We start from the raw sequence: 56,379 nt of genomic DNA, 5'->3' as shown, positions 1-56,379 counted from the left end.
TTCGCCCAGGCGGAGGAGGACCCATGGTGCGGCGGCCGCTACCAGGTCGAGTCCTATCTCGACCATCACGCCGACAAGCTGGTGAGCCGCTTCGACGCGGGCAGCTACGTCACCCTGTGCGAGGCCATGAACAGTCACGACGTCGGCCGCGGCCGGGGTGGCGTGCGCGCCGCGCTGGCCCGGGTGACCGCCGACACCCTGGTGGCCGGGGTGGACTCGGACCGGCTCTACCCGCCCGCGCAACAGGCGGAGCTGGCGGCGGGCATCCGTACGTCCGACTCGCTCCGGACCGTCGAGTCCCCCCACGGGCACGACGGCTTCCTCATCGAGGTGGAGCAAGTCGCCGCGCTGGTGCGGGAACTCCTCCCCTGAGGGGGCTACCGCGGTGGACCGCACCGGCGTCCACGGCGGGCCGATCCGGCGACCGCGGTGGCGGCCCCCCTCGTCTCACCGAGCACAGGGCGGTTCCCGCCGACCACCGGACCCCGCCGACGCAGGCCCACGGCCGGGAGTGACGCGGCGGGCCGGGCCCCGCCCCCGGCCCGCGAACGGGCGTCTGCGGCGCGCGCGAACGAAAATCCCGAGGCGCCCGTGCCCGGACGCGGCCTACACCCCCCCGCGCTGCTCTTGCCCCTGGCCCGCCGCCCGTGGCGCACGTCGGCTGCCACTCCTGTCCGAGCAGCCCGTAGACCCACGAGTCGGAGACGTCACCGTTGACCACGCAGTCCTCCCGCAGCGTCCCCTCGAGGGCGAAGCCGAGCTTCTCCAGCACGCGGGCGGAAGAGCGCGAAGAGGTCGTCCGCATCCGTGTCCTGGAAGGCACGCAGTCGCAGACGAGCGGTGCGCAACGTGGGGGCGGGCAGCGGCGCCGTCATGTTCTCTCCCTGGTCGGTGGCCGGTCAATCAGACCTCCGACGCGGACGACGGGCAACAGCTTCTCCCGGTGATGCGGCGGGGGAGGACCTGTGCCGCCCCACACACCAGCGACTGAAGACCCCATGGCTTCTGCGCGTGCCCTCTTCCGCAGCCGCAAGGCGGCTTCCCCGGGCGTGGCCGTCACGATCGCGGTTCGCGCCCCCACCGCCGCCGGCGCCGCACCGACGTCCGACGGCAGCGGCCGGCACCGGCGAGCGTCACCGGTCACGCCGTGTTCCGACTGCCGTACCAGGAGGACGCCGGCGTCCGCTCGCTGACCTTCGACGCGCACGCCGCCCCCTACAGCAGACCGTTCCCGGGCGTGCCCAGCGGGCTGCCCACCGACGCGTACGGCACCGTGAGGCCCTCCTCCTACCGGCAAACCGGGACTTCACCTACACCGCGCGAGGCACGGGCCGGGGAACCTCCTGGGACACGCGGGCTGCCGCCGGCGTCCGCGCCCTGCCGACGCCGGACAGGCTGAGCCCGGCGGCAGGACGCACGGGTCACTCGCCCTGCGCGCGACCGTGCTTCCTGATGGACCGCTCGACGGCGTAGGCGGTCGCGGTGAACGCCTCGATCTGCTCTCGCGTCAGGTCCCGTACGGAGATGTCCTCCAGGTTGCGCCACATCTGCGCGATGGGCTCACGCAGCGCGCGTCCTTTGGCGGTGAGGTGGACGACCATGACTCGCCTGTCGTGGTCGGCCGGCTCGCGGGTGAGCAGCCCGGCCTCCTGCATGCGGCGCAGCGACTTGGAGACGGTCGAGTGGTCGAGACCGACCGTCTCCAGCAGCTCGGACTGGGTCTGGCCGTCGCGGTCGAACAACTGCATCAGCAGCAGTTCCTGCCCCGGGTGGAGGTTCATGTCGCGGAGCATGGCGGCGGCGTGGCCGCGGTGGACGCGGGCGAGCTGGAAGACGGCGTAGCTGAGCCGTCCGTCACGCGCCGTGCCGGGGGTCCTGGACGCGGGGTCGGTCATCGTGCTCCTCGTGCGTCGCCGTGGGTCGGGTAGTCGGTGTAGCCGCTTGCGCCGCCGCCGTAGAAGGTGGCCGGGTCGGGGCTGTTCAGCGGCGCTGAGGAGCCTATCCGGTCGACCAGGTCGGGATTGGCCAGCGCCAGGGTGCCGACGCTGATGACGTCGGCACGGCCCTCGGCGACGTCCCGGGCGCGCGTGGACAGTTCGGCGCCGGGCCGGTTCAGCATCAGGGTGCCCGGCCACAGCGACCGCAAGGTGCCGAGGAGTCCGTCGTCACCGGCGTGGACCAGGTGCAGGTAGGCGAGATCCAGCGGGGCGAGCGCGCCCACGAGCGCCGAATACAGGGTGTGGACGTCGTCCTCGCGGATGTCGTTGTAGGGGTTGCCGGGGGACAGGCGGATGCCCGTGCGCCCGGCGCCGATCTCATCCGCGACGGCCTCGGTGACCTCCACGGCGAAGCGGATGCGGTTCTCCGCGCGGCCGCCGTAGCGGTCGGTGCGACGGTTGGCGTTGTCGGACAGGAACTGGTGGAGGAGGTAGCCGTTGGCGCCGTGGATCTCCACGCCGTCGGCACCCGCCTCGAGGGCGTACGCGGCGGCGCGGCGGAAGTCGTCGACGGTCGCGGTGACCTCACCGGTGGACAGCGCTCTCGGCTCGGGCATGGCCTGCGGACCGTTCGCGGTGAACATCGTGCCGGCCGGGCGGACCGCGGAGGGCGCCACCGGCCGGCGCCCGTGCGGGGTGTTGTCGGGGTGCGCGATGCGCCCGGTGTGCATGAGCTGGACGACGATGCGCCCGCCGGCGGTGTGGACGGCGTCGGTGACCTTGCGCCAGCCGGCCACCTGCTCCGGGGAGTGGATGCCGGGAGTGAGCAGGTAGCCCTGCCCGTCGGGGGAGGGCTGGGTGCCCTCGGTGATGATGAGCGCGGTCGAGGCACGCTGGGCGTAGTACTCGGCGTTCATCTCGGTCGGCACACCCTCGGGGGTGGACCGGTCGCGGGTCATCGGGGCCATGACCAGGCGGTGCGGCAGCCGGATGTCGCCGGCACGGGCGGGCTGCCACAGGGAGTCGAGGTCGGTGGCGGGCATGCGGAACTCCTCAGTACGAGACGGGTGACGGGACGCGCCGGTCCGACGCCGGCGCTGCCGGTGCCGACCCTGGTGGGGCCGGCATCCAGGGGTGCGGTCAGCCGACGGTGAGGACGAGCTTGCCGCGGCTGTGGCCGGCGTCGCTGGCCCGCTGGGCCCTGGCCGCCTCGGACAGCGGGTGGGTCGCGCCGACGGTGGTGACCAGGGTGCCGTCGGCGGCCTGCCGGGCGAGTTCGGCGAGACGGGCGGCCGAGCGGCGCTGGGGACCTTCGGAGAAGACGACTCCCAGCTCGCGGGCGCGGAAGTCGGCGGTGGTGACGATGCGGTTCGTGCCGCCGCGCAGGGTGATCGAGTCCTCCAGCGCCCCCTTGCCTGCGGCGTCGAGTACGGCGTCGATGCCGTCCGGGGCGAGTGCGCGGACCCTCTCGACCAGTCCCTCCCCGTAGACCAGCGCGGTTGCGCCGAGCGAGGCCAGGTACTCCTGGTTGGCCGGGCCCGCGGTGCCGATGACGCGGGCGCCCCGGGCGACGGCGAGCTGGACGGCGACGGTGCCGAGGGCGCCGGACGCGCCGTGGATCAGCAGTGTCTCGCCGGCCTTGACGCCGAGCAGGTCCAGCGCCCGGTCGGCGCCGTCACCGGCCACCGGCAGCGCGACGGCGTGCGTCCAGTCCAGACCGGCCGGCTTGCGGGCCAGGACGGCCGCCGCGGCCAGCGCGTACTCCGCGTACGAACCGGTGTCCGACCAGCCCAGCACCTCGTCGCCCACCTTCAGCCGGTCGACGCCCTCGCCCACGGCGTCGACGACCCCGGCGATCTCGCCGCCGGGAACGGCCGGCAGCGTGGTGGGGAAGATGTGCTCCATGGCCCCGGAGCGGATCTTGCCGTCCACCGGGTTGACACCGACCGCACGGACGCGCACCCGGACCTGTCCGGCGCCGGGCTGCGGGATCTCGACCTCCGCCTCGTGCAGGACCTCGGTGCCGCCGAACGTGTCGAAAACGATGGCCTTCATGACTGCTGTCTCCTTCGAGTGACCGAACCTTTTATGTGGCTGGACACATAAAACGTAGCACCATTTAGGTGGCTAGCCAACTATTACGTGGAGCCGACCGTCACCTCCTCGGGACCGCAACGCGGAAGAGTGCCGAGCCGGTGATGGCAAGGCGCGTCGGCCGGGGGTGCGAAAGCGCGTCGACCCGGCTGTGCGACCGGATCCGGGCGCGAGGCCGCAGATGGGGCATGCCACCGGAAGTCGGACCCGCCGTGGAGAAACGTCAACGCGCAGTCCGCGCTGCCACTCGTTGGGGTTGTTTGACCGGCCACGGACAGTCGGGCGTGTGCCGGCCGCGAACACTGGCAACAGGTGGTGCGGGCCACCGGTGGGCAAGGGGGGGCGGCATGGCCGAGGGCACGGTTCTGATGGCGGTGACGGAGAAGCCGGATGCCGGAGGCGCCACCGCCGGGCAGTTGGCGCGCGTCGCCGAGGGGCTTCGGGCGGCCGGCTTGCAGGTCCGGTGGGTGGTGAGCGTCTCGGACGCCGAGGCGGTGCTCAGAACGGAGGCCGGTCTGGCCGCCGCCGTGGTCGCCTGGGACCTCCTGCCCGGGGCCGAGGACGGGCCGGGCGGCGCCGCGGTCCTGCGTCGGATCGGACGCCGGTTCCAGAACCTGCCGGTGTTCCTGGTCATGGCGGACGAGGGCCTGCGTGAGCTGCCGCTGTGGGTGTCGCAGTCGGTGGTGGGCTATGTGTGGCCGCTGGAGGACACACCGGCGTTCATCGCGGGGCGGATCTCCACCGCCGCACGCGGCTACCAGGACGCCCTGCTCCCGCCGTTCTTCAAGGCGCTGCGGCGCTTCGACGACGCGCACGAGTACTCGTGGCACACCCCGGCGCACTCCGGCGGTGTCGCCTTCCTCAAGTCGCCCGTGGGCCGGGCCTTCCACGACTACTTCGGGGAGCGGCTGCTGCGCAGCGACCTGTCGATCTCGGTGGAGGAGCTCGGGTCGCTGTTCGAGCACACCGGTCCGATCGGCGAGGCGGAGCGCAACGCCGCGCGGGTCTTCGGCTCCGACCGCACCTACTTCGTCCTGCACGGTGACTCCACCTGCAACCGTCTGGTCGGCCACTTCAGTGTGACGCGGGACGAGATCGCCCTGGTGGACCGCAACTGTCACAAGTCCGTCCTGCACGGCCTGGTCGTCTCCGGCGCCCGGCCGGTCTACCTGGTCCCGACCCGCAACGGCTACGGGCTCGCCGGACCCCTGCCGCCGGGCGAGATCGCGGCGGACGCGGTGGCGGCGCGGATCGCCGGGAACCCACTCACCGCGGACGCGGTGTCGCCGCGCGCGCAGTACGCCGTCTTCACCAACTCCACGTACGACGGGTTGAGTTACGACGCGCCCTCGGCGGCCCGCGCCTTCGCCGCCAGTACACCCCGACTGCACTTCGACGAGGCCTGGTTCGCCTACGCCCGCTTCCATCCGCTCTATGCGCGACGCTACGGCATGTCGGTGGACGAGGAGGCGTTCCCGGGCCCCGGCCGGCCGACGGTCTTCGCCACCCAGTCCACCCACAAACTGCTGGCGGCCCTGTCGCAGGGCGCCATGGTGCACGTCCGGTCCGCACCGCGCGCACCGGTGGAACACGACCGCTTCAACGAGGCGTTGATGATGCACGGCACAACGTCACCGCTGTATCCGATGATCGCCTCGCTGGACGTGGCCACCGCGATGATGGACGGTCCGCAAGGCCACTGGCTGATGGACGAGGCGGTGTCGGAAGCGGTCCGCTTCCGGCAGGAGATGGTGCGTATCGGGCGCCGGATCGAGGCCGCCGGGGACCGGCCGCCCTGGTTCTTCGGGGTGTGGCAGCCCGACGAGGTGACCGACCCCGCAAGCGGCGCGCGACTGCCCTTCGACGAGGCTCCGGCGGACCTGCTGCGGACCGAGCCCTCCTGCTGGCACCTCGCGCCCGAAGCGGACTGGCACGGCTTCCCCGGCCTCACCGACGGCTACTGCATGCTCGACCCGATCAAGGTCACCGTGACCTGCCCGGGACTCTCGGCGACCGGTGCGATGTCGGACTGGGGAGTCCCGGCACGGGTCCTCACCGCGTACCTGACGACGCGCGGCATCGTCGTGGAGAAGACCGACAGCTACACCACGCTGGTGCTGTTCTCCATGGGCATCACGAAAGGTAAGTGGGGCACGCTGCTGGACGCCCTGATGGACTTCAAGGACCTTCACGACGGCGGTGCCCCGCTCGACCGTGTCCTGCCCGCCCTGGTCGCCGAGCATCCGCAGCGCTACGCCGGACGGAGCCTGCGCGACCTGTGCCAGGAGATGCACGACCACCTGCGCGACGCCCGCCTGGTGGAGCTGCTCGACCTGGCCTTCCAGCAGCTTCCCGAGCCGGTCGCCCCGCCCCGGCTGTGCTACGAGCGCCTGATCCGCGGCGGTACGGAACGGATCCGCCTGGCGGACGCGCCGGGCCGGGTCGCCGCCGCGATGGTCACGGTGACACCACCCGGCATCCCCGTCCTCATGCCGGGCGAGAGCACCGGCGAGGAGGACGGCCCTCTCCTGCGCTACCTCAGGGCCCTGGAGTCCTTCGACCGCCACTTCCCCGGCTTCGGCAGCGAGACGCACGGGGTGACCCGCGCCCCCGACACGGGCGACTACATGATCGAGTGCCTGCTCCCGGACGAGCAGGACACCCCCCCGGGCCGCCGTGACGCCGGCCCAGCGGAGCAGGGCCCGGAGCACCAGGACGACGGGATGAACCCTCCGTGAGCCCGAAGCCTGGTCACGGCAGGGACCGCACAGGCGGATGCCGGGTCGCCGTCCCCGCGGACCGGAGCCGTGGCGGCGGTTGCGGTCTGGCGGCGGTTCCGGTCCGGCATCCTCGGTGACTACGATGCCGGCGGCCGCGTGGCCGGAAGGGCCAGCCGGCTAGGCCGTGTACCGAAAGTGGATCTTGGACTGTGAATGATCACGGTTCATGGGTCGGGGAGATCTCACGGACGAGCAGTGGGCGGTGCTGGCGCCGTTGTTACCGAAGGGGAGGAAGCCGGGGTGGCCGTCCGTCTGGTCCCGGCGGCAGTTGATCGACGGCATACGGTCCCGGGTCCGGACCGGTGTCCCATGGCGGGATGTGCCCGTCGAGTACGGGCCGTTGGGCCGGGTCTACGACCTGTTCCGCCGGTGGCAACGCAACGGCACCTGGCACCGGATCCTCACCCGCCTGCAGTCCCTGGCCGACGCGAAAGGCGCGATCGTCTGGAACCTGAGCGTCGACTCCACGGTGTGCCGCTCCCATCAGCACGCGGCTGGGGCACGCAAGCAGGGCGACCTGCAGAAAGAACCACCGGGCGGCGTGTTTACCGAGCCCGGTGATCACGGGCTGGGACGCTCGCGCGGCGGGTTCACCACCAAGCTCCACCTGGCCGTCGAGCAGGGCCAAAAGCCCATGCCGATCGTGATCACAGCCGGGCAGCGCGGGACTCGCCGCAGTTCGAACCGGTGCTGGAGAAGGTCCGCGTGCCCCGCCTCGGGCCGGGCCGGCCACGCGTCTGCCCCAACCGGGTCCGCGCGGACAAGGCGTACGCCTCCCGCAAGAACCGCGCATATCTGCGCCGACGCGGGATCCGATGCACCATCCCGGACAAAACCGACCAGGCCCGCAACCGCTAGAAGCTCGGCTCCCGCGGCGGCCGGCCTCCGTACTTCGACCCGGCCGACTACCGCGAGCGCCACGCGGTCGAGTGCGGGATCAACCGCCTCAAGAGGCACCGGGCGGTCGCCACGCGATATGACAAGCTCGCGGTCCGCTACGAGGCAACCGTCCTCATCGCAGCCATCAACGAATGGCTGTGAGCAGGGCCTTCAAGACTCATAAGGGCCGCCCCGGAAGTACATACTCCTGCGCACGCGGGGACGGTCACCGCGCCCGTGCGCGGCATCGGAGCGGTCGGCAGGCGCCATCCGTTCGGCCAGCGCCCGCAACGTCTCCAGGCCGGCCAGCACCTCCCCGCGATTGTCCGACACCTTCATCCAAGCCGGCAGCCGAGCGAACATCGACATCGTCGGCCGTGCGCCGCCACGCTCCCGCAATCGCGCCCCGACGTAGGCGGACAGTTCGTCAACGTGCTCCTCGTTGTAGGCCCACAAGATGTGACCGGCGGAACGGGTCTGCAGCCACAGAGGCCGTTGGAAGAACGGATCCTCGCTACCACCCAGCACCGCGCCGACCAGACCAGCCCCCTGCATCTCAGGTTTCCAATCGGCGACGGCACCGCACCCTCCACACGCCAGACGACGCGGCTGGAACAGGAGCTCGCTGAAGTATCTGGGCTCAGAAAGGCCAGGTCGGGGGATCACGAGAGCACGGCCTCCGCATCGCGGACAGACCACAAGCATCCGACCCGCGAACCGAGCCAACCAGCCCCCTGAGTCATAGTGACGAGCGAGATCAGTGCGCGGCTCGGAACCCATGACGGACATCATCGCAGGTCCGCGCTGCGAGCAGCTCCAGGATTCTCGAACATGCCCCACAGGCCGCTACCAGCCACTTTCGATACACGGCCTAAAGGGTGTTGCAGAAGGCCGTGATCACGCGGGTCGGAGCGGGTGTTCGGGGCTGTGCGGTCATGCGGCGAGGGCGAGGTTGTGCATGCGGGCGACGGCTTGGACGGCGTGGTGGAGGCCGTCGCCGCGTTGCCGGCAGTCGCGGAGGATCTTGTAGTTCTTCATGCGGGAGAAGGTGTGCTCGACGCGGGCGCGGACCTTGCGATGCTGCGCGTTGTCTTCTTCCTCGCCCTTGAGCAGGGACCGTCCGGGGCGTTTGCGGTGCGGGACGATGAGGCCGGTGTTGATGTAGGCGTCGTCGCCGGGGACCGTCACGCCTTCGCAGTGCTCGGCCAGGCCGGAGTCCCGCCAGGCTTTCGCGTCCGCCGTGTTGCCGGGTACCGGACGGGCGGTCGCCACCACCAGACGTGTCTCGGCGTCCACGATGACCTGCACGTTCGCCGAGAACCGGTAGTTTCGGGAGGACGCTCCGACCTTGCGGTCGCGGACCGGGACGAGGGTGCCGTCGACAATCCACAGCCGGTCGGTGGCATCGGCGCAGGCTCGGGCCGGCTCGAGTGCAAGCAGCGGGCCGAGCCGCTGGATCACTCGGCTTTCAGCAGCCGACCGAACTGGTCCGTCCGCAGCCCCGTGAACGTCTCCACCCACACCCGCTCGGCCCTCAACACCCCAGCCATACGACGGAGATGCCCAGATCATGGCCTTCTGCAACACCCTTTAGCTGTCATCGGCGGCCTCCGGCCACCCTCGGCTACCGTAACGCTCAATGCGCCAGCGAGTTTTCAAAGAAACGACTGGCGAACCAAAAGATGCCAATCTAAGAGTGTCGCACCTTAGCCCTTGTTTGGCCGTCGCACTGTGTAGTTGATCGCCGCGACGGAGACGACAATAATGAGCAAAAAACCGGGGATGATCGCAAGCTCGACTGCCCCCAGGTTACCCATGGATCAGTTTCTCCCACTTTCTCGAAATTAGCAGTAAGGAGGGCACCTATTTGCGCCTTAATGAGAGTAAAGCATCCTAGCCCGTGGGGTCCTTTTTTCGTCACTTCCCCCTAAATCCTGCTTTTATGGCGCGCCAGCAAAAATGATGACAAGCCACATGGCGGCAGCACCAAGTCCGCTTGAAGCGGACCGCTCTACACTTGCATCCGTGAGGGACCATGTACCGAGAAAGATAATGCCCCAAAGCGGCAGAGACACCGATAATGGCAGGGATCTCAGGAAGAACGTGCCCCGCACGTTCGACCGCGGCTACGACCACGACAAGTACCGTCGTCGCCAGCTCTGGCAACGAGGGATCCGCCCCGTGACCGCCAAGAGAGGCGAGCCACAAGGCACCGGCCTGGGCATCTTCCGCTACGTCGTCGAGCGCACGATCGCCTGGCTCCACAGCTTCCGCCGCCTACGCATCCGCTGGGAATCGACGCGACGACATCCACGAGTCCCTTCCTCGGCCTCGCCACCTGCCTCTTCACCCACCGCCACGTCCAACGCCTGCGGTGAATTCTCCGCGTTGTCCCGTCGCTGTGGGTCAGTGCAGTTTGAATTCGGGGTAGTAGGCTGCGGCGGCGGTCGCCGTGTCGATGTTGCGTGGGAAGAGCGCGGCTTCGTAGGCGCGGATGGCCGCGTCGACGTTCTCGGGCTGTTGCGCGATGGCGTTGCCGAGCTGGCCCGCGTCGTAGAGTGCCCAGTTCGCTCCTTCGCCGTCCGGCGGTGCCAGGTGGGCGGCGTCTCCGATGAGCGTGACGCCTGGCACATGTTCCCAGCGGTGTCCGATTGGCAGCCCGTACAAGGGGCGGAAGATCGGCGGGATGTCGCTGTCCGCGACCAGGGCGACGAGTGCCGGCGCCCACCCCTCGAACATCGCCGCGACCGTGCGGGCGGCCGCAGGGCCGTCTTTGAAGTCGATGCCGTCGAACCAGTCGAGCGGCTGGTCGAACATGGCATAGGAGTGCAGGGTGTCCGCGCGCTCGCGCTGCACGCCGAGACCGATGCGGGTCGTTTCGTCGTAGGCGGTCATCGACCCGCCGCCGACCAGCGCCAGGGTGGCGGGGTGCCGGGTGTCGCTCTCATACAGGTACGTCTCGATCATCGAGCGTCCGGCATAGGCGGGCGTGGCATCGGACAGCAGCGGCCGGACCTTTGACCAGGCGCCGTCGGCACCGACGAGGATGTTGGTGGCGATCGTCGATCCGTTGGCGAAGGCAATTTCGTGTCGACCGTCGGCGAGGGTCCGGACGCTCCGACCCCTGTGGCCCCAGACGACGGTGCCGGAGGGCAGTGATTCCAGAAGCAACTGCCGAAGCTCGCCGCGCTGCACCTCGGGGCGGCCGCCGGCGGGGTCATCGGGCCGGTCCGCCAGGATGGTGCCGTCAGGTGCCACGTCGCGGGACGCCTGGCGGCCTTCGAGGATGAGGGACCGGAACCCGTTCATCAGGCCGGCGGCACGGATTCCGTGTTGTCCGTTGTAGTCGTGGATGTCGAGCATGCCGCCTTGGCCCCGGGCCCGGGCAGACGCCTCCGCTTCGTACACCGTGGACGGGATTCCGTGAACTGCCAGGGTTCGTGCCAGTGCCAGTCCCGCAAGACCGGCGCCGATAATCGTGATCTGGGTCATGCCTGTGTTCCTTACTGCTGCTGGAGGAACTGGCGGTCCTGTCCGCGAGGCTCCCGGCCGCCGTGCGGAGCGGTAGAGCCGGTTCAGGGGGAGCTGGGTGGGTCGATCCGGGACGCGAGCTTTTCCAGCAGTTCATGGAGTCGCGCCTGCCCTGCGGCGTCCAGCGGCGCGAGGAGCGACTCCTCGACACGGTCCATGGCCTCTTCGAATCCTTGGATCAGCTCGGAGCCCGCTGGAGTGACATGTAGCCGGCGGCTGCGCGTGTCACTCTCCTGTGTCTGGCGCTCCACGAGTCCGCGCCGCTCGAGTCCGGCCAGGAGCCGCGAGACGCTCGGCGCACTGGTGCGCATGGCCCGCGCGACGTCACGCTGAATGGCGTCCGGGTTCTTCGACAGGTACGCCAGCACGGCGCTCTGCTCGTGCGTGAGGCCGCGCTCCCGTATCCAGTCCTCAGCGATGCGGCGCTGCCCCCACACAATCCATCGCATCAGCTCCAACGTGCTCTCTCGGTTCGATCCACTCATAGTTAGCATGCTAACTGTTGCCAGGTTAACTATCAAGTCTTGGGGCTTTGCCCCACTTCATCGGCCACACCGGTTGCGGTGCCGGGGTCTCTGCACACAGAAGCTGTAAGCGGTCGCTTCGGCGATCGAACGGATGCACGGATGCGTCATCCCGATTGACGAGGGTCGGCTCGGGATGGCCGTGCCCCACAACGTGTCCGCCGCCGCTACGGCTGTAACGAGAAGGGCGCGGCTGGCCGGGTATCGGCGTCAAGACCATCCCGCGTCGAGGACCGACTGCTGCGGGACGTTGCTCAGTGCGCGTGTGTCCCATTGACGGGTTGACCAGTTGATCGGACGTGTCTGTCCGATTAGTGATCACGGATGCGATGTGGGACCGGATCAAGCCGCTGATGCCAGCCGATTCGGTCCCTGGGTGGCGGTGGACGGATCACCGCCGAACCCTTGAAGCCATCGCGCGGAAGTACCGCACCTGCTCCCCCTGGTGGGACCTGCCGGACGAGTTCGGCTCGTTTCAGGCAGCTCACAAGCGGCTGCTCAGGTAGGCCGTGGACGGCACCTGGGAACGGATCCTCGCCGCGCTCCTGGCGGTGGCCGATGACGTTGACGACATCGGCTGGACTATGTCGGTGGACTCCACCGTCTGCCGAGTCCACCAGCATGCTGCCGGTGCCGGGAAAAGGGGGCAACCGGCCAGGCCGAACCCGAGGACCACGCGCTGGGACGCTCCCGAGGCGGCTTGAGCACGAAGGTCCACTTGGCCAGCGACAGGTACGCGTGGGCGCTGGCGCTCCGCGTAACCGCCGGTAGGCGGGTGCCGCACCGGCTTTTGAGTCCGTCATGGCTGGCATCCGCGTTCCACGCAGGGGGCCCGGAAGAGCAGGGACGCGGCCGGATGCCGTCCTCGCCGACCGCGCGTACTCATCCCGCGCGATCAGGAGCTACCTTCGCCGGTGCGGGATATACGCCGTCATCCCTCAGCCCTCCGACCAGGTCGGTCACCGCCTCCGTCGAGGCCGGGCCGGCGGCCGACCACCCGCTTTCGACGCCGAGACATACAAGCAGCGCAACACGGTGGAACGATGCATCAACCGCTTCAAACGGTGGCGCGGCCTAGCCATGCGAACCGACAAGCTTGCGATCGCCTACCAGGCCGCACTCCACCTCGCGAGCATCCTCATCTGGTCGCAAAAGTGATCAATAAGGCAGGATTCAGTCCCGCCAGTCGATGAGCCTTTGCCAACCTCATGTTGAGAGCGCGCGGTGATCAGCTGCGGTGTTCGGCGCTGCTGTCGGTGATCGCTCGGAACAGCTCGCAAGCCCGCTCGCAAAACTGCTCGACCTCCGTGACATCCAACTCGTCACCGTCAGCCAGCATCCGGGCCTGGAGCTGCTCGGAGCGCAGCCCGCCGTAGCGGGCCCGCACCTCCGCGGTCACCGGCTGGACCGCGATGTGCAGGTGCTTGCGCGCGTCACGGCCGTGCGACCACATACACACGTAGGTCTGCTCAGGCCGGCACAACGTCTCCACGACACGAGCGGTATCGCGCAGCAACGGGCCGAGTTCCGCCGCCGCCGTGTCGTCGAGTTCCGCGATGGCCACGACGTGCTCCCGCGGACCGACGATCAAGGTGCCGAGATTCATCGGACCGATGACGTGGTTCACGACCCAAGCAGCGGTCTCGTGCAGGACGCCCCCGGGCAACTCCCGGCGCCCGGCCAGAAGGTCACACCCAAGACACCCCGTCACATCCACGCGCACCAGCCTATACGGAACCCGCAGCGATGGTCCCGACGACCAACTTGGCTGAGGAATCCGCTGGTTGGCCTGCGCACGGCCCACACCGTCCGCTCGTCATCGTCGGGCTCCGGATTGACGGCCGCCGCGGTGACGACCGGAAGACCACTGAACGTCTCCGGAAACGACCATGTGGCCCGTCCGTCCTCCCCTGTCTCCAGCACGGCCGCCGCGGGGCCGACACACGCCGCCACCAGCGCGGGACGGGTCACCCAGCGGCCACAGCTCACCGTCGTCCTGCCACGACGCGGGCAGCTCCAGCAGCTCGTCGACGAGCTGCTCCACCGACTGGCCACGAGGCGCACGGCCAGTCCATCGGCGCCACTCCGGCGTCCTCGCCGCCCAGCGCGCCCCGCACATGGCAAGGCCCCGGGCACCCCGGGCATCACTGCTCGGGGCCTCGCGGGTCCTGACCCCACCGAGGCTCGGACATGCAGTTCGACTACCGCACCACCGGGCCCGTTACCCGCGCGCTACGCTCTGCGACGCACTCATAAGGGGGTCAGTTGGACATCGCCACGTCGGTGTTTTCGGCGTTCAGCTCGGACAAGTACAAAATGACCCACGAATACGGGGCGATCATTGCCTCGCTAGTCGGGGCCCTGTTGATCGTCGGCGCCGTTGAGATCGTCAACATCAATCGGTCGCTGGGAACAGAGCGCCACAAGCTCGATATGATGTTCGCCGACGAACTGAAAGAGAGCGCCATAGCTCACCGGACTGGCGTCCCGATACCCACGCCAAGACGGCGCAAGGTGGCCAGCCGAACTCGCCTGTACTTTCTGCTCCGTAAAATGGTGCGCCTCCGCCTAAGAGCCCTCTACGCATTGTGGACCCTTACCATTACTCTCGATGTCACCCTCCTACAAGCCATCATCGGCTGGGCCGCACTGTCAGACGGTGGCCCAGCACCTCTGAGAGCCACACTCATCGGTTACGGCACACTGCTCGCCATGCTCCTCACCATTGTCAACGCCGGCCTGAGGATCAAGTGGCTTTGGAAACTGACCGTATGGGAAGAGCGAGTCGAACTGGCTGACCGGATGGGGCTGCCCCCAGCCGAAATGCGGAGCTTGTTGCGCTCGTGGGGACGCCACACCGGGCACGGTTGGTAACCGACTGACGTTACTGAGCTTTTTCCATTCTCAGTCTGAGCTGGCCAGATGCAGGCAGAGGACGGCTTGGACGAGGCCGGTGATCCGGGTGGTCGAGCACCGCAGCTTGCGGAGGAGCCTCCAGGCTTTGAGAGTAGCAACGGCCTGCTCGACGAGCGCGCGAATCTTCGCATGAGAGCGGTTCATCGCCTTCTGGCCTGCTGAAAGCGTCTCCCAGCGGCCCCAGCAGGGGGTACGGACCGTGCCGTCGGCACCTCGATAGCCCTTGTCGGCCCAGCACTTGACGTCGGCCTTGGTGAAAGCGTCCACGATGCCGTGTTCGCGGGCCGCACGGACGTCGTGAACGGCGCCGGGCAGAGCTGGTGAGGCCCACAGCAGCCGGCCGAATGGATCCGCAATGACCTGCACGTTCATCCCGTGCTTCTTATGTTTCCCGGAGTAGAAAGGACGGTCCACGGCGATACGGTCGATCGGCAGCAGCGTGCCGTCCAGGAGCACGAAGGCCTTCGTCGACGCGGTCCGGACTGCGTCGGCCAGGGTGGGCGCGAGGGCCGCCAGGAGGTCGACGGCCTCGGTAACGTAGCGGTATGCGGTGGTGGTGCCGACTCCGAATCCGGCTGCGAGTTGGGCATAGGTCTGTCCCACCCGCAGGTGGGCGAGCGCGAGGAGTGCCTGGCGGCCGGCGCTCAGCCGCCGCCAGCGGGAGCCGATCGCTCGACGATGCCGCCGCAGCTGCTGGGCGAGGAAGCGGAGGGCAGAGCTAGACACGTCGACGCCGGACGGATAAACAAGCACACGAAGCCTCTGGTGGAGACGGTTCTCTTGGTCGAAAACCCATCTACTAGTACTGCAGCCGCAGTTGCTGTGACGGTCGGTCTGGCTACTCGTTGAGCTGTGCATGGGTGGGGACGTCACGGTTCACGAGGTGCACCGCTGGGCGGCCGGTCTGGACGCTTTCAATGCTCGAATCGGCGGGCATTTCCGCAGGTCCGAGTCGCGTCGGCGGGCAAGGGAGTATCTGCACGGGCTGCCCGCGCCGTTGGAGCGCAAGAACGGCTGGACGCTGGCCGAGCAGGCCGGCGAGTTGTGTCCGGACGGCATGCAACGGCTGCTGAACCAGGCCGACTGGGACGCCGACGCGGTCCGCGACGAGGTCCGCGGCTTCGTGCTGGAGCACCTCGGTGCCGAGGACGGCGTGCTGGCCGTGGACGAGACCGGCTTCATCAAGAAGGGCATCCGGTCGGCCGGCGTGCAACGGCAATACACCGGCACCTCCGGGAAGATCGACAACTGCCAGCTGGGCGTGTTCTTGGCCTACGCCTCCACCAGGGGACGGGCGTTGATCGACCGCGAGCTGTACCTGCCCATCTCCTGGATCGAGGATCCGGCCCGCCGGGCGGACGCGAAGATCGGCTACGACGTCACCTTCCACACCAAGCCTGCCCTGGCTCGCGCGATGCTGGAGCGGGCCCTCGCCGCGAAGCTTCCCTTTCGCTGGGTAACCGGCGACGAGGTATACGGCCAGGACCCCGTCCTGCGAGGCTGGCTGGCCGAGCAGCGCCTGAGCTACGTGCTCGCGATCTCCTGCAAGCATCGATGTGGGCCACGCGGACAGAACGCCCGCACTATCTCGGCGATCCTGCCGGAGCACGCCTGGGAGATCCGCTCGGCCGGGGAGGGCGCCCACGGCCTGCGCGAATACGCCTGGGCCCTGGTCCCGCTGCCCGGCGAGGGCGACGACGACTTCGAAGACGCACTGCTGATCCGCCGCAGCCTCGCCGACGGTGAGCGCGCCTACTACCTCACCCACGCCCCAAGAGGCACGGCGTCGGCCGAGATCGTGCGGGCCGCCCGCGCCCGTTGGGCGATCGAGGAGTGCTTCCAGGCCGCGAAGAACGAGGCCGGCCTGGACCACTACCAAGTACGCCAATACCCGGCCTGGTACCGGCACATCACCCTGGCCATGGCCGCCGCCGCCCACCTGGCCGCCACCCGCGCGACTGAGCACGAAAAGGGGGACCCAGCCGCGACCTGATCCCGCTGAGTGTGAACGAGATCCGCCGTCTGCTGACCAGATTCGCTCACGCCGTCCGGCACGAAGCCGGTCACATCCTGCACTGGTCACGCTGGCGGCGCCGCCATCAACACCGTGCCCGTCTCAGCCACTACCGCCGCCGAGGCCGTAGACCCCCGTAATCTCGGCTGCAGTCCGCGGGTGCGGCCATATTCCGGTGGCGGGCGGAGCGCCGCTCCGACAGGATCGCGCGCATGCCTTCAACGGTGACGAACATAGCGATCGACTGTGCAAACGCCTACCGACTGGCGCGGTTCTGGAGCGATGTGACCGGACACCCGCTGGATCCCGAGGCCGCTCCGGGTGACGACGAGACGGAGATCATGCTGCCCGGCGGCCCGGCCTTGCACTTCAACGAGGTCCCAGAGCCGAAGTCGGCCAAGAACAGGCTCCATCTGTGCCTGCGCCCGGATACCTCACGGGACGCAGAGGTTGAGCGGCTGCTGAAGCTGGGCGCCTCCCTGGTCGCCGATCACCGCAAGCCCGACGGCTGGGGCTGGGTGATTCTCGCCGACCCGGAAGGCAACGAGTTCTGCATACTGCTGGCCGAATCCGAGCGAGCAGCATTGTCCTCGTGACCTGAGCCCAGCGGTCACAGCAACTGCGGCTGCAGTACTAGGGGCTTCACCTGTCTGTCAGCCCAATTGGGCAATCTGGTCGGCAGGTTGTACGAGGCCCCCGTGCGACTCCTGTTCTAAGCCCTCAGCCGTGGGCCAGCTGAATGAGACGAGTGGCGATCGCCAGGATCCCGGCGATCACGCGAAACCCCGTCGGACCGGGCCATGTACGCCGCCTGGCGTCTGGCTGCATATCCCACATCAGCCGCGCCACACCCCCGTAATCTCACGCCACCAGGAGCAGCGCCACCGGTAGCACCCAAATCCACTCAATGTGCAACTACTTTCCCTTCACGCGTCCAACAGTCGTGGGGCCGCAAGCCTCAAAGCCTCCACTCAATACCTCAGGCTGAGGTTGGAAAAGGCCCAATGAGCGGACGGCTGCTGTGGGCCTCGCCCACGCTGCCCGGCTCCACTCACGACCTGACTGCCGCCCGCACCCACGGCATCGTCGAAGCACTCGCCGAGGCTGACCTCAAGTGCTGGGCCAACAAAGCGTATCGGGGGTGCAGGCGGCTCTATCAGGCTGGCCTTCCGCAGCCGTCGCCTCAAGCGGTGGCCACGCCGACACAACAGCACGCATGCCAAGATCCGGTGCCTTGGCGAGCAGGCGATGGCCACGCTGAAGGGCTGGCGTCGCCTGCGGAAGCTTCGCTGCAGCACCAACCGCATCACAGCGATCGTCCAGGCCGTCCTCGTCCTTCATCACGCGTCAGCGTGAGGTTGAAAAGGGCGCCTCGCCTGGAAATCGGACAAAGAGAAGCTCTCGACGGGGAGAATCATGGCGGGAATCCAGCGCCGATCGCGTTCCGCGACACCCCTTAGCCGACGGCGGCGTTGACCGATGAGATGATCTTCTCGCCCCATTCCCGGGTGATGCTGCCCTCACCGTTGGCCTTGAGTAAGAGGTGGCCGAACGCCTGGCTCCGCTCGGTCCTCAGCCGCATCAGCTTTATGGGGGTCAGGTTGGACTTCTCCTCGTGGGAGACGAGGTCGAAGGTGTGGTTGTTGCTGCTGCGGGAGACGAAGGAGTACTTGTGCGCGGCCGACCCCGCGCCCTTGATAACGGTGAAACCGATGGTCATGCCCGCGCCCTGGAGATCGTCCGCTTCGAGGTCCTTCACTAGGTCGGCGTACTTCTTCTTGTCCTCGATGCGGCTGGAGAGCTTGCCGTGGCTGGACAGGGCGCCCGAGGCCGCGTGCGTCGTGTACTCGGAGTAGCGGTTCTGGTACACCCGCGACTGCTTCAGGATCTCCGGCTGCTCGGCCTCGTCCTCCTTGGCATGTTCCGCGACGCCCTGCTTCAGGTACTCCCCGGTGCTCTGGGTGGGGAACAGGATGATCTTCGGTTCCGTCGGGGCGCCGTTGTCGTCGTGGCCGCCGAACCGCACCAGGCCGGTGAACGCCGAGCCGGGCGGGGCAAGGTGGAAGCTCTCCAGGCTGCCCTTGTGCACCTTGACCGCCCCGCCCGGGATGACTGGCCAGTGCGACGGCGCGGCCCCGCCGCCGTTGTCGGCGATGTACGCGTCGGAGTCCTTGTACCCCGGCCGATGCCCCCTGCGCAGCGCGACCATGTCCGGTGTCTCGACGAACTCCTCGCCGTTCACCTGCGCGTAGCGGACCTTGATCTGCTCGATGATGTCGAGCCGGTTCACGCCAAGGTACTTGGTCAACACCTGGCGCACCAGCAGCTTGTTCCGCAGCGGCAGCCTGCCGTTCGGCACGGTGGAGCGGATGCCCGCGTGCTCGGTCGGCAGCTCGAACTCCGTATCGCTCGCGGCCGCGGCGGCGGCCGGCGCTGGGGTCCGGGAACCCAGCATCGGCGGAAGCGGGGGCGCGGGCGGTGCCGGGGGTCGCTGCGGCATGCGCTGGACACTCACCGCCTGCCCGCTCCCATACAGTGCCCGGACCACGGCCTGGTTGCCCGCCTCACGTTGCAGCCGGATCAGGTAGGCCGCGTCCGAGGGCGCCGACGCTCCGTCCTGTGCGTGGGACACCGCGCCGGGTGAGGTGTCGCGCGGGGGACGGAGCACCCGGCCGGGCTCGTCGGCCTTGTCCAGCCGTTCACGGGGATGCATGGGGGTTCCCTTCTTCCACAACGACACCGTGGTACCGATCCCGGCCACCTCAGGGAAGGTCCGGGAGGGCAGGTTCGGGGGCAGAGGGCGAGGCCCACAGCAGCCGTCCGAAGGGATCGGTGAGGACCTGGACGTTCACGCCGTGACGTTTGTGTGTGCCCGAGTAGTACGGGGTGTCGGCGGCGATCCGGTCGATCGGCAGCAGAGTGCCGTCCAGAATCTCGAACGCCTTGGTCCGGGCGATGTGCATCGCCTCGGCCAGAGTGGGGCCGAGGGCGGCCAGGACCTCGACGGCCTCTCGTATGTAGCGGTACACGGTCGCGATGCCGACACCGAACCCGGCTGCGAGCCGGGCGTACGTGTCGCCACATCGCAAATGGGCCAGGGTGAGGAGAGCCTGACGACCAGCGGTCAGACGCCGCCATCGGGTTCCGATCTCCCCGCGCGGGACGGCGAGTCGTCCGGTCAGGCACCGCAGAGTGCGACTGGACAGGTCGATCGACGACGGGTAGACGAGCACCCGAAGCTCCTGGTGGCTGCGGGCGATCTTGGTCGAGAACCCGTCTACCAGGAGCTTCGTCGTTTCGTGGATCCGTCCAACATGCGGCCAGCGCCGTCAGGTTGGAAAAGGCTCGATGTCTCCGCTGCTGTCGACCTTGGGAGCGGACACCGCGCCGAACCAGGAGGACGGGCCATGATGCTCCATGGCTTCCGCCACCTCGTGGAGCCATGAACCCAGGCTGGGCCACCCCAGAAAGAACGCCTGGTCATCGTGAACAGCATCGCCAAGATGGTTGTGCCACATGCCTTCCCCGGCATCGATGCGGCCTGGAGCCGTGGACCGTCGGCCGCTGGATGGGAGCGGCCGCGGATGGCATAGGGCAACTCCCAGCCGGACTGTGAGCTGAGGCAGGTGCGGCACCGGAATGCGGGAATCACGCGCGGATCGTCACTCCTCGAACGGCGTGGCGAACAGCATGTCCTCGACCGTCGGAACCGCGAAATCGGCGAGGTGACGACGGCCGACCTCGGCGAAGGGGTGCATCACCACCGACATAGGATTCGTGCGGCAGATCGAGAGGATGGTGTTGCGGGCGTTCTGCTTGAAATCCTCCCTGGGGAAGGTGGTGAGTATGTCCTCCAAGGCGTCGGCCGGTATTTGCTGAAGGCCTTGCCCGGCGAAATCGACTGCGGATCCGACGGAGACCATGGCGATCTCCGGCCTTTTCCGGCTCGCTATGCTACTGCTGGTATGCAGGGCGATGGCGTCCCAGACGACTGCAACCCGGTCTTCTGGCACACCGTGCTTCCTGAGGAACCTCTGCGCGGCGTCCGCACCCCCGACTTCGAAGCGTTCGCCTGGTACCTGGTATGTCTTCAGCAACCCGAGGTCGTGCAGGACCGCGGCGATGAAGGCAAGTTCCCGGTCGTAGCGGATACCTCGGCGCTCGAAGAGCACAGCGCTGTAGAGGTACGTCCGCATGACGTGGTTGAAAAGGGTCACAGAGGACGCGCTTCGTGCGAACCTCACGGTTTCCCGGGTCAGTTCGGTGTTGGGGATACGAATTCCCGCGACCGATGCCGGCAGCGCGTGGTCCCGGGAAAGCGACCCTCTGTCACCCTGTGCCGCAATGACAGGGGGAGTGGAGATCGCGGTGGCGAGCAGGGATGCCGCGCCGATAGCGGCAATTCCCGTGCTGCTTCGTAGCACTGACCGCCGAGTGACGTCGCTTGCGGCATCGTGATCGTTTTTTTCAGACATGTGAGTTGCTTTCTCTTCAGTGGTGCGGACGTGAAGAGCCTATGGAGGGCAAGGAGAGTTCGACAGGGGGGCGAATGACAACGACCGCCTGGTTAGTGCCAGATGACTCCGGAGCCTTGACCCCGGCGCCTGAACACCGGTTATGGAACGGCCAGCGGCCGGCCGGGTGTCTTATGCTCCGGCCGGTCGGGGGCGCGTAGCGAGGTGAGAGCGCCCCTCGGCCGCGACGGCTGTTGCACGGCAGGGTGTCCGGCTCGTGACCAGGGGGCCGATCTGTCGTCAGGTCGCGCAGATTGTCATCCGGCCGTTGCGAAGGCCGTGATGGCGTTGACGAGGTCGGCCGGAGCTTCGAGTGGGATCAGGTGTCCGGTGGTCGGTATCACCGTGAACTCGGCCTGGGAGAGGTAGGGCACAAGGTTGTCGCGGAGCACGTCGACGGGTTCGACCTGGTCGTTCTCTCCGGCGACGACGAGGGCGGGAAGGCTGATCATGCGGGTGTGCTCGGTGATGTCCTCCGCGATCCCGTGGAGCGGCCATTCGATGCGGGCGGCGTCGGCGCCGGCTCGCGAATCGGTCGCGACTTGTGCCTTGATCGACGCGGGCAGCTCGGTCGCGGTGAGGATGTGATCCCGTGCCCCGGCTGCAGACTCGTCGGAGTCGTAGGCGTGGCAAAGGGCTTCCTGGTACTCGGGAGTGATCTGTGCCGCGGGCTTCGCCGGGCCGGAGCTGACGAGGACGATGCCGCGCAGGCCGGCGGGCCGGGTTGCCGCGACCAGTTGCGCGACCTTGCCCCCCATCGAATGCCCGACGAGGACGTGATCGGTGACGCCTGCGTCGGCGAGTACGGCGAGCGTGTCGTCGGCGAGCTGACCGAGGGTGTAGGGGCCGGGCAGACCGCTGGACCGGCTCCATCCTCGGAAGTCGATCGTGAGGACGTCACGACCCGGAAGGCGCTCGACGACGAGGTCCCACGTGCGGGCGGAACCGCCCCAGTAGTGCAGGAACACCAGGGTGGGTCCGGTTCCCGGCCGATGGTCGTAAACGGGCAGCAGCACCGGCTGCGTTGCAGTCATCGTGGCTCTCCTGGTCATTGTTCTGGGCGATTTGCCTATGTCTTCATTGAATCTCCCGCCCCCGGGCGGAGCATCGGTGTGACTGGTCTCCTGATGGTGGAAACTGGACAGATGACCGTGATCCGACAGATGGCCTACCAACCGACAGAGCCCCGTGCCGACACGGTCGAGACGATGACGTTCGGCCACCTTCGCGATCTGAACGACGGTGGCACGCAGCGTGCCGACTTCCACGTCCTCGCCGTCGTCGACGCCGGGCACGGCTCCGTCACGGTGGACTTCCTCCGGCACCCTCTCAAGGAGCGGTCCGCGGTGTGGATCCCGCCCGGCGCGGTGCACCGATGGGATGACATCGCAGACGTGACGGGACACCTCGTGCTGTTCGTGCCGACTGCTCCGGTCACTCACGCCACCCGTGAAGTCGTCGCGTCCCCGGACTTGGCCGCGCAATGGAGTGTTCCTCACGCCGACTGGCCGTTCGTGGACGCCGCACGCGACCACCTCCTCCTTGAGGCGTCCGCCCCACCGGGGGACATCTCGGGGGAGCTGCCAGGCATCCTGCTGTCCGCGCTGATCGCCCGTCTCCGGCCACCGCACGCCCAAGCGCGGATCTCGCATCCGGTATTCCGTTTGTTCCGATCCAGCGTCGAAGCGCACTTCCGGGAACACCGAGACGCCGGTTACTACGCCCGTGCGCTGGGATTCGCGCCCCGCACCCTTTCGCGAGCGGTGCAGCAGGTCAGTGGCCGCACGGCCAAGGGGTACATCGTCGACCGGATCGTTCTGGAGGCCAAACGGCTCCTCGCTCACGACCGCCTCACCGCGGCACGCTGCGCCAACGTGCTCGGCTTCTCCGACGCGTCCAACTTCTCAGTGTTCTTCCGGAAGGCGACAGGCATGAGTCCAGGCGCGTGGCAGGCGACGCTGGCCGTCACGTGAGTAGGTTCACTGATGAAGGACGCACTTGCACTGGTGTTCCCGGAGCGGGATGGCACATCGCTGTCGCCTTCGCGGTCTCGGCCTGCCGGGCTGGCTACTCGATCTACTTCACCAACCTCGACGACATGGTCCGCAACCTCAAAGCCGCAGAGGCCGCCGGGCGTCTGACGAACAAGCTCGGCACCTACTTGCGGTCCAGCGTCCTCGTAGTCGATAAGGTCGGCTACCGGAACGGCCGTGCCCGTTCCAACCTCCGCTTACAGGACCGGCGCATCGCTGACCTCGAAGCCGGCATCGTTCGCCCACTCGGCTGACATCCGCCCGACCTCCTCAGCTCGGTGACGCACGGCGAGCTCGCTGCAACATCAGGGGGGCGGTCGCCCGCAGGGATCCCTGCGGAAGGCGCCGGCGGAGCGTCTCCCCTTCCTTGCTCTGTGTGGGAGCGGGTGGTCGTACCGGGACCGGCGCCCCCAGCAGCCAACTTGCGCTGGTGAAGGGTTGTCACTGCCATACGGCGAGTTCGTCTACGGCTTCGGTCAGGAGCAGCGGGTCCTGGGCGGCGCGGCCCAGGGCCACGCCGTCCCAGTCCCCTTCCCCGCGTAGCCGGGTGTAGACGCCGGGCACGACCGCCCCTCCATATACGAAGCGGGCATGGTGGCCGGCGGTGATGTCTCGTAGCGCGCGGAGTACGCGACAGGCGTGCACTGGGTCAGCGGCCTCGGTGCCGCCGATGGCCCAGCCCGGTTCGTACAGGAAGAGCAGCGGCTGCTTCGGCGGGACGGCGGCCACGACTGTCCGTGCCTGGGCGGAGCACACTTCCGCCGCGTCGGCTGCGGTGAGCCTGTCGGTCTCACCGACGCACACCACCGGAGTGAGACCCGCCCCGCTCGCGGCGGCAACCTTGTGGGCGATAAGTTGGTCGGTCTCGCCGAAGGCGCGGCGGCGTTCGGCGTGCCCGACCATGACGTGGGAACAGCCGACCTCGGCCAGTAGGGAAGCGCTCACCGCGCCCGTCACCTCGTCGGTGGCCGTCGCTACGTCCTGGGCGCCGACGCCGATGCCGCTGCCGCGCAGCCACTGTCCGGCCGGGAGCAGCAGGGGGTGGGGCAGGCAGGCGAAGAAGGAGACGGCTGCCAGGCGTTCGGCGTTCGGCAGGAGCAGGCTGTCGATCCAGTCCCGCGTACGGGTTAGGCCGAGCTGGGCCTTGGTGCTGGTGAAGCTGATGGGCGCGGAACGTTTGGACATCGCGGGTGCCTTCCTGTGTTTTCGGAGCGGCCGTTCGGTACGGGGTCGGCGCTGGTGCGGTCGTCACTCGAGGTTGGTGTGCCGGGCGTACATCTCGCCCGGGTCGACATGGTGGGCGCGCTGGAGTGCGAGGATCAGGCAGTCGAAGAAGACCAGGGCGCCTTGTTCGAACAGGGTGCCGACGAACTGGCTGGAGGCGTCAGGCTCGAAGTCCTGGCTGTACTCGGCGAGATGGACGGGGATGTCTGCCAGTGCGGCCAGCGGCGACTCGAGATTCGCCGTCACGACGGCTATCCGGGCGCCGGCCTGCTTGGCCGCCTTGGCGCGCTGCACCACGGTGGGGGTGTGCCCCGACCCGCTGCACGCCAGCAGCAGATCGCCCTCGGTGATGGCCGGGCAGGTGACGTCGGTGGACACGTGGGCGGTCAGCCCGAGGTGCATCAGACGCATGGCGAAGGCGTCGACGGCGAGTTTGGAGCGGCCCGCCCCCAGCACCATGATCCTCGGAGCGTCGTACACCGCCTGCATGAGTTCTTGGGCCTGGTCCTCGCGTGCGCGGGTGAGCAGCGCTTCGATTTCCCGAAGGATGGTGCGACGCGCGGTGGCGAGCGGTCCGTCCACGCCGACTGTCAGTGGAGCTGGAGGAGCTGGCTGGTTGTGCTGGTCGACCATCCCGTGGTCCTTTCGTGTACCGGGTTACCAGGTGTCGTGGTGGAGAACGGCGTCGAGGGCGCGGCGAGGAGCGGGGTGAAACGATTCCCCGTTGGGGTGGGCGACGGCGAGCAGTGCTGCTTGGGTGACGCCTTCCGGCAGGTTGAGGATCGCGTTGGCATCGTCCGGCCGGGTGAGGTGCAGGGCGGTGACCGCGCTAGCCAGGGAGTGGGCTCTCAGGGCGAGCATGAGGCTCCAGACGGCGGGCCAGATGGACCCGTAGTAGACGGAGAGGGCGGCGTGTTCGGCGGACGGTGCGTACCCGAGCCGGCGGAAGAGGTCGACATGGTCGGCTGGCGTGGATGCGAGGCAAGGAACGATCATCACCGGGACCCGGTCGAGTACTTCGGTCAGTCGCAGGGACGCGTTCAGCACGCCGCGGCCGACGGTGCCGTCCTCCACCCGTTGGGTCATCATCGCGAGATAGGGCCGGGCGGCCTCGCGGTAGCAGCGGGCCAGCGCGGTACGGCGGCGGGGGTCGGTCACTACGATCCAATGCCACGGCTGCTCGTTCGAGCCGTTCGGAGCCTGCAGGGCCGCTTCGAGTGCCGCGTGCACGAGACGGAGGTCGACGGGACGGTCGGTGTCCAGGCGGCGGCGCACCGAGTGGGTTGTCTGCAGGATCCGCAGGACGGCGTCCCTGTCGGCGGGCGGCACATCGGTAGGTGCGGAAAGGTCGGTCATGCGGAGTTCCTCATGTGTCTGGCCGAGGCGGCTGGTCCTCTTCGGCCCCCGGAGCCCGCCGAACCTCATCCCCGGCGGCCTCGGGCGGTCTTCCTCGCGGAAGGTGCGCCATCAGCGGTATCCGGCAATGGTCACGCTTCATGGCTGGGGTTGAGTGGCGCGCGCGGATCGGACGGTTCGTCCCCACGGGGCGGACGGCTGCCCGGCGCAGTCGAGCACATACCAAGAGTCCGCCCGGTGGGTGTCCGGATCAAACGTCAGGGGGACGTTCCAGCCACGCCCCCGGCCCCAGCCTCGATCGCCTGCTCGGCGCACCCGCCGAACCCCGTTTCCCACAAGACGTGCGCCTGCTGCTGCTCTTGGTGTCCGTGCGCAAGGGAACTCCGGCGAGAACAGGCCCCTGGCCATATCGCCTCTGCTTGCCCGACCGTTCTCTCATCGCTACCAGTGAGAAGTCGACCTCACTGTGCTCCAAAAGCTTGAGACCGTGCCCAGGCCCAAGGCGCGTGGAGGACCTGGGCCGCGGGATCGGTCTGGTTCGGTACCACGGCCATCGTCCTGGAGCAACCCGGACGTGATGGTCCCCCCAGCACCGCGCCCACCGCATTGGTGTTGAGGTTCGCCGGCATGGCAGTGATGTTCCAGATGACGGCCATCGTCGTCTTGTCGCCAGCAGGTCGAGTCAGGTCCGCTCCGTCGGCACCCTGTGAATCGCCGCGCCGACACCGGCGGACTCGTGCCGGTGAGCCATCGACGCCAGTCGGACAGCAGTGCGATTCCGCGTACCTCAAGGCGGGCCCGGGTCCGGCACGGGCCGCCACGCTCGCTCGGGACCTGGGCGCCTCCCGTTCCTCGGCGTACATCTTCGCCGTGCTCCCGGCTGCGGCCTTGCTACATGCGTGCCGCCAAACGACGAGGCGAAGTCGTGGTCGCTGTTGCGACAGGGATCCTTCCACAACGACGTGACCGTAGAAGCAGGTCAGCCCGCCCCGCCGTCGAGCAGCCAGTTGTAGCGCAGCCGCAGCGGCCGGCTCCGTGACGGCTGCCACAGTAGCTAGCGAGCCCGACCACGATGCTGCCTCACGCCGATAGATCAATGGGCGCGATGAAGGTCCCGACGCCCACTCCGGGGTCGGAGCGGTCGCCCGGAACGCCGACCGGCGCGAGCCCGCCGCCTGACGGAAGTGCTGACGCTCAAGATCAACACGTTGCCGGGCGCGCCTGTGCCGGGCACAGCGTCGATCACCGGGCGGGTGCGGGGCTCGACGCGCTGGGAGTTGCACTGACACAGATCGTCAACTGATTGATTCTCACGGGTCTGGCCGCTGTCCCGGTCCTGCGTAGGCTTCCAAGAAGGCGACGGTGCGCATCTGCGCAGTCGATCTGTTGCCACGCCGAGTGTTCACCCACGTCCACGACAGAAGGATGTACACCCCCTATGCGCGCCCTTGTGGTCGATCACAGTGACGCCGGACCCGTCCGGTTCGCCGATGTCGATGAGCCCGTACCGTCCACCGGCGAGGCGTTGGTGGAGATACGACACATCGGTCTCAACTTCGGAGAGCTGAATTACGTGCGCCAGTGGCCGGCCGGCGCTGTGCACGGTCACGACGCGGCCGGCGTCGTGGTGCGTGCCGCTTCCGACGGCTCCGGGCCGCCCGTAGGTACGCGTGTCGCAGTGGGAATGGCGCCCCACGCGTGGAGGACGTGCTCTGGGAGTGGTCTGTGGCTCGTTCTGGCTCCTGTACCCCACAGCGCCGGTTGAGTTTGGGTGTCATGCGGGCAGAATGCAGGGATGTACGGGGCGCCGGTCGCGGCGCCGGAAAGCGTGAGCGGGGGAAGACATGGGTCAGGAGCCGTGGGCTGGGTTGTCCGAGGTCGTCAGCACGGTGCGGGCAGAACTCCAGCAGGCCATGGCTGACGGACATGACGAGCAGATCCGTTTCCGGCTTGGCTCTGTGGAGATGGAATTCGCCGTTGAGATCCGCAAGGACGCCGAGGCACGCACGAAGGTGATGGTGCTGCCTTGGAGCGCCGAGGCCAAGGGCGGCTACAGCAACGGCACCACCCACCGGGTGAAGATCACCCTGGATCCGGAGGACAGCTCCGGGGCTCGACCGCTGATCACGGACAGGTCGCCCGAACGGCCGCAGTGACAGGATGTAGACAGACACATGGTCTCGGGCTTTGACATCGGGCGCGTTGTGGAGGTCTGGGAGGCGGACCGGGGCACCTTTGGCACTGGGTATCTGCTGTCACATCACCTAGTCCTCACCGCCCTGCATACTGCGGGCGGCCTCCAGCGGAATGCGCGGATCGAGGTGCGGCCTCTGGCCCTCTCGGGGGGTGCCCAGTGGCAGGCAGCAGAACGTGTCTCGTCACAGGGCGAGTCCGGCACCGCCCCCGGCACCGGCCAGACCAGTACTCCCGACATTGCGCTGTTGTATGTGGAGCGGCCGGAGTGGGACATGCCTCACTCACCCGCGCCTCGTTGGGGGGTGGTCACCGACGAGGGGCCACGGAGCTGTCACGCCGTGGGTTTCCCCGCATCCCAGGCCACCGCTCCTGATGGTTCGGCAGTCCTGCGCGACACGAAGGAGATCAGCGGCAGGCTGGAGCTGGGGACCGACACGAAGTCACGTCTACTCACTGTGAACGTCCAGAACAGCACTGTCCCCGCACAGCGCGAGGGGTCGTCCTGGTGGGCGGGCGCCTCGGGAGCCGCACTGTTCTGCGGAGGTCGGCTGATCGGCGTACTGGTCCGCGCGCGGGCCGGGCCGCACCCGGCCGATGAGCTGAAGGCCGTGCCCGTCACCGCGCTCCTCGACCGACCGGGCGTCAAAGGAATACTGCGCAAGCACAGATTGCCGACGGATGCTGAGAAGCTGACGGCTGACGTATCCTATCCCGCCGTCGGCACGGACGCGCACAGCGGCCAGGCCCCAGTCGTATGCCCTGTCTCTGCCGACGGCGGTGAGGGCACATTCCTGGCCGGGCGTGACGAAGAGACCGATGCCGTACTGACCTCTCTGGCCCCGGGTGACGACAGGGCTCGACCATCAGTTCCAGTCTTGCTGGTGACCGGAATGGCTGGTGTCGGCAAGTCCGCTCTGGCTTCACATGCGGCGGCTACTGCAGTGTGGCGGCGCTGGTTCCCGGGCGGTGCTGTGCGCGTGGAACTGCGAGGCCACGACGTCAGTGCCCCAGCGCCCATCCGGCCCGAGCAGCTCTACCGGCCATTGCTGCACGCCTTCGGCTGGCAGGGCGTCATCGATCCGACGCCCGGAGGGCAAGGTGCTCAGTATCGCCAGATGCTCGCGGACTTGGCCGATCAGGGCCGAAGGGTGCTGCTCGTCCTGGACGATGCAGCCAACGCCGAGCAGATGCGTGCACTGGTTCCGGACGGGACGTACCACCGGGTCCTGGTCACTTCCCGACATGCACTGAGAATGCCCCGCGCGCGGAGGCTCCGTCTGAAGCCGCTGTCGAAGGCCGGGGCGGTGGAAATGATCCAGCGCGAGCTTCGCTTCGAGAACGCAAACGACAACCGCGTCGAGGGTGACCCCCAGGAGGCAGCACGGCTGGCCGGGCTGTGCGGGTATCTGCCGCTTGCACTACACCTCGCGGCGGGCATGTTGGGCCCCGAATCCGGCCTGACCTTGCCGGAACTGGTCAACGAGCTGGAGCAGTGTAGCGAAGAGCTTGCGCGACTGGACCACCTGAAGGATGAGGCAGGAGACGCCGCGTTACAGGTTGCCCTCGAAGTCTCGCATGGGCGCCTAGAAACCTCCGACGAACTGCTGTTGTTCGCGCTCTTCCCCGTGAACCCCGGGCCCTACCTCTCACTCACCGCTGCAGCTGCGCTGACCGGCATGGAACCGCGTAGAACGCGGGAGGTACTCAGGAAGCTCGCACTGGCGCACTTGATCGAGCCAGTCGGAGCGGGCGTCTGGACCCAGCACGACCTCATCAAGGAGTACGCCGCCGGCCAGCCGATCCCCTCCGCCGAGCGGCGCGACGCCGCACTCGGCGACCTGCTGGAGCACTACACGGAAACGGCCGACGCGGCTGACGAAGCCCTGCTCAGGGCGGACGGAACAGACCGCTTCCCCAACCAGGAAGCCGCGCGCGAGTGGCTCGACACCGAGTTCCCGAACTTGATTGCCGCCGTCGGGCGGGCTGCGGAGACCGGGCACGAGTGGACCGCAACCTGCCTCCCTTCCGCCCTCAATGTGTACCTCCACCAGCGCGGCCATCTCGATGAGTGGATCCGCATTGCGGCGATCGCGGTTAAAACTGCTGTGACTACGGACTATGAGGATTCAGAGAAGGCCGCAGACCGGCGCTCGCTCACTCTGGAAACTCTCGGGTTAGCGCTGGGCTGTGCGGAGCGGTTCGGCGAAGCAGTGCCCTACCTGGAAGAGGCAATCGCGTCCTGCAGGCCCGACCACGACATTGCGGAGCTGTCCGCAATCTGGAACCACCTGAGCGTCGCACTGCGGCGTACGGGACGCTACGGCGAGGCGGTGGAGGCCGGGCGGCAGGCACTCGCCCTCGCGCGCGAGGCCGAGGCCACCACCGCGGAGATCAACGCGCTGAACGAGCTGGGCCTGTCCCTCATGCAGCTCGGCGACCGTTATGAAGAAGTTCCGTACCTCCTGGACACCTCCGTGGCCCTGGGCCGCGAGGCCAGGGACCCCGCGTCTTTGGCCGACGCGCTGAGCCGCCGCGCCGTACTACACGCGGATAACAAGGAGTGGGCCGAGGCCGCGGCCGCGTACCGGGAGGCGGTTGGCCTCTCACTCGAGCTGGGCGAACACAACCGAGTGACGGAGTTGAGCACGTCCCTCGCCGCCGTCCTGCGCCTCGCCGGACATCAGGACGAGGCCGTCGAGCTGATCGCCAGCCTCGCGCAGGGACTGCGGGACACGGAAGGGACAAGCCTCTCGGCCCGCCTCGCGATCGGCGGCCTACTTGCGCGGGAGGGCCGCCATGAGGAGGTCCTCGACGCGCTGGACGAGCAGCTCTCGGGACTGGACAGCGCTGCGCATCCCTTGGAGGCGGCCCGGCTCCTGATACAGATCGGATTGACGCAGGTCAGAACTCTCGCGGTGGACGAGGGCGAAGACGCGGTCCGCAGCGCCGTCGCCCTGTGCGTCGACGCTGGGGAACCCGAGATGGCGGTCACTGCGCTGACGGAACTGAGCGGAGCCTTGACACGCATGACGCGATACTCCGCCGCTGCCCGCGCGGCGGCGGAGGCCGTAGACCTGAGCCTGGAGAAGGGCGTGCCCGAGCAGACTGTGACGCCGCTCGTCGCCCTCGGCGTCACCCTCGCTCAGGACGGCCGCTTCGAGGAAGCGGTGGCCGCGTACGAGGAAGCCACGGAGGCGCTCCCACCAACGAGAGGCACGCTGCCCGATAGGTTGATGCTGGCCCTCGGGCTCGCCCTGCGCAGGGTGCGCCTCTACGAAGAGCGGACTGATGCCGACGGACTGCCGGTCGCCCTGGTCCGTCAATGGGAGGGACAGCGCGACGCGGGTGAGCTGTGGATGTGCCAGGCACTCGGCCTAATTCATATCGACGAACCGGCCGAAGCACTGAACGGCCTGCCGCTCGCCCTGGCCGCTTTCGAGGCCACGGGGGCGACGGAGCTCGCGGATGAGGCACGTGAGCTGATGGGCCGAGCGGAGCGGGACCTGGAGTGCAAGGCGGGCATAGGTGCGCCAATCAACCGCGGCGAGCCTGACCAGACCCGCACAGAACGGTAGTACTGCAACGGTGGCTTGCCGTGTTCGCTGCGGGCGTCCGCGGCGCGGTCCGTCCGGCGCCGGCTGTCCACCGAAACGGTGTGACCTCCGCCCACCGGTAGAGCCGCGTGAAAGCCGGCGCTTCCCGGTCCCACTTCGCCCCGCTGACTCGCCTTGGATTGAGTGGCGAGTCACACCGAAATTTCGGGTACGCGCGCAAGTCGGCCTCAGTAGGTGACGCTGTCGGGGATCTTGGAGGTCAGGATTTCCCTGCGGTGCGCCACGAGGTTGGCCGTGGGATGCCTTGCCAGTCCAGGAAGTTCTGGAGGGCGGTGGGTGTTTGGAGCTGGCGTTCAGCCGCTGGTGTCGTGAGTTCCGCGTTGACGCGCTCGATGTTGACGGCGATGGCGGTGAAGACGTGCTGGACGTGGGTCTTGGTCTGGCTGCTATAGCGGGTTTGTCGCATGCCGTGGCCGCTGACGAACTCGTTGACGGTGCTCTCGATGCCGGCGCGCAGGGCGTAGTTCAAGTTCAGCTGCCGTCGGTCGCCGCGGGTGCAACTGGACTTGACCGGGCACTGGCCGCAGTCCTCCTTGGCGAACCTGACCAGCTCGCCCGGTGCGCCGGCCGCCTCGTCGTCCCCGAGCTGCCACGGACGGGGCGTGGCCGTCACGTACAGGCGGCGCAGGGCGGGGACGCGGGTGTTGTCGTGCACGACCGCCCACGGCTTGCCCAGCCGCCCCGACGCCCGGTGCGCCTCATCGACGACGATCAGGTCCCAGCCCGGAAGGCCGGCCTTGTGCGCGCGCTCCAGCGTGCCCAGCCCGAGATACGTACGTGGCATACACGGTCACCTTGTCCAGGCCCCGCGTCCACTCCACCAGCTCGTTCACGTCCGTGGTGTTGGGGAAGGACACCTCCTCGCCCCGCAGGGAGGACACCCCGATCACCGGCCCCCCGACGGCCCGCCTCCCGCCACGTGGCCTCGGTCTGCGCCAGCAGTCCAGCGAGGGCACGAGCACCAGCACACGGCCCGCGTGGAGCTCCTCCGCGCTGCGCACCGCCACCAGAGTGTTCCCGGACCCTGTCGCCATGATCACCTGTGTCCGAAGCCTCCTCTCGGGTGCAAGCGATCATGCAGGCATGTTTCGACGTGCAGCAGAACCGGCTCAGGCCGTGAGGAGACCCGCCAGTCGGCGGTAGCTGATGAGGGCTGCGGCTATGCCGATGAAGGCGAGGAAGTGTTCGGCCTTGCGTTCATACCGCCGATGGAGGCGTCGGCAGCCCGCCAGCCAGGACACGGTTCTCTCGACCACCCAGCGATGCCGGCCCAGCCGCTGCGAGGATTCGACACCCTTGCGGGCGATGCGAGGACGGATGCCCCGCTTGCATCCCCGTCTTCACCGACACCACGAGCGAACCCCAACCAGAATCAGGAGGCCCCCACCTTGCATTCGATACGCCTGATCTCGTTCGGCTACCTTCACCTGCCGACGGACCCGACAGGCAGGCCGATCTCACCGGCCGCTGACCGCGTCGAAGACGTTCGGGACCGGCTCCGCGACCCGGCAGCCGCCCGCGGCATCCTGGACCACGACTGCCTTCACCCTCGTGTTCAGGACGTGGTCCTGAACACTCCCGGGGCCCGCGAACCTATCGACAACCCGGTGTCCTACGCGATGCTGCCCGGTCCCCGCAGCATCGCCATCGGATGCGCCGGCGGTCGCCACAGGGCCTGCGCTCTCACAAAAATTGCTGGTCACAGGCTCAAGTAACTCGGACGCGAAGTCGTGACGGAGCACATGCACGCCCACCTCCCCCGCGTGCTGAACACGGCGTCATCGTGACCGGTCACTGGAGTCGCAGGACGCCAGGGGCGGAATCGTCGAAGATCTCGACCAGCCAATCAAAGACCGTGGATCCGTGTCCATCTCGTGCGGCGGTAAGGTCGGCGCCTACAGAGGGGCGGTTCGTGGGATGACAGCGCGACAACCGGATCTCAAGCTGGCGAGCTGTCTCCGGATAGCCGAGATGCTGGCGAGACTCCTGGTGGTCGCGCCACTCAACCACGTAGTCATCGTCGTCGGGCGCTCCGAAGCCACCGCTGAGGCAGTCAGCGAAGGCGTCGAGGTTTCGACCGAAGTAGCCCCCCGGTCCGTTGATCGCTTCGCCGATGACTCGCCAGAAGTCCTCCAGCGTCCTGATCTGCCTGCCATCCAGTACGTATGTCGGCGTCACGGCTCGGAGGATACGTGCGGTTCCGCGGCTGCGTCTCCTCCATTCTGGCCGCCTCCGCTTACAAGGGGGCTCCAGACAGGCCCGTCCCCAGTTGACCGAGGAGGGGCCGGCTCCAAGCATCAACTGATCGCCGACGGCCACGGCGCCCCGCTGGCGGTCATCCTCACCGGCGGCAACCGCAACGACGTCACTCAACTCATGCCCCTGCTCGACGCCATCTCAGCAGTCCGGGCAGAGTCGGGCGGCCACGCCGCAAGCCCGATTCCGTCTTCGCTGACCGCGGCTACGACCATGACATCTACCGCGACCAGATTCGGGCCCACCAGGTCGTCCCCGCCATCGCCCGCCGCGGAACATCTCACGGCAGTGGACTCGGAACCTACCGGTGGGTCGTCGAGCGAACCTTCGCCTGGCTCCACGGTTTCAGACGCCTCCGCGTTCGTTGGGAACGACGAGCCGACATCCACGAAGCGTTGCTCAAACTTGCCTGCAGCCTGATCACACAGCGACAACTTCGAGTGCTGTGCTGGTCATAGAGGCCTGACGAGCTGTCTCCGCCCACTACAGCGGCTCTGACTCCAAGAAGGTACGCATCTCGATGGCAAGGCGGCGCATGTCCTCTCCCGGGGCATGGCTGGTCGTCATTTCGAAACGCCACTCGTCGTCGGGGAGACGATCGTGCAGCCCCCAGGTCAATCGGACGTGTGATCCTGCGTGCTCGGCAGACAGCGTCAAGTCGTCCTCAAGAGAGCGCCAGGTCCTGGCGCCCTTCCATCCTCGAAACTCTTCTGCCAGCTCGGCAAGGAAGACGTCGAGGCCGTCACCGTCCCAGGTCCTCACCATGACCTCGATCCGCGCCGACTCACCTTGAGCTGCCACGAGGAAGTCGCGCATCAGATCATCACGCTCATCGGGGAAGGCTCGTGTCAGCTGGTGGAAGCGCAGGCTGATCGCTCGATAGCGGTCACCTCCGATGCGGACACCCGGGGTGATCTCGTCTTCCTCCATCACAGGTGCAGGCTACGGGCGCGAGAGTCCCTGTGACCAGCAGTTTTGTTGCCCTACCTGACACCGGGCCCTCGGCGTTATCTCAGCACAGCTTCGACGCGGTCATTCTGTTAGGACCTCTTATGGGATGCGCCCCTGGCTCTGCGGTCGCCATGGGGCCCCAGACACCGGGGCTGGGTGGTGCGGTCAATCGCGTTGGGCGAAGGCCCGTGTGAGCAGGATGCGGGCCAGGGCGCGGACGGCCACGGGGTGTGGCTCGGTCCGGTTGGCATGCCGCCGGTGGGCCCGCACGTTCCAGCCGGGCCCGGAGTTGCCGGCCTCCTGGGCGATCAGGACCGCGTCCTTGGGATCGGTGATCGGCTGATCACAGTGCCGGCAGAGGCGCATTGCGTCGGTCATCTCGGCTCGCTGTCCATGAGTTCGTAGTGGTCGCACAGAGCGGCCAGCACGCGGGCCAGGCGGCGGGCGTAGGCGATGACGCCGCCGGGCTGCGCGGTGGGCGCGGCGCGGAGCTTGCCGCGGGCCTCGCCGGCGCAGGCGAGGGCGCAGTAGCGCGCGATGCTGGCCGGCAGCCGCCCGGTCACCGCCTCCGTCTCGCGGATCATCACCTCCAGGTGGCCGCGCAGCAGCTCGGTCAGGACCGTCACCTGCATGTCGGAGGGTTCCGGGAGGACGGGGTTGCCGTCGGCGTTGAGGAGGGCGCTCACGGTCTCGCGCATCGTCTCCAGGTCGGCGGGGACGGTGGCCGTGGGCTGGCCGGTGGCGTTCACCGGGCGGCCGCCTGGGCGGCGCGGTGGCGCGGGCATTCGCAGGGAGGGTAGGCATCGCGGATCGGCAGCGCATTCTCCTTGCCCTTGACGTTGACCGTGCCGAAGTCCTGGGTGACCGCACCGTCCCGGGTCACCCGGTACACGTGCAAGGTCATCCTGGCGCCAGGCTTTCTGCGGGCTGTAGCTTTCATGGTGTCGGCGCTCCCTCGTTGAGCGTTGGCCGCGCCCCGGGGCCGTTCGCCCGGCCGCCGGGGTCTATGGATGTCCGTACACCGGTCACGCGGCGGCCATCCGATTGCGGCACCCGCATGTGAAGACCTCCCACACGCGGTTGTTGCCACTGACCACGACGTGCCCAGCCGCGCGCAGGGCCCGGTTGACGGCTCCGCAGTCGAAGCACGCCTCACCGTGTAGTCGGACGATGCTCACGCGCCCCTCAATGACTGCGGGCGCGGACCGGAGCCCGTTTGGCATCACGGTTCCCATCTGCTGGTTCCTGCGCGTGGAACAGATGGTGGGGGCCGGCGGAAGGCACAAGTACCCCAGCAAGGGGTAGCTGGGGGTGGTTCAGTTCAGGTGGCCGCGCACCACTCAGCGAAGTTCGTGAGCGTCTCCGAGTCGGCGCGCTTGAGGCGGCGCAGGCGAGCAGCGTCCTCACGGACTCACGGGTGCTCCCGGGTGTGCTGTGGGGCAATGTGCCGGGCCACCTTCAGGGATTCGAAGGCATCGTCGACGAGCCCAGACCACAGTTGCGCCCGGGCCAGCTCGATGTAGAAGCCGCTGCGTCGCTCGGCCGGCAGTTCCTTGGGCGGCTTCCACCCGCTCGCGACATCCAGAGCCCGTGTGACGTGTTCGTCTCCCAGGCTGACGGCGACGGACACCTCGTGCGCGCGTACGGAGTCCGGGCCGAAGGCGGTGCCCCAGTACACGCCTTCCGGAACACGATCCGCGAATGCGCGGGCCTCGTCCAGGTGTCGCGTCGCTGCCGAATCGTCGTGCGCCCGGCCCGCGATGACCGCTGCCCGCATGTGGAGTGCGCCCCGGACTGCGATGGCTGGGGTAGCCGACGGGCAGGGTGAGGCGTCCAATGCCTGTTCGAGGGCTCTGAGACCGGCCTCGTGAGCCTGAGCAGCGAAGAACGTCTCGGTCCGCACGTAGGCCACGGTGGCGGTCAACGTCGGGTCGCTGGCTTCGGGGGCAGCCCACCGCATCAGGTCGATCAAACGGGCGGACAGGTCCCGGGCCCCGAACTTGTAGGCGACCGCGTCAGCGGATCGATAGGCCCTGACGAGTAGACCTGCGATCTCCGCACGGTCTTCAGCTGGGGCGGCGTGATAGGCGCGGGCGAGTTCCGTCAGCAGCTCGGGGAGCGCGCGCACAATCCGCGTGTACTGGGCGGCCAGTCGCCACCTGGCGGCGTCGGCGACCGCAGCCCGCAGATCACGTACGGGACGAGTGGGGCCGTCGTCGGGAAGGTCGTAGGCAGCGATCGCGGCAGAGAGCGCAGGCAGCGCATCATGCACTCGCGTGTGCGCCGCTCCGCGGTCGGTCCGTAGACGGGCAGGGTCTACCCCGAGGGCGTCAGCGATGGCTTCCAGGGTGGCGTCAGTGACGCCTCGCTCGCCCCGTTCGATCTTCCGAATGGTTCCGAGGGCGACACAGGCCGCGTCGGCGAGCTGCTGTTGGGTCATCTTCGGGCGAACCACACTGCGGTAGTAGGCAATCCGGCGGCCTACTCCGCTGTCCGTAAGTGCGGGCATACTGACTCCAGTTCGGTGCGTCCACTCCGAAAGGTACTCGTGTCCACACGCCGCGTTGACACGAACGGCCCCGCCGACTTCGACCGAGGGAGCCCTTCGCACTGGTCAGCTGCGGACGATGTCGGTCAACTCCATGAGGCTGTTGATTCGCCAGTCCGCTGCGGCCACCACGTCACGGGAGCCTGCCCACAGGTGGCCCCAGGGTCCTCGGCGGATGTGCGCGACGCATAGGCCGGCCGCCTTGGCGGGGAACACGTCGTTGGCCGGGTGATCGCCGACATACAGGGTTTCGTCCGGCTGAGCCTGCGCCACCTCCAGTACCCGGTGGAAGAACCCCGGTTCCGGCTTCGCGACACCCCACTCGCCAGAGGTGACGACGAGGTCCGCGGGAAGGGCAAGGCTGCGCAGCAGCTCACCCGCGCGAGTTGTCTGGTTGCCCGCGACGATGACGCGTACGCCTAGCTCCCGCAAGGCGCCCAGTGCAGGACGTACGTCGCTGTAGAGGTCGCATTCCTCCAGGGTCTCGCCGCGGCCCGCGGCCTCGCGGGCGCGGTACTCGGCGGCAACGTCAATGCCTGGCCGTGCGAGACGCAGAGCGTCAGCATTGTCCTGCCCCCGCGCGACGACGGCACCCACGAGCGCAGACAGGGTGTGGCGGGGGACCTCCAGCCAGTCGGCCCAGGACGCCCAGTACCGGTCGTCTCGCGTGATGGTCTCGCCGACATCGAAAACGATGGTTTCAATCACGTCCGGAAGCCTAGGCCCCGATTACTCGCGCCGATGGAAGCGTCTGCCTAAGGGTTGTCCCGTAAATGATCTCCGGGTTCGCCTCAGACATGGTTGATCACGGTGAAGCCCGTTGATCTATCCGGTGAGATGCTCTGGGGAGAACTCGAACCCATAGGTCGCCTCGATCCGGCTGAACTCTTCGTCCGTGAGCCCTGGAGCTATCTCACACCAGTCCACCTCAGCCAACCGCCGCGCGGCCTCCGCACCCAGCCGAGCGCCATCAGTGTCGATCACTCCGGCGCAGTACGCACACTGCTCGCACGGCATCGCCGCTATTCCAACCCCGCCATGGGACTCCAGGTCATTGCGGGACAACCCTTAGCGCCTCAGTCCCTCGCGTCGACGACTGGTAACTACCGACCCGGCCCTGCGACTCGCGGACAGGCGGCAGATGGGCGTTCAGGTCCTGCTGAGTCGCCTCCCACGCAGCCAGTCGCGCCGTGGTGTCGCTGTCGCCCCGGTCAACGGACCGCTCCCCGGCTCGAAGGCGTGTGGTCTGCCGCGCCGCCCGCGGTGGGCGGCCTGGTGGGCTGAGGTCTCACCGGCATTGTCACCAGGACTAACCCGTGTGTGCGCCGAGGAGGCTGGAGAGACGGTATGGCGGCCGCCATACCCGCCATCTTCGCAGGTGTCGAGGCGTCTCGTATGCTCACCTCCGTGGAGCGGGGAAAGCTGATCGCGGACCGTTACGAGCTGATCGGCCGTCTGGGCCGGGGTGGCATGGGCGAGGTGTGGGCCGCGCGGGATCGCGTGCTCCACCGTGAGGTCGCGCTCAAGCTGCTGGATCTCGGCGGGATTACCCAGGATGACCTGCCCCGGCGGTTCGAGCGCGAGGCGGTCGCCGCTGCCCAGATCGTCCACCCCCACGTCGCCGCCCTGTACGACCGGGGCGTGCATGACGACGTGCTGTTCCTGGTCATGGAGAAGGTGAACGGCCGGACGCTCGCAACGCTTCTCCAGGCTGAGAGTCGTTTCCCACTGAGGCGTGCCGTGGCCATCGCCAGCGGTGTCTGCGCCGCGCTGGAGGCCGCCCACCGGGCCCAGGTCATCCACTACGACATCAAGCCCCACAACGTCATCGTCACCGGCGACGGGCTTGTGAAGGTCATCGACTTCGGGATCGCCGGGTTCGTCCAGGCCGCGTTCACCGTGGCGCGCTCCTCCCAACTGACTCCAGCCGGAACGCCGGAGTACGGCGCACCGGAGCAGTTCCTCACGGCACGCGGCGACGAACGCTCCGACCTGTACGCACTCGGTGGGATGCTCTTCGCGATGCTCGCCGGCCGACCGCCCTTCGCCGGGCACAACAGCATCGCGGTCGTGCGGCGCAAGCTCGACGAGGAGGCCCCACCCCTCGACGCGTTCCGCCCCGGCCTGCCGCCGGAGGTGACCGCGCTCGTCGCCGAACTACTGGAGCGCGACCCCGATCGGCGCCCCCAGTCGGCGCAACAGGTACAGCAGCGGCTTCAGGCACTCCTGGCGTCGTGCGCGGCAGCGGAAGCTCCCACCGCGACGATGCCCCCGTCCCCGCGCACCCGCCTGATGGACAACACCCAGCAGGCCCCTCGGCTGCCCTCTCCCGACTCCTGGGACCGCGCCTCCACCGACGAGACGCCGTTCACTGCAGACGCCCTGCTCCCGCGGCGGTTTACCAACGACATGGACATCGAGTTCGCCCGGATCGCCGAGGACACCCGCCTCTCCCGTGAAGCGGGCCCCAGCGACCTGGCCGGGGAACTCGCGCGCCGTGGCTGTACCGAAGAAGTGGTCGTCGGCGTCTACGCGGAGCAGCCCGGTCCCCACGCCACGCCTGAGAACCCCGTCTACGTCTGCGTCCAGGTCTTCGCGTTCCCCGACGTGGCGACGGCCCAGGACGCGCACAAGCACTTGGGCGACGGGGGCGGGGCCTGGCGCCTCACCATGTGGAGCGCCCGCGACGGGGGCGGCCTCGCCCCCAGTCCCGACAAGGTCTACCGCAGCTACCGATGGCGGTACAGCTGGAGAGCCCACCGCTACCTGACCGTGGCGTTGGCCTACCGCGCCGACCTCACCAACGACGGCTCCATCGGGCCCTGGTTGGCCGCAGCCGCCCGCCGAGCCGCAGTCTCCACCGGGCCGCAGAACCACCACGGTTAGTCCGGCCCGCCCCCATCGTCGTCCTCGTCCAGCACGGGCGCGTCCGGGTCGCACAGCGGGCGCAGGGCGCCGGGCGCCGGCGGCCGGGGGAGCCCTACACCACCGTTGCTTCTGGACTGATGTGTGAGGTCCTCGCCGGGACGATCCTGGCACGCTGCCGTCACGTGACCCCGCCGCGCAACTCAAGAGGTACTTGGCGACACCCGCGGGCCAGTCACCTCTCAGTCCAGTATTGAAAGTCAAGGTCGACAATGATGCGCCGGATCGTCTCGTGCTCCGTGGCGTATGCCCGCAGGTCTTCGAAGAACGGCCGGCCACCGAAGTACCCGGGAGGCAACCTGATGCGCTGCGCGCTGTCGGGAGCAGGGCGGCCAGCCAAGACCTTCACGTTGCCCGAGCTGTGCGAGATGACGAAGATTGCGATGTCGGACCCGATGAGGCGCACCCGCCTGAACGGGAGTTGCATACGATCCACCTCGTGACCGAACAGTGGATATCTGCTCTCAGCTTTCTACCTTCGCAGCCCCTCCGAGGGCAGACGGAACAGCCGCGACCACTGAGCCCTTTCCAGCTTGATCAGGAGGCGAGTTCGAGGGCGACAACGGCACGGACGTTGGCGGTGGTCCGGGTGGTGCTGCAGCGGAGTTTCCGCAGGAGCCGCCAGCACTTGAGGGTGGCCATGGCACGTTCGCCGAGGCTGCGGATCTTGGCGTGATCGTGGTTGTGACGCCGGCGCCAGCTGCGCAGACTCTTGCCTCGGGACGGAATGCGGACCGCAGGACCTGCGCCCTGATACGCCTTGTCCGTTCAGCACTTGATGTCGTTGGCGGCGAGAGCGTCGGGAGTGCCGTGGGCCCGGGCCGCGGTCAGATCGTGCACGGCTCCGGGCAGCGCGTCCGATACCCAGATCAGACGGCCGGCTGGATCCGCGAGCACGTGCAGGTTCATGCGTGGTGCTTCTTCTTCCCCGAGTAGTACGGGCGGTCGGCGGCGATGCGGTCGATCGGCAGCACGGTGCCGTCGAGGATCACGTACGTCTTCTTCTGCGCGGTCTCCATGGCCTGTTCGAGCGTTCGAGCGAGGGCGGCCAGGAGGTCGACGGCCTCGCGTATGTAGCGGTAGGCCGTGGCGGTCCCGATGCGGAAGCCTGCGGCGAGGCGCGCGTAGGTGTCGCCGTAGCGCAGGTGGGCCAGGACGAGCTGGGCCTGCCGACCGCAGGTCAGGCGACGCCGGCGGGAGCCGATGCGGCGGAGGTGACCCTGCGAGGAGACCGGGGAGGTGCTGCAGGGTGCGGCTGGACAGATCGATGCCGGACGGGTGGACAAGCACGCGAAAGCTCCTGGCGGACTGGTGATCTTGGTCGTGGACCCGTCTATCGGGAGCTTTCTTCATGGCCGCTGCCGGTGCCGCACGTCCAACCACCCGTCAGGTCAGAAACGGCTGACTGAGAGGATGCTGCGCCATGACCGCACCGATCAGTGAGTCGTGGACGCGAATCGAGAACTGGCTGGCAGAGTACGCGCCGGCGACCTACGCCGCGCTGGCACCGCCTGCGGATCCGACGGACATCGCCGCAGTCGAAGGTGTCATCGGCCACCCGCTGCTGAAGCCTTTGGTGATGTCGCTGCTGCGACACGATGGTTTCCTCAACCAGTTTCAGGGCTCACTGCTGCCAGGGCGCTACATACCGATGAGTGCACGCGAGATAGCGGCTGCGTGGCAACTCCTCACCGGCTTTTACGACAAGTGCGAGGCGGATCAGGAAGGAAAGGAGGCAGACAACGACTTCATGAAGCTCGGGTTCAGCAGCGTCCTGTACGGACACCCGCAGTTGATCCCCATCGCGCGGGATCCCGGCGGAGGGCACATCGTGCTGGACCACCGTCCCGAAATCGATCGGGGGCGCGTCCACGAGGCCGAGGCCGTGGAAGGCGTTATGCGCGTGTCACATGAGATGTGGACGTCTCTGCCAGCGCTCATGGAGGCGATCGCCACGTCTCTTGAGGCCGGCCAGCCACTCAACGGCAACATGCCGGTAGTGGACGAGGAGCAGAGGCTGTACTGGGACCACAGACCGCTGCGCAATGACCGGACCCTGCATCGATCCTGACAAGAGGCGGATAGTGAGGATCTGAGCCTCGGACGCGCTACCTGGCGCCGTGCACGATCTGACCGCGGCTCGGACCCACGGCACCCCCGACGCTCTCGCCGACCCCCTACCAAGTGCTGGGCGGACAGGTATACCAGAGCGCAGGCTATGCCGTCCGCGTCCCGTTCCCGGGCAAGGGCCTGCGCGGCTGGCGGCGGTGTCACGCCCGCGTTCACTGCCGAGATACGCGGCCTCGTCGAACGCGCCCTGGCCACCCGCACATGCTGGCGGCTCGTGCGGAGCTCCGTTGCAGCACACACGGATCACCGTTGTTGTCCGTGCCTTCGCCGCCCTTGAACTCGCCACCTGATCAAGATGGAAACGGCTCAGTGAGGTGCGGTCCGTCTTTGTGTTTTGGGTGTGGTTCAGGTGGTGGTGTGGATTTCGGTGTAGACGTGGGCGCCGCGGTTTTCGTTGAGGTCGAGGGAGGTGAGGATGGAGGGGAGGGTGATGGTGGGGAGGAGGTGGCGGAGGAGGGCGTTGGCGCGGGTGGTGAGGTCGGTGTAGTCGCTGAGGGCGTGGGACATGGATTGGATGCCGGCGTAGGCGCCGACGAGGACGTCGGCGGTTTCTGTGGGGTTGACGTGGGGGAGGAGTTCGCCTTGGTCGCGGGCTTTTTCGAGGCGTTGGCGGGTGAGGTCGGCCCATTGGCGGAAGGGGCCGGTGCGGTCGAATTCTGTGGAGAGTTGGTCCATGGTGAGGCGGACGGCTGCGCGGACCATGGGGTCGGTCTGGAGTCGGTGGGTGTGGAGCATGACGACGTCGATGAGTTCTTGGGTTTTGGAGGGGCGTTCGGGGATGGTGAGGTTGCGGTTCTGTGTGGCGAGGACTTCTTGGGCGAGGTCGTCTTTGGAGGGGAAGTGGAAGTAGAGGGCGCCTTTGGTGACGCCTGCGGTGGTGAGGATGTCGGCGATGGTGGCGGCTTTGTAGCCGCGTTCGTTGAAGACTGTGGCGGCGGCCAGCATGATGTTCTGGCGTGTGCGGATCGCTCGTTCTTGTGCCGGCACGTTGCCCTCCCGTTGTGCGATGAGCCCTGTGGAAGGCTTCGCTTACAAACCGTCTAGTTCGTATTTTAACGTCGGTGGGCGTGTGGCCAAGACGTGCGGGTGGGTAACTTCGGTGGCGACAGGTGGGGATCGGCCGTTCGGGGTGGGGGGCGTTGTGGTGGTTTTGGTGACGGGTGGGTCGGGGACGGTGGGCGGGGAGGTGGTGCGGCGGTTGCCGGCCGGTGTGGAGGTGCGGGTTCTGGTGCGTGATCCGGCTCGGGTGGCGGCCGGGGGGCGGGTGAGGGTGGTGCGTGGGGATTACGGTGATGCGGCGTCGTTGCGGGCGGCTCTGCGGGGGGTGAGGCGGGCGTTTTTGGTGACGACGGTGGTCGGGGGGGATCAGGATGCGTGTTTTGTGCGGGCGGCGGCGGATGCGGGTGTGGAGCATGTGGTGAAGCTGTCGGCGGCCGCTGTGGAGGATGCGGGGGCGGATGATCTGATCACGTGCTGGCAGCGGGAGAGTGAGGAGCTGCTGCGTTCCTCGGGTCTGGCCTGGACGTTGTTGCGGCCCCGTTCGTTCATGTCGAACAGTCTCGGGTGGGCGGCGGAGGTCCGGGCCGAGGGTGTGGTGCGTGATCTGTTCGGGGCGTCGTTGAACGCGTGTGTGGATCCGGGGGATGTGGCGGAGGTGGCGGTGCGGGCGCTGACGGGGCCGGGGCATGCGGGGCGTGCGTATGTGCTGACGGGTCCGGAGGCGGTCTCGGCGGTTCAGCGGACGGCCCGGCTGTCGTGTGTGCTGGGCCGTCCGCTGCGTTTCGAGGAGCTGGGGTGGGAGGAGGCCCGGGCCCGGTGGGGCCGGCGGTATCCGCCGGCGGTGGTGGAGGCGCTGCTGCGGAGTGCTGTGCGGCAGCGGGAGGGGGCCAAGGCCGGGGTGGACGGGACGTTCGCCCGCCTGGTGGGCAGGCCTGCGCGGTCGTTCGGTCAGTGGGCGGCCGACCATGTGGCGGGTTTTTCCGGCCGCTGACCGGGCGGCGGGGTGGCGCGGGGGTGGCGGGTGTCAGGCGGCGTCTGCTGCTGTGACGGTGCAGGTGAAGACGGTCTGGCCGCGCTGGTGTCCGGTGATGTGGACGGTGGTGAGGCCGGGGCTGTGGGTGGGGTGGGGGGCGGCCTCGATGATGCAGGGGATGTCGAGTTCGGCGTACTGCACCAGTTCGCTGGTCAGGCCGAGGGGGAGCAGGGAGGTTCTTCCCAGGGCTCCTGCTGCTGCCTGCCGGGCCGCTTCGAGGAGGACCATGCCGGGGACGTGGTCGCCGGGGTGGTCGAAGAGGACGGGGTGCTGGGTGTCCAGCCGCAGCTGCCAGCGGTGGGGGTCCTCGGTGGGGGAGAGGACCACGTCGGCGGGGGACATGCGTCCCACGCTCTGCGGGGCGGCGGGTGCGGTCAGCGGCAGGGGGCGGTGGCCGTCGGCGAACACGTGGGGCGGGCGCAGCCGCCGGTAGACGGTGGGGGAGACGCAGGAGAAGGAGAAGACGCCGGTCGCCGCGGTGTGGCCGTCGCGGCGTACGACGGCCTGGTAGCGCAGGGCGGCGAGGCGGCCGCCGCGCATCTTGAGGTCCTCGCAGGTCACGTCGAGGTCGAGGGAGGCGGGGGCCTGGTGGATCATCAGGTGGTGCGGGTCGACGCGCAGGCTGAGGTCGTGCAGCAGGTAGTGGTGGCCGAAGGGGACGCCGAATTCGGCGTGGCCGAGGAGGGATCCGACCTGGCGGATCGTTTCGGCGGCGATGAGGGGGTCGTGGTAGCGGCCGTCGATCGGGGTGAAGAAGCTGTGGCCGCGCGGCCACTGGGCGGCGACTTTGAAGCGTGTGTCGTCCACGCGCTCCCAGTCGGTGAGCATGACCTCGGCGACGGCGGCGCGGTGGACCAGTTCCTTGGGGACGGTCGTCGTCAGGTTCGGGTAGCGGAAGAGGCTGGGCCGCAACCGCGGGGTGCCGGCGGGCAGTACGGGCTCCTGGCCGAGGGCCGGGTGTGTTGCGGGGAACGCGCTGGTAGCCATTTTTCCCCCTGCTAATGGACGTATCGAAAGCGCTCCGTCCGCCGTCGGTGACGGACGTGATGAAAGATAGGGACCGTCCGGTTTGATTTCTAGGGGAACCGGTCCCTCCGACGAGCCGCTCTTGGAGGCCGCCCTTCCGGAAGCCGTCGCTCCGCCCGGCACCCTGCTCTGTTGCCGAAGGCGGGCCCCTGCGGGCGCCTGCGGGGCGGCGGGGCCGGCGCCCGTCCTCTCGAGCGGAAGTGCAGCGCTCCTGTAGTGCGCGGGCGGACGGTGGCCGCACGCCGAGAGGAGGGGACATGGCCGAACCGGAGCGGGCCGTGCCCGCTGTGCGCATCGAGCGCGGACGTGCCGGTGCCGAGGAACTGGCCGCGCTCACCGTCGTGCTGTACGCGCTGATGGCCCGCCGGGACGAGGGGCCGGGCGGGCGGGAGCGGTCGGGGGTCGCCCCGTGGCGGCCCGGACGCCGGGCCGGGGCCTACCGGTCCCCCTATTGCTGGCGGTAGGCCGGCACCGCATCTTCCATGGCTGATTCCTGTGCGCGCCGAGCTCCCCGAACCAAAACCGCATAGATGGTTTGTTACGGTGAAGCGACGACCGGGCCGCGCCATGAGGGAGGGACAGATCGTGACGATACTCAATGACATTCCTCGGGTGGCGCTTCCCGCGGAGCCGGCGGACGCGCGCGGGCGGGTGGCCGAGCTGCACGGTGTGCGTGCGCAGGCGCTGGCCGGGCCGGGTGAGAAGGCGACGGCGGCGCAGCACGCCAAGGGCAAGCTGACCGCGCGGGAGCGGATCGAGCTGCTGCTGGATGCGGGGTCGTTCCGGGAGGTCGAGCAGTTGCGGCGGCACCGGGCGACCGGGTTCGGGCTGGAGGCCAAGAAGCCGTACACGGACGGTGTGATCACCGGCTGGGGGACGGTGGAGGGCCGGACGGTCTTCGTCTACGCGCACGACTTCCGGATCTTCGGCGGTGCGCTGGGCGAGGCGCACGCCACGAAGATCCACAAGATCATGGACATGGCCATCGCGGCCGGCGCTCCGCTGGTCTCCCTCAACGACGGCGCGGGCGCCCGGATCCAGGAGGGCGTCTCGGCGCTCGCCGGCTACGGCGGCATCTTCCAGCGCAACACCCGGGCGTCGGGGGTCATCCCGCAGATCAGCGTGATGCTCGGCCCGTGCGCGGGCGGCGCGGCCTACAGCCCCGCCCTCACCGACTTCGTGTTCATGGTCCGCGACACCTCGCAGATGTTCATCACCGGTCCCGACGTGGTCAAGGCGGTCACCGGTGAGGAGATCACCCAGAACGGTCTGGGCGGGGCCGACGTCCACGCCGAGACCTCGGGGGTGGCGCACTTCGCCTACGACGACGAGGAGACCTGCCTCGCCGAGGTCCGCTACCTGCTGTCGATGCTGCCGCAGAACAACCGGGAGTTCCCGCCCTGCACGCCCTGCTCGGACCCGCAGTCCCGGCGTTCCGAGGCGCTGCTGGACCTGGTGCCGGCGGACGGCAACCGTCCCTACGACATGGCCAGGGTCATCGAGGAGATCGTCGACGACGGCGAGTACCTGGAGGTCCACGAGCGCTGGGCCCGCAACATCATCTGCGCTCTGGCGCGGCTGAACGGGCAGGTCGTGGGCATCGTCGCCAACCAGCCGCAGGCCCTGGCCGGCGTCCTGGACATCGAGGCCTCCGAGAAGGCCGCCCGCTTCGTCCAGATGTGCGACGCCTTCAACATTCCCCTCGTCACCTTCCTGGACGTCCCCGGCTTCCTGCCGGGCGTCGACCAGGAGCACGGCGGGATCATCCGTCACGGCGCCAAGCTGCTGTACGCGTACTGCAACGCCACCGTCCCGCGGATCTCCCTGATCCTGCGCAAGGCCTACGGCGGCGCCTACATCGTGATGGACTCCCAGTCCATCGGCGCCGACCTCACCTACGCCTGGCCGACCAACGAGATCGCCGTGATGGGCGCCGAGGGCGCCGCCAACGTCATCTTCCGCCGGCAGATCGCCGAGGCCGAGGACCCCGACGCGGTGCGCGCCCGCATGGTCAAGGAGTACAGGGCCGAGCTGATGCACCCCTACTACGCGGCCGAACGCGGCCTGGTCGACGACGTCATCGACCCCGCCGGGACCCGCGAGGTGCTGATCGAGTCCCTGGCGATGCTGCGCACCAAGGACGCCGACGTGCCCTCCCGCAAGCACGGCAACCCCCCGCAGTGACGGAGTGATCGATGGTCAGACAGGAACGTGCGGTGCGTACGCGGGAAGCCCTGATCAGGTCTGCGGCCGAGATCTTCCACGACGAGGGCTTCCACGCCGCGGCGCTCACCACGATCAGCTCCAGGGCGGGGGTGAGCAACGGCGCACTGCACTTCCACTTCGCCAGCAAGGCGGCGCTGGCGGACGCGGTGGAGGAAGCGGCCGCAGACGTGCTGCGGGCCGTCGTCGGCCGGTGGGACGGGGGACCGCCCGGGGTTCTGCAGTGCCTGGTGAACGCCACCCATGAGCTGGCCTGCGCCCTGCAGAACGACGTGGTGCTGCGGGCGGGTTTCGAGCTGAGCCGGGAGGCCGGCCGGCAGCCGCGGACCGACCTGCGGCTGTGCTGGCAGAACTGGGTCACCGACATGGTCGGCCGGGCCGGGCGCGGCGGCGAGCTGCGCGAGAGCGTGGCGCCGGAGAGCGCCGTGGCCGCCGTGGTCGCCGCCACCAGCGGCTTCGAGGTGCTCGGCATGCGCAACCAGGCGTGGCTGTCACGCAGTACGGTCGCCCAGTTCTGGCTGCTGCTCCTGCCCGCGCTCGCGCCGGCGCCGCACGCCGGGCTCTGGCAGGCCGAGGGCTCCTGGACCGGGACCGCCACCGGATAATTAAAGACCGTACGGTCTCCTTTGGGGGCGCCGACCGGACGCCCGAATCGGGCATTCGGGAAACGGCGCCCCTTTTCCCTGTGCGGGGCTTCCCCGTGCCGCGCGATCCGCGCCGATGGTTTCCAGTCAATCGCTCCGGTGCTGTACAGGGCGCGGTTTCGCGCAACCCTGGCGAATCATGGGCGGGTTGAGTGGTGAAGGGCCTGTTCGGAGCCGGGTTGTGGGCAGATGTTCGATCAGGGTTTGACTGGATCTGGGCGATGCCGGGGCGGCGCGTCGAGTCCACATTGACAAACCGACTGAGCTGTTTTTTTATCGGGACTGCAGCCGCGCCGGGTCCCGGTCAGCGGGAGACGCGCAGGCCGGCCACCGGCCTGCGGCCTTGAAAACATGGGGGAAACGTGGACATCGAAGTGCTGGGTGCGCTGTCGGTGCGCGAGCACGGGGTGTCGGTCGTGCCGACCGCGCCCAAGCCGCGCCAGGTCCTGGCCCTGCTCGCGCTCAACGCCGACCAGGTGGTCCCGGTGGCCGCGCTCGTCGACGAACTGTGGGGGGAGAACCCGCCGCGCAGCGCGCGGACCACCCTGCAGACCTACGTCCTGCAGCTGCGCGAGCTGATGGCCCAGGCGCTGGCCCACGGCCCCGACGAACGCTGCACCGCCAAGGACATCCTCGCCACGGTTCCCGGCGGCTACCGCCTGCAGACACGCGGCGGCCACGTCGACTACCGCGAGTTCGACCAGCGCGCCGGCCTCGGCTACCGGGCCATGGACGCCGAGGACTACGCCGGCGCGGCCCGCCGGCTGGCCGACGCGCTCGCGCTGTGGAACGGGCAGGCCCTGACCGACATCCAGGCCGGCCTGCGCATCGACACGGAGGTCAAGCGGCTGGAGGAGGCCCGGCTGTGCGCGCTCGACCAGCGCATCGAGGCCGACCTGCGGCTCGGACGCCACCGGGAACTGCTGTCGGAACTGACGGTCCTGGTCAACCAGTACCGCATGCACGAGAGCCTGCACGGCCAGTTCATGCTGGCCCTGCACCGCTCGGGCCGGCGCGGTGAGGCCCTCAACGTCTACCAGCGGCTGCGCAGCACACTCGTGCACGAACTGGGCCTGGAACCCTCCGCCGCGCTCAGCCGCCTGCAGCGCTCCATCCTCATGGCCCGCCCCGAGACGCCCGCCGCCGCCGGCGGCAGCGGCCGCCTCGTCACCCGCTGACCCGGCCGCCGTTCCTCACGGGCCGCACGGATGGTGTGCCGTGAGCCGGGCGACCTGCTCGGACAGCTCCCGCTGCTGCCGGCGCAGCAGCTCCACGTGGCCGCGCAGCCGCACCAGCTCCTCCCGGAGCACCCCGAGTTCGTCCCCGCCCTGCCCGGCCGTCCCGGCCCCCGCCCGGTCGGCGGAGTCCGCCGCCGGCTCACAGGAGCGCAGAATCGCTTCCCTGCGACGGCTGAGCACCTGGCCCGGCCCGATACCCAGATCACGGGCCAGCCGCCGGCGCGCCCTGTCGTAGGTGCTCAGCGCCTCGGCCCGGCGGCCGCAGCGGTGCAGCGCCGTCATCAGCTGCTCGTGGAACCGCTCACGCAGCGGGTGCACGGCGACCAGCTCCTCCAGCTCACCGGTGATCTCCGCACAGCGGTCCGCCCGCAGACAGACGTCGTAGAGCACCTCCAGGGCACGCAGCCGGCTCTCCTCCAGCAGCGCCGCCTCGGCCGAACAGATGGGCCCCTGGCCGCTGCCCTGCAGAGCGGGCCCGCGCCACAGCGCCAGACCCTCGCGCAGCACCTCCACCGCCCGGCCCGGGGCGGTGGCGGCCAGCTCGCGCCCCTGGCCCACCAGACGGTGGAAGCGCTGCGCGTCCGTCGCCGCCGGCCCCAGGCTCAGGGTGTAGCCCAGCGGGGAGGTCCGCAGCCACACGTGGCGCGGCCCGCCCGGGCCCGGGGCCGGCAGCAGCCGCCGCAGCCGGGCCACATGGGCCTGCAGCGCGTTGGCGGCGTTGACCGGAGGGTGCCCGCCCCACAGCTCCTCCACGAGGCACTCGGCGGGCACCGCCTGCCCGGCCCTCACCAGCAGCGCGCCCAGCAGCGCACGCTGCTTCGCACCCGCGGGAACGATCCGTACGCCGAAACGCTCGTCGTGGATCTGCACGGAACCAAGAATCCGGAACTCCATCTCGCCCTTGCCCGGGAAGCACCCGATTCCGCATCCGCCGGCCCGGATCACGGCCCCGGTATTCCCTCACGAATAGCAGGTGCACTTCCTTCCGCACGGACTCTAGCCGCCCATGGTTTCCGGCACGCTATTCTCCAGCCGGCCCCGTACCGGCGTGGGCGATTCCTCGAGAGTTCTTCAGCCCCCGCGGCCCCGGCCCGCCCGAAAAGGACAGGACACCGCGACCGAAAAGCCCGCCCCGCCCGGACAGCCGGTGACACACGCCCGCCGCCGCCGGCCAGGACAGGAAACCCGGTACCGCCGGCCAGGACAGGGGACCCTCCGTCACCGGCCGGGACAGGGCATCCTCCGCTGCCGGACGGCCGGCCACGACCGTCCCCGGACGGCCGGCACCGCTCCCCGGCCCCCGCACGCGCCGCCCGGCGCCGTCACCGCGGCCCTCGCCGCGGCTCTCGCCGTGGCCGGAAAAACAACCGAAACGAATACGCCCCCGACCGTACCGGGCGCAAAATCACCACCCGTGAGCGGTAACCCGGAGACAGCCCGGACAAAGCCGCAGCCTCCTGTCTTCCAGGGACGGGTCAAGAATAACTAGAGCCGCCCTCGCGCGCCGATCAGAGAACCGTCCGGTTCCTCTTGCCGCGGAGTGGCGGGAATGACGCGGACAGGCGCAAGGAGGCAGTATCAAGTAGCTCCGTCAACGGCTCAGAACCAGTCGCCCCGAAACATTGCGGAGGGAATTATGGAAATAAAAGTCCTGGGTGCGTTGAACGCCGAATTCGAGGGAATCTCGGTCGTCCCCAGTGCGGGCAAGCCCCGGCAGATCCTGGCGCTGCTCGCCCTGTACCCCGGCCGGGTGGTGCCGGTGCCCACCCTCATGGAGGAGATCTGGGGCACCGACCTGCCGCAGAGTTCGATGACCACGCTGCAGACGTACATCCTCCAGCTGCGCCGCCTGCTGGGCACGGCCATGGGCCCCGACGTGCCGGGCTCGGCCAAGGACGTCCTGGCCACCCGCTACGGCGGGTACCTGCTGCAGATACCCGCCGAGGCGGTCGACGCGTTCACCTACGAGCGGCTCGTGACCGAAGGACGACAGGCCTACGAGGACGGCGAGGACGAGCGGGCGGCCACGGTGCTGCGCCGGGCGCTCGACCTGTGGGACGGCCCCGCCCTGGTCGACGTGCGGGTCGGGCCCGTCCTGGAGATCGAGGCGATGCGCCTGGAGCAGAGCCGGCTGGTGGCCCGCGAGCGCCGCATCGACGCCGACCTGCGGCTGGGCCGGCACGTCGAACTCATCGCCGAACTCACCGACCTGATCGCCCGCCACCCCCAGCACGAAGGGCTGCACTCCCAGGCCATGGTGGCGCTCTACCGCTCCGGCAGGCAGGCCGCCGCCCTCGACGTCTACCGCAGGCTCCGCCAGCGGCTCATCGACGAACTCGGCGTCGAACCCTCCCCGCAACTGCAGCGGCTGCACCAGGCGATGCTCGCCGTCGACCCGCGCCTGGACATCGTGGCGGGCCCCCGGCGCACCTCCACGTTCGACCTGTACGCAGCATGAGGCGCCGGTGCCCTCGCCGCCCGGCCGGACCCGGCACGCCGGCCCCCGCAGGGGCGGCGGCCGCCGCGGCCGCCGGCCGGGGCCGCCGCCCGCCTCGCCGCGGGGTTGAGCGCCGCACGAGCCGCGCGGGCGACGCTCGGTGCCCAGGGGCACCCACCCCCCGGACCGGCGCCGGGACGGCACCGCGTGGCACGCGCCACGCCGGCGGCGCCCGCCCGGATGGGGCCGGACCGGACCGTTCACAAGGAGGGCGACGCATGGCTTCCCGCTCCAGGGACCGTGAGGCGGGCACCGCACGGATCACACTCACCTGCCTCGCCCACGCCGGAGCGGGCGTGGCGAGCTACCGCGGCTGGTCCGCGGCGGTCGGACCCGGCATCGACGTGGCCGCCCTGCCGCTCCCGGGCCGCGACAGCCGCCGCCGCGAACCACGCCTGACCGAACGCGCCGGCCTGCTCGCCGACTTCCTGCCGACCCTGCTTCAGACGGCACGCCGCGGCCCCTACGCGCTCTACGGACACAGCATGGGAGCCCTCGTCGGCTACACGCTCACCCGGGCCCTGGCCGACTCCGGCCTGCCCCCGCTGTTCCTGGCCGTCGGCGCCTGCCCGCCCCCGCACACCACCACCGTCCTGGCGGACGCGGCGGACCTGCCCGACGAGGACCTGCTGCCGCTGCTCGACGAGATCGGCTCCCTGCCGCCGGGCGCCTCCGCCTCCCCCGGCGGACTGTGGCGGCGCACCTTCCTGCCCGTCCTGCGCGACGACCTGCGCCTGGCCCGATCGCTGCGCAACGCCGCCCTGGACCCGGTCACCGGAGGGCCGCTGGACGTGCCCGTCCTGGTCTTCGCGGGCCGCGACGACCCGCTCGCCGCACCCGCCGCCCTGCGCCACTGGCAGCAGTGGACCACCAACCTGATCGAACTGCACACCGTCGCCGGGGGACACTTCTTCGCAAGCTCCTCGAGCCTGGCCCAGCACGTCGGCCGGGCCTGCCGCGGCCACGTGACCGCGCTGCCCACGGGAGGCGGCCGGTGAACCGCGTCGTGATCACCGGGATCGGCGTCGTCGCCCCCGGCGCGGTGGGCACCGCCGGCTTCTGGGACCTGCTCACCGTCGGCCGCACCGCCACCCGCCGCGTCACCCTCTTCGACGCCTGCGGCTACCGCTCCCGCGTCGCCGCCGAGGTCGACTTCACCCCCGCCGCCCACGGATTCGACCTCGCCGACACCGAACGCCTGGACCGCGCGGCACAGTTCGCGCTGGTCGCCGCACGCGAAGCCGTCGCCGACAGCGGCGTCGCGGACCGCATCGGCCGCAACCCCCTGCGCACCGGCGTCAGCCTGGGCAGCGCCATCGGCTGCACCACGAGCCTGGCCACCCAGTACGCCATCCTCAGCGACTGCGGCACCACCTGGACCCTCGACCACACCGAGGCCGCCGAATCCCTCTACGACTACTTCGTCCCCAGCTCCCTGGCCGCCACCGTCGCCCGCGACCGGGGCGCACAGGGCCCCGTCGCCCTCGTCTCCAGCGGCTGCACCTCCGGCCTGGACGCCGTCGGCCACGGCGCCGACCTGATCCGGGAAGGCAGCGCCGACATCGTCGTCGCCGGCGGAACGGAAGCACCCATCGTGCCCATCGCCATGGCCTGCTTCGACCGCCTGCGCCTCACCAGCTCCCGCAACGACGACCCCGCCACCGCCAGCCGCCCCTTCGACCGCACCCGCGACGGATTCGTGCTCGGCGAGGGCGCCGCCGTCCTGGTCCTGGAAGAACTCGAACACGCCCGCCGCCGCGGCGCCCGCCCCTACGCGGAACTGTCCGCCATCGCCGCCCACAGCAGCGCCCACCACATGACGGGACTGCGCCCCGGGGCACTGGAGATGGCCGACGCCATCCGCGCCGCCCTCGACCAGGCACGGCTGAACCCCGCCGACGTCGACTACATCAGCGCCCACGGCGCGGGAACCCGGCACAACGACCGGCACGAGACACACGCCCTCAAGGAAAGCCTGGGCGGCAGCGCCCACCGCGTGCCCGTCAGCTCCATCAAGTCGATGATCGGGCACGCCCTGGGCGCCGCCGGCGCCCTGGACCTGGCCGCCAGCGCCCTGGCCATCCGGCACGACACCGTCCCGCCCACCGCCAACCTCCACGAACCCGACCCCACCTGCGACCTCGACTACACCCCCCTGTTCGCCCGGGAACAGCGCACCAGCACCGTCCTCACCGTCGCCAGCGGCTTCGGCGGCTTCCACACGGCCGCCGTCCTCACCCGGCCACGGCTCAAGGAGGCCGCATGACCAAGGCGACCCAGGCCCCCGAACCGGCCCGACCCGCCGGCGCCGGAGGCCCCCGCCAGACCCTGGTCACCGGCATCGGAGTCGCCGCACCCAACGGCCTGGGCACCAGAGCCTGGTGGGACGCCGTGCTGTGCGGGCGCACCGGACTGGGCCCCATCACCCGCTTCGACGCCTCCGGCTACCCCGTACGCATCGCCGGCGAGATCCCCGGCTTCGTCGACGAGGACCACATCCCCAGCAGACTGCTGCCCTCCACCGACCGCGGCACCCGCATCGCCCTGGTCGCGGCCGAAGAAGCCCTGCGCGACGCTAACGTGAGCCCGGCCGACCTGCCCGCATACGGCGCCGGCGTGATCACCGCCAGCTCCGCGGGCGGCGCCGAATTCGGCGAACGGGGACTGGCCGCACTGTGGAGCAAAGGCGCCCAGCACGTCAGCGCCTACCAGTCCTTCGCGTCCTTCCACGCGGCAGCCCCCGCACAGATCTCCATCCGGCACCGACTGCGCGGCCACGGCTCGACCGTCGTCAGCGAACAGGCCGGCGGCATCGACGCACTCGCCCGCGCCCGGCGGCGGATCCGCGACGGGGCATGCCTCATGGTCACCGGCGGGATCGACTCCACACTGTGCGCATGGGGCTGGGCCGCGCACCTGGCGGACGGCCGGCTCAGCCCGGCCACCGAACCCGCCCGGGCCTACCGGCCCTTCGCGGCCACGGCCGACGGCCACGCGGTCGGCGAGGGCGGCGCCCTGCTCGTCCTGGAGGACGCCCGGGCCGCCGCCCGCCGGGGCGCCACCGGCTACGGCGTCATCGCCGGCTGCGCCGCCACCTTCGACGGACCCGACCGCCCTACACTGCGCCAGGCCGCGGAACTCGCCCTGGCCGACGCCGGCCTGGCCCCCGAACACGTGGACGTGGTCTTCGCCGACGGCGCCGCCGAGCGGCGCGCCGACCTCGTCGAGAGCCAGGCGCTGTGCGCGCTGTTCGGACCCTACGGAGTACCGGTCACCGTGCCGAAGACGATGACCGGGCGGCTGGGCGCGGGCGGCTCGGCCCTGGACGTGGCAGCCGCGCTGCTCGCCCTGCGCGAGAAGGTCGTACCCCCGACCACCGGAACCGGACGCGTCGCCGACGACTGCCCGCTGGACCTGGTCACCGGGGCCCCACGGGAACTGCCCCGGCTACGGGTGGCGCTGGTGCTGGCCCGCGGACGGGGCGGCTTCAACTCCGCCGCGGTGCTCCGGGCCCCTCAGACGGAGTGACGGACCGCCCCTAGCGAGACGGAGCGGAACACACGGGCGGCCAGGAACGGCCCGCGGCCCCGCGGGCCGCGCAAAGGGAAACACCCCCGGCGCCGACTCCCCGGCCTCCTGGCCCTCCTGGCCTTCCGGCCTTCCGGTCTCCTGGCCTTCCGGCCTTCCGGCCTTCCGGCCTCCCGGGCTCCTGGGCTCTTGGCCCTCCTGGCCTTCCGGCCTTCCGGTCTCCTGGCCTTCCGGCCTTCCGGCCTTCCGGCCTCCCGGGCTCCTGGGCTCTTGGCCCTCCTGGCTCCCCGGCCTTCCCGGTCTCCTGGCTGCCCGGCCTTCCGGCTCCTGGCCTTTCGGCCGTCCGTCTCTCCCGGTTGCCCGGCGTTCCGCCGTCCCGCCCGCGGCACGCGTGGTGGCGTCCCCGCCTAGCGGACGTCGTGGTCCTCGTCGGTCAGTTCGCGGGCCAGGCGCCGCTCCAGGTCGGTCAGAGGCATGTCGTCGCGCACCCGTTCCGGGTGTCCCGGCGGCGGCCGGTGCCACCGGATGCGCGGGCGCGGAGGGTGGTCGTACCGGTCCGTCTCGCCGGCCAGGCAGAGCCGCCCGTAGGCGACCAGACCCTCCCACAGGCCACGGACGCATCGGCGCGGGCGGAAGCGTCTCATCCCTGCCACCTCCCGGATCGCTTCTGGGGCCGCAGGCCACCGTCGGTCACCGGGCTCGAGGACCCGACGGTTCCCGCTGGAGCGCGTGCCCCCGGGCGCCGCTCCAGCGCGACACGAGCGCGCTA

The 56,379-nt window shown here is 69.2% G+C and carries 46 protein-coding genes and 13 pseudogenes (1 of these 59 only partly in view); 27 read left to right on the top strand and 32 right to left on the bottom strand.

From position 1 onward, the window contains the following. Positions 1–372: the 3' portion of a homoserine O-acetyltransferase gene (locus tag ACFZP7_RS00295; protein WP_385638265.1), read on the top strand. The gene continues 774 nt to the left of window position 1, outside the view; the window shows 372 of its 1,146 coding nt (coding positions 775–1,146); its start codon lies off the left edge, out of view; the stop codon is at positions 370–372. A 277-nt stretch (positions 373–649) separates the two neighbouring features. Here the strand turns inward: ACFZP7_RS00295 and ACFZP7_RS00290 are convergent. From ACFZP7_RS00290 to ACFZP7_RS00275, 4 genes and pseudogenes are all read right to left on the bottom strand, one after another. Continuing rightward, positions 650–796 (bottom strand): annotated as a pseudogene (locus ACFZP7_RS00290) (GNAT family N-acetyltransferase); the annotation flags it as partial. A gap of 625 nt (positions 797–1,421) precedes the next feature. Continuing rightward, the gene (locus ACFZP7_RS00285) at positions 1,422–1,895 is read right to left on the bottom strand and encodes a MarR family winged helix-turn-helix transcriptional regulator (protein WP_385626699.1); all 474 of its coding nucleotides are present in this window, start codon (positions 1,893–1,895) and stop codon (positions 1,422–1,424) included. Next, positions 1,892–2,980, bottom strand: coding sequence for an alkene reductase (locus ACFZP7_RS00280; protein WP_107477354.1), 1,089 nt, complete (start codon positions 2,978–2,980; stop codon positions 1,892–1,894). The genes ACFZP7_RS00285 and ACFZP7_RS00280 overlap by 4 nt, the downstream gene beginning before the upstream one ends. A gap of 97 nt (positions 2,981–3,077) precedes the next feature. Next, on the bottom strand, positions 3,078–3,992 hold the full coding sequence (locus tag ACFZP7_RS00275; protein ID WP_385633442.1) for an NADP-dependent oxidoreductase: 915 nt from the start codon (positions 3,990–3,992) through the stop codon (positions 3,078–3,080). A 386-nt stretch (positions 3,993–4,378) separates the two neighbouring features. On the opposite strand from ACFZP7_RS00275, the gene ACFZP7_RS00270 reads away from it, so the two are divergent. Both ACFZP7_RS00270 and ACFZP7_RS00265 read left to right on the top strand, forming a co-directional pair. Beyond that, a complete protein-coding gene (locus ACFZP7_RS00270) occupies positions 4,379–6,769 on the top strand; it encodes an Orn/Lys/Arg decarboxylase N-terminal domain-containing protein (protein WP_385633440.1) in 2,391 nt (796 codons plus the stop codon). Between the two features lie 208 nt (positions 6,770–6,977). Beyond that, a pseudogene (locus ACFZP7_RS00265) lies at positions 6,978–7,852 on the top strand (IS5 family transposase). A 9-nt stretch (positions 7,853–7,861) separates the two neighbouring features. On the opposite strand, the gene ACFZP7_RS00260 reads toward ACFZP7_RS00265, so the two are convergent. Beyond that, positions 7,862–8,245, bottom strand: a complete 384-nt coding sequence (locus ACFZP7_RS00260; protein ID WP_228901792.1) for a hypothetical protein — start codon at positions 8,243–8,245, stop codon at positions 7,862–7,864. Between the two features lie 378 nt (positions 8,246–8,623). Next, a pseudogene (locus tag ACFZP7_RS00255) lies at positions 8,624–9,240 on the bottom strand (transposase family protein). Between the two features lie 568 nt (positions 9,241–9,808). On the opposite strand from ACFZP7_RS00255, the pseudogene ACFZP7_RS00250 reads away from it, so the two are divergent. Further along, a pseudogene (locus ACFZP7_RS00250) lies at positions 9,809–10,068 on the top strand (transposase); the annotation flags it as partial. Positions 10,069–10,096: 28 nt separating this feature from the next. On the opposite strand, the gene ACFZP7_RS00245 reads toward ACFZP7_RS00250, so the two are convergent. Then, positions 10,097–11,182 carry an FAD-dependent oxidoreductase gene (locus ACFZP7_RS00245; protein ID WP_385633439.1) on the bottom strand — a complete coding sequence of 362 codons (1,086 nt, stop codon included), beginning with the start codon at positions 11,180–11,182 and terminating at the stop codon, positions 10,097–10,099. 83 nt (positions 11,183–11,265) lie between these two features. Further along, positions 11,266–11,706 carry a MarR family winged helix-turn-helix transcriptional regulator gene (locus ACFZP7_RS00240; RefSeq protein ID WP_385633437.1) on the bottom strand — a complete coding sequence of 147 codons (441 nt, stop codon included), beginning with the start codon at positions 11,704–11,706 and terminating at the stop codon, positions 11,266–11,268. Positions 11,707–12,044: 338 nt separating this feature from the next. Here ACFZP7_RS00240 and ACFZP7_RS00235 point away from each other — a divergent pair. After that, positions 12,045–12,903, top strand: a pseudogene (locus ACFZP7_RS00235) (IS5 family transposase). A gap of 70 nt (positions 12,904–12,973) precedes the next feature. Here the strand turns inward: ACFZP7_RS00235 and ACFZP7_RS00230 are convergent. Further along, positions 12,974–13,372: a hypothetical protein gene (locus ACFZP7_RS00230; protein WP_385633435.1), complete on the bottom strand. Its 399-nt coding sequence runs from the start codon at positions 13,370–13,372 to the stop codon at positions 12,974–12,976. Positions 13,373–14,010: 638 nt separating this feature from the next. Between ACFZP7_RS00230 and ACFZP7_RS00225 the strand changes: the two genes are divergently transcribed. Further along, on the top strand, positions 14,011–14,619 hold the full coding sequence (locus tag ACFZP7_RS00225) for a hypothetical protein (protein ID WP_385633433.1): 609 nt from the start codon (positions 14,011–14,013) through the stop codon (positions 14,617–14,619). Between the two features lie 30 nt (positions 14,620–14,649). On the opposite strand, the gene ACFZP7_RS00220 is transcribed toward ACFZP7_RS00225, so the two are convergent. Beyond that, positions 14,650–15,414, bottom strand: coding sequence for an IS5 family transposase (locus tag ACFZP7_RS00220; protein WP_385633431.1), 765 nt, complete (start codon positions 15,412–15,414; stop codon positions 14,650–14,652). A 103-nt stretch (positions 15,415–15,517) separates the two neighbouring features. Between ACFZP7_RS00220 and ACFZP7_RS00215 the strand changes: the two genes are divergently transcribed. From ACFZP7_RS00215 to ACFZP7_RS00205, 3 genes and pseudogenes are all read left to right on the top strand, one after another. After that, on the top strand, positions 15,518–16,654 hold the full coding sequence (locus ACFZP7_RS00215; protein ID WP_385633429.1) for an IS701 family transposase: 1,137 nt from the start codon (positions 15,518–15,520) through the stop codon (positions 16,652–16,654). Between the two features lie 233 nt (positions 16,655–16,887). Further along, positions 16,888–17,271 (top strand): VOC family protein, encoded by a 384-nt coding sequence (locus ACFZP7_RS00210; protein ID WP_385633427.1) that lies wholly within the window; start codon positions 16,888–16,890, stop codon positions 17,269–17,271. Between the two features lie 414 nt (positions 17,272–17,685). Beyond that, positions 17,686–18,031 (top strand): annotated as a pseudogene (locus tag ACFZP7_RS00205) (transposase family protein); the annotation flags it as partial. 100 nt (positions 18,032–18,131) lie between these two features. On the opposite strand, the gene ACFZP7_RS00200 reads toward ACFZP7_RS00205, so the two are convergent. The 4 genes and pseudogenes from ACFZP7_RS00200 to ACFZP7_RS00185 all read right to left on the bottom strand — a co-directional run bounded on the left by ACFZP7_RS00200 (position 18,132) and on the right by ACFZP7_RS00185 (position 22,223). Beyond that, positions 18,132–19,388, bottom strand: a complete 1,257-nt coding sequence (locus tag ACFZP7_RS00200; protein ID WP_385633426.1) for a hypothetical protein — start codon at positions 19,386–19,388, stop codon at positions 18,132–18,134. A gap of 76 nt (positions 19,389–19,464) precedes the next feature. After that, positions 19,465–19,908 (bottom strand): annotated as a pseudogene (locus tag ACFZP7_RS00195) (transposase family protein); the annotation flags it as partial. Between the two features lie 429 nt (positions 19,909–20,337). Continuing rightward, entirely contained in the window at positions 20,338–21,150 is an 813-nt protein-coding gene (locus tag ACFZP7_RS00190; RefSeq protein WP_385633424.1) for an HD domain-containing protein, read from the bottom strand. Between the two features lie 296 nt (positions 21,151–21,446). Then, a complete protein-coding gene (locus ACFZP7_RS00185; RefSeq protein WP_385633422.1) occupies positions 21,447–22,223 on the bottom strand; it encodes an alpha/beta fold hydrolase in 777 nt (258 codons plus the stop codon). A 111-nt stretch (positions 22,224–22,334) separates the two neighbouring features. Between ACFZP7_RS00185 and ACFZP7_RS00180 the strand changes: the two genes are divergently transcribed. Both ACFZP7_RS00180 and ACFZP7_RS00175 read left to right on the top strand, forming a co-directional pair. Beyond that, positions 22,335–23,162, top strand: coding sequence for a helix-turn-helix domain-containing protein (locus ACFZP7_RS00180; protein ID WP_385633420.1), 828 nt, complete (start codon positions 22,335–22,337; stop codon positions 23,160–23,162). A gap of 32 nt (positions 23,163–23,194) precedes the next feature. After that, positions 23,195–23,425, top strand: a pseudogene (locus ACFZP7_RS00175) (ATP-binding protein); the annotation flags it as partial. Between the two features lie 238 nt (positions 23,426–23,663). On the opposite strand, the gene ACFZP7_RS00170 reads toward ACFZP7_RS00175, so the two are convergent. From ACFZP7_RS00170 to ACFZP7_RS00160, 3 genes are all read right to left on the bottom strand, one after another. Beyond that, positions 23,664–24,407 carry a triose-phosphate isomerase gene (locus ACFZP7_RS00170; RefSeq protein ID WP_385633418.1) on the bottom strand — a complete coding sequence of 248 codons (744 nt, stop codon included), beginning with the start codon at positions 24,405–24,407 and terminating at the stop codon, positions 23,664–23,666. Between the two features lie 63 nt (positions 24,408–24,470). Next, the gene (gene hxlB, locus ACFZP7_RS00165) at positions 24,471–25,028 is read right to left on the bottom strand and encodes a 6-phospho-3-hexuloisomerase (protein WP_385633416.1); all 558 of its coding nucleotides are present in this window, start codon (positions 25,026–25,028) and stop codon (positions 24,471–24,473) included. A 75-nt stretch (positions 25,029–25,103) separates the two neighbouring features. Then, on the bottom strand, positions 25,104–25,802 hold the full coding sequence (locus ACFZP7_RS00160) for a nitroreductase family protein (protein ID WP_385633414.1): 699 nt from the start codon (positions 25,800–25,802) through the stop codon (positions 25,104–25,106). Positions 25,803–27,240: 1,438 nt separating this feature from the next. Between ACFZP7_RS00160 and ACFZP7_RS00155 the strand changes: the two are divergent. The 3 genes and pseudogenes from ACFZP7_RS00155 to ACFZP7_RS00145 form a co-directional block, all read left to right on the top strand. Beyond that, a pseudogene (locus ACFZP7_RS00155) lies at positions 27,241–27,504 on the top strand (alcohol dehydrogenase catalytic domain-containing protein); the annotation flags it as partial. A gap of 166 nt (positions 27,505–27,670) precedes the next feature. After that, entirely contained in the window at positions 27,671–27,958 is a 288-nt protein-coding gene (locus tag ACFZP7_RS00150) for a trypco2 family protein (protein ID WP_385633412.1), read from the top strand. Between the two features lie 378 nt (positions 27,959–28,336). Beyond that, positions 28,337–31,573, top strand: coding sequence for a tetratricopeptide repeat protein (locus ACFZP7_RS00145; protein WP_385633410.1), 3,237 nt, complete (start codon positions 28,337–28,339; stop codon positions 31,571–31,573). Between the two features lie 238 nt (positions 31,574–31,811). Here the strand turns inward: ACFZP7_RS00145 and ACFZP7_RS00140 are convergent, their stop codons facing one another. Then, positions 31,812–32,396: a transposase gene (locus tag ACFZP7_RS00140; RefSeq protein ID WP_385633408.1), complete on the bottom strand. Its 585-nt coding sequence runs from the start codon at positions 32,394–32,396 to the stop codon at positions 31,812–31,814. Positions 32,397–32,721: 325 nt separating this feature from the next. Next, positions 32,722–32,940: pseudogene (locus tag ACFZP7_RS00135) on the bottom strand (transposase); the annotation flags it as partial. Between ACFZP7_RS00135 and ACFZP7_RS00130 the strand changes: the two are divergent. Beyond that, on the top strand, positions 32,875–33,327 hold the full coding sequence (locus tag ACFZP7_RS00130) for a hypothetical protein (RefSeq protein ID WP_385633407.1): 453 nt from the start codon (positions 32,875–32,877) through the stop codon (positions 33,325–33,327). The pseudogene ACFZP7_RS00135 and the gene ACFZP7_RS00130 overlap by 66 nt on opposite strands. A 76-nt stretch (positions 33,328–33,403) precedes the next feature. Here the strand turns inward: ACFZP7_RS00130 and ACFZP7_RS00125 are convergent, their stop codons facing one another. Then, positions 33,404–33,790, bottom strand: a complete 387-nt coding sequence (locus tag ACFZP7_RS00125) for a barstar family protein (RefSeq protein ID WP_385633405.1) — start codon at positions 33,788–33,790, stop codon at positions 33,404–33,406. Positions 33,791–33,856: 66 nt separating this feature from the next. Between ACFZP7_RS00125 and ACFZP7_RS00120 the strand changes: the two are divergent. After that, positions 33,857–34,326, top strand: a pseudogene (locus ACFZP7_RS00120) (IS5 family transposase); the annotation flags it as partial. Between the two features lie 25 nt (positions 34,327–34,351). Here ACFZP7_RS00120 and ACFZP7_RS00115 read toward each other — a convergent pair. The 6 genes and pseudogenes from ACFZP7_RS00115 to ACFZP7_RS00090 all read right to left on the bottom strand — a co-directional run bounded on the left by ACFZP7_RS00115 (position 34,352) and on the right by ACFZP7_RS00090 (position 38,075). After that, on the bottom strand, positions 34,352–34,801 hold the full coding sequence (locus ACFZP7_RS00115; RefSeq protein WP_385633403.1) for a DUF6228 family protein: 450 nt from the start codon (positions 34,799–34,801) through the stop codon (positions 34,352–34,354). 183 nt (positions 34,802–34,984) lie between these two features. Then, a complete protein-coding gene (locus ACFZP7_RS00110) occupies positions 34,985–35,197 on the bottom strand; it encodes a hypothetical protein (RefSeq protein WP_385633401.1) in 213 nt (70 codons plus the stop codon). Then, positions 35,194–35,568, bottom strand: coding sequence for a DUF6415 family natural product biosynthesis protein (locus ACFZP7_RS00105; RefSeq protein ID WP_385633399.1), 375 nt, complete (start codon positions 35,566–35,568; stop codon positions 35,194–35,196). The genes ACFZP7_RS00110 and ACFZP7_RS00105 overlap by 4 nt, the downstream gene beginning before the upstream one ends. Then, positions 35,565–35,723, bottom strand: a complete 159-nt coding sequence (locus ACFZP7_RS00100) for a hypothetical protein (RefSeq protein ID WP_385633397.1) — start codon at positions 35,721–35,723, stop codon at positions 35,565–35,567. Before ACFZP7_RS00100 ends, ACFZP7_RS00105 begins: the two co-directional genes overlap by 4 nt. 417 nt (positions 35,724–36,140) lie before the next feature. Continuing rightward, a pseudogene (locus ACFZP7_RS00095) lies at positions 36,141–37,328 on the bottom strand (helix-turn-helix domain-containing protein). A 105-nt stretch (positions 37,329–37,433) separates the two neighbouring features. After that, the gene (locus tag ACFZP7_RS00090) at positions 37,434–38,075 is read right to left on the bottom strand and encodes an HAD family hydrolase (protein ID WP_385633396.1); all 642 of its coding nucleotides are present in this window, start codon (positions 38,073–38,075) and stop codon (positions 37,434–37,436) included. A 699-nt stretch (positions 38,076–38,774) separates the two neighbouring features. On the opposite strand from ACFZP7_RS00090, the gene ACFZP7_RS00085 reads away from it, so the two are divergent. Continuing rightward, positions 38,775–40,253, top strand: a complete 1,479-nt coding sequence (locus ACFZP7_RS00085) for a protein kinase domain-containing protein (protein WP_385633394.1) — start codon at positions 38,775–38,777, stop codon at positions 40,251–40,253. A gap of 214 nt (positions 40,254–40,467) precedes the next feature. On the opposite strand, the gene ACFZP7_RS00080 is transcribed toward ACFZP7_RS00085, so the two are convergent. Both ACFZP7_RS00080 and ACFZP7_RS00075 read right to left on the bottom strand, forming a co-directional pair. Beyond that, complete coding sequence (locus tag ACFZP7_RS00080) at positions 40,468–40,719, bottom strand: hypothetical protein (protein WP_031022335.1); 252 nt, start codon at positions 40,717–40,719, stop codon at positions 40,468–40,470. A gap of 110 nt (positions 40,720–40,829) precedes the next feature. Continuing rightward, positions 40,830–41,582, bottom strand: a pseudogene (locus ACFZP7_RS00075) (transposase family protein). A gap of 133 nt (positions 41,583–41,715) precedes the next feature. Between ACFZP7_RS00075 and ACFZP7_RS00070 the strand changes: the two are divergent. Then, positions 41,716–42,363, top strand: coding sequence for an SMI1/KNR4 family protein (locus ACFZP7_RS00070; protein ID WP_385633392.1), 648 nt, complete (start codon positions 41,716–41,718; stop codon positions 42,361–42,363). 404 nt (positions 42,364–42,767) lie between these two features. Here the strand turns inward: ACFZP7_RS00070 and ACFZP7_RS00065 are convergent, their stop codons facing one another. Then, positions 42,768–43,409 carry a ScbR family autoregulator-binding transcription factor gene (locus ACFZP7_RS00065; protein ID WP_385633390.1) on the bottom strand — a complete coding sequence of 214 codons (642 nt, stop codon included), beginning with the start codon at positions 43,407–43,409 and terminating at the stop codon, positions 42,768–42,770. 157 nt (positions 43,410–43,566) lie between these two features. Between ACFZP7_RS00065 and ACFZP7_RS00060 the strand changes: the two genes are divergently transcribed. Beyond that, a complete protein-coding gene (locus ACFZP7_RS00060; RefSeq protein ID WP_385638262.1) occupies positions 43,567–44,412 on the top strand; it encodes an NAD(P)H-binding protein in 846 nt (281 codons plus the stop codon). 33 nt (positions 44,413–44,445) lie between these two features. On the opposite strand, the gene ACFZP7_RS00055 is transcribed toward ACFZP7_RS00060, so the two are convergent. Then, a complete protein-coding gene (locus ACFZP7_RS00055) occupies positions 44,446–45,441 on the bottom strand; it encodes a ScbA/BarX family gamma-butyrolactone biosynthesis protein (protein WP_385633388.1) in 996 nt (331 codons plus the stop codon). Positions 45,442–45,737: 296 nt separating this feature from the next. On the opposite strand from ACFZP7_RS00055, the gene ACFZP7_RS00050 reads away from it, so the two are divergent. The 4 genes from ACFZP7_RS00050 (at position 45,738) to ACFZP7_RS00035 (ending at position 49,525) form a co-directional block, all read left to right on the top strand. Beyond that, a complete protein-coding gene (locus ACFZP7_RS00050; RefSeq protein WP_385633386.1) occupies positions 45,738–45,944 on the top strand; it encodes an acyl-CoA carboxylase epsilon subunit in 207 nt (68 codons plus the stop codon). Positions 45,945–46,071: 127 nt separating this feature from the next. Then, positions 46,072–47,664: an acyl-CoA carboxylase subunit beta gene (locus tag ACFZP7_RS00045; RefSeq protein ID WP_385638259.1), complete on the top strand. Its 1,593-nt coding sequence runs from the start codon at positions 46,072–46,074 to the stop codon at positions 47,662–47,664. 32 nt (positions 47,665–47,696) lie between these two features. Further along, entirely contained in the window at positions 47,697–48,308 is a 612-nt protein-coding gene (locus tag ACFZP7_RS00040) for a ScbR family autoregulator-binding transcription factor (protein WP_234331695.1), read from the top strand. A 401-nt stretch (positions 48,309–48,709) separates the two neighbouring features. Further along, a complete protein-coding gene (locus ACFZP7_RS00035; protein WP_031022565.1) occupies positions 48,710–49,525 on the top strand; it encodes an AfsR/SARP family transcriptional regulator in 816 nt (271 codons plus the stop codon). A gap of 15 nt (positions 49,526–49,540) precedes the next feature. Here the strand turns inward: ACFZP7_RS00035 and ACFZP7_RS00030 are convergent, their stop codons facing one another. Then, the gene (locus ACFZP7_RS00030; RefSeq protein ID WP_308123184.1) at positions 49,541–50,455 is read right to left on the bottom strand and encodes an AfsR/SARP family transcriptional regulator; all 915 of its coding nucleotides are present in this window, start codon (positions 50,453–50,455) and stop codon (positions 49,541–49,543) included. A gap of 766 nt (positions 50,456–51,221) precedes the next feature. On the opposite strand from ACFZP7_RS00030, the gene ACFZP7_RS00025 reads away from it, so the two are divergent. The 4 genes from ACFZP7_RS00025 (at position 51,222) to ACFZP7_RS00010 (ending at position 55,610) form a co-directional block, all read left to right on the top strand. Then, positions 51,222–52,043 (top strand): AfsR/SARP family transcriptional regulator, encoded by an 822-nt coding sequence (locus ACFZP7_RS00025; RefSeq protein ID WP_031022570.1) that lies wholly within the window; start codon positions 51,222–51,224, stop codon positions 52,041–52,043. Positions 52,044–52,300: 257 nt separating this feature from the next. Next, positions 52,301–53,080, top strand: coding sequence for a thioesterase II family protein (locus ACFZP7_RS00020; protein ID WP_019330961.1), 780 nt, complete (start codon positions 52,301–52,303; stop codon positions 53,078–53,080). Continuing rightward, entirely contained in the window at positions 53,077–54,348 is a 1,272-nt protein-coding gene (locus ACFZP7_RS00015; protein WP_385633383.1) for a beta-ketoacyl-[acyl-carrier-protein] synthase family protein, read from the top strand. Before ACFZP7_RS00020 ends, ACFZP7_RS00015 begins: the two co-directional genes overlap by 4 nt. Further along, on the top strand, positions 54,345–55,610 hold the full coding sequence (locus ACFZP7_RS00010; protein ID WP_385633381.1) for a beta-ketoacyl synthase N-terminal-like domain-containing protein: 1,266 nt from the start codon (positions 54,345–54,347) through the stop codon (positions 55,608–55,610). The genes ACFZP7_RS00015 and ACFZP7_RS00010 overlap by 4 nt, the downstream gene beginning before the upstream one ends. 407 nt (positions 55,611–56,017) lie before the next feature. Here the strand turns inward: ACFZP7_RS00010 and ACFZP7_RS00005 are convergent, their stop codons facing one another. Beyond that, the gene (locus ACFZP7_RS00005; protein ID WP_046249269.1) at positions 56,018–56,254 is read right to left on the bottom strand and encodes a DUF6059 family protein; all 237 of its coding nucleotides are present in this window, start codon (positions 56,252–56,254) and stop codon (positions 56,018–56,020) included. Between the last annotated feature and the right edge of the window lie 125 nt (positions 56,255–56,379).

Source organism: Streptomyces sp. SudanB5_2050 (genome assembly GCF_964272335.1).
GTDB classification, from domain to species: Bacteria; Actinomycetota; Actinomycetes; order Streptomycetales; family Streptomycetaceae; genus Streptomyces; species Streptomyces rochei.
The sequence above is the reverse complement of the archived record's forward strand: the minus strand, read 5'-3'. Positions and strand labels throughout refer to the sequence as shown.

What these genes read in the sequence shown, in the direction of transcription:
- ACFZP7_RS00260 (WP_228901792.1), bottom strand. Translation starts at nt 8,245, where the DNA reads ATGCAGGGGGCTGGTCTGGTCGGCGCGGTGCTGGGTGGTAGCGAGGAT.
- ACFZP7_RS00100 (WP_385633397.1), bottom strand. Translation starts at nt 35,723, where the DNA reads ATGACCTTGCACGTGTACCGGGTGACCCGGGACGGTGCGGTCACCCAG.
- ACFZP7_RS00180 (WP_385633420.1), top strand. Translation starts at nt 22,335, where the DNA reads ATGACCGTGATCCGACAGATGGCCTACCAACCGACAGAGCCCCGTGCC.
- ACFZP7_RS00190 (WP_385633424.1), bottom strand. Translation starts at nt 21,150, where the DNA reads ATGTCTGAAAAAAACGATCACGATGCCGCAAGCGACGTCACTCGGCGG.
- ACFZP7_RS00170 (WP_385633418.1), bottom strand. Translation starts at nt 24,407, where the DNA reads ATGTCCAAACGTTCCGCGCCCATCAGCTTCACCAGCACCAAGGCCCAG.
- ACFZP7_RS00200 (WP_385633426.1), bottom strand. Translation starts at nt 19,388, where the DNA reads ATGCATCCCCGTGAACGGCTGGACAAGGCCGACGAGCCCGGCCGGGTG.
- ACFZP7_RS00070 (WP_385633392.1), top strand. Translation starts at nt 41,716, where the DNA reads ATGACCGCACCGATCAGTGAGTCGTGGACGCGAATCGAGAACTGGCTG.
- ACFZP7_RS00160 (WP_385633414.1), bottom strand. Translation starts at nt 25,802, where the DNA reads ATGACCGACCTTTCCGCACCTACCGATGTGCCGCCCGCCGACAGGGAC.
- ACFZP7_RS00240 (WP_385633437.1), bottom strand. Translation starts at nt 11,706, where the DNA reads ATGAGTGGATCGAACCGAGAGAGCACGTTGGAGCTGATGCGATGGATT.
- ACFZP7_RS00055 (WP_385633388.1), bottom strand. Translation starts at nt 45,441, where the DNA reads ATGGCTACCAGCGCGTTCCCCGCAACACACCCGGCCCTCGGCCAGGAG.
- ACFZP7_RS00280 (WP_107477354.1), bottom strand. Translation starts at nt 2,980, where the DNA reads ATGCCCGCCACCGACCTCGACTCCCTGTGGCAGCCCGCCCGTGCCGGC.
- ACFZP7_RS00025 (WP_031022570.1), top strand. Translation starts at nt 51,222, where the DNA reads ATGGAAATAAAAGTCCTGGGTGCGTTGAACGCCGAATTCGAGGGAATC.
- ACFZP7_RS00010 (WP_385633381.1), top strand. Translation starts at nt 54,345, where the DNA reads ATGACCAAGGCGACCCAGGCCCCCGAACCGGCCCGACCCGCCGGCGCC.
- ACFZP7_RS00140 (WP_385633408.1), bottom strand. Translation starts at nt 32,396, where the DNA reads ATGCCACGTACGTATCTCGGGCTGGGCACGCTGGAGCGCGCGCACAAG.
- ACFZP7_RS00285 (WP_385626699.1), bottom strand. Translation starts at nt 1,895, where the DNA reads ATGACCGACCCCGCGTCCAGGACCCCCGGCACGGCGCGTGACGGACGG.
- ACFZP7_RS00130 (WP_385633407.1), top strand. Translation starts at nt 32,875, where the DNA reads ATGCCGGCCCAGCCGCTGCGAGGATTCGACACCCTTGCGGGCGATGCG.
- ACFZP7_RS00050 (WP_385633386.1), top strand. Translation starts at nt 45,738, where the DNA reads ATGGCCGAACCGGAGCGGGCCGTGCCCGCTGTGCGCATCGAGCGCGGA.
- ACFZP7_RS00245 (WP_385633439.1), bottom strand. Translation starts at nt 11,182, where the DNA reads ATGACCCAGATCACGATTATCGGCGCCGGTCTTGCGGGACTGGCACTG.
- ACFZP7_RS00020 (WP_019330961.1), top strand. Translation starts at nt 52,301, where the DNA reads ATGGCTTCCCGCTCCAGGGACCGTGAGGCGGGCACCGCACGGATCACA.
- ACFZP7_RS00185 (WP_385633422.1), bottom strand. Translation starts at nt 22,223, where the DNA reads ATGACTGCAACGCAGCCGGTGCTGCTGCCCGTTTACGACCATCGGCCG.
- ACFZP7_RS00215 (WP_385633429.1), top strand. Translation starts at nt 15,518, where the DNA reads ATGGGTGGGGACGTCACGGTTCACGAGGTGCACCGCTGGGCGGCCGGT.
- ACFZP7_RS00110 (WP_385633401.1), bottom strand. Translation starts at nt 35,197, where the DNA reads ATGACCGACGCAATGCGCCTCTGCCGGCACTGTGATCAGCCGATCACC.
- ACFZP7_RS00080 (WP_031022335.1), bottom strand. Translation starts at nt 40,719, where the DNA reads ATGCAACTCCCGTTCAGGCGGGTGCGCCTCATCGGGTCCGACATCGCA.
- ACFZP7_RS00275 (WP_385633442.1), bottom strand. Translation starts at nt 3,992, where the DNA reads ATGAAGGCCATCGTTTTCGACACGTTCGGCGGCACCGAGGTCCTGCAC.
- ACFZP7_RS00210 (WP_385633427.1), top strand. Translation starts at nt 16,888, where the DNA reads ATGCCTTCAACGGTGACGAACATAGCGATCGACTGTGCAAACGCCTAC.
- ACFZP7_RS00005 (WP_046249269.1), bottom strand. Translation starts at nt 56,254, where the DNA reads ATGAGACGCTTCCGCCCGCGCCGATGCGTCCGTGGCCTGTGGGAGGGT.
- ACFZP7_RS00270 (WP_385633440.1), top strand. Translation starts at nt 4,379, where the DNA reads ATGGCCGAGGGCACGGTTCTGATGGCGGTGACGGAGAAGCCGGATGCC.